The 54,675-nt window shown below is 68.1% G+C and carries 54 protein-coding genes, 1 tRNA gene and 1 pseudogene (1 of these 56 only partly in view); 26 read left to right on the top strand and 30 right to left on the bottom strand.

Annotated features, from left to right (window positions below; all coding sequences use genetic code 11):
* From kduD to AC1DQJ_RS14755, 5 genes are all read right to left on the bottom strand, one after another.
* Positions 1-287, bottom strand: the 5' portion of a protein-coding gene (kduD, locus tag AC1DQJ_RS14775; protein ID WP_477604587.1) for a 2-dehydro-3-deoxy-D-gluconate 5-dehydrogenase KduD. The gene continues 469 nt to the left of window position 1, outside the view; only the first 287 of its 756 coding nucleotides appear in the window; it begins with the start codon at positions 285-287; the stop codon falls past the left edge of the window.
* A 7-nt stretch (positions 288-294) separates the two neighbouring features.
* Positions 295-1,140: a 5-dehydro-4-deoxy-D-glucuronate isomerase gene (gene kduI, locus AC1DQJ_RS14770; RefSeq protein WP_477604585.1), complete on the bottom strand. Its 846-nt coding sequence runs from the start codon at positions 1,138-1,140 to the stop codon at positions 295-297.
* A gap of 112 nt (positions 1,141-1,252) precedes the next feature.
* Complete coding sequence (locus tag AC1DQJ_RS14765; RefSeq protein WP_477604583.1) at positions 1,253-4,630, bottom strand: hypothetical protein; 3,378 nt, start codon at positions 4,628-4,630, stop codon at positions 1,253-1,255.
* A 99-nt stretch (positions 4,631-4,729) separates the two neighbouring features.
* Complete coding sequence (locus tag AC1DQJ_RS14760) at positions 4,730-5,785, bottom strand: LacI family DNA-binding transcriptional regulator (RefSeq protein ID WP_477604581.1); 1,056 nt, start codon at positions 5,783-5,785, stop codon at positions 4,730-4,732.
* Between the two features lie 70 nt (positions 5,786-5,855).
* The gene (locus AC1DQJ_RS14755; protein ID WP_477604579.1) at positions 5,856-7,181 is read right to left on the bottom strand and encodes a pectate lyase family protein; all 1,326 of its coding nucleotides are present in this window, start codon (positions 7,179-7,181) and stop codon (positions 5,856-5,858) included.
* A gap of 212 nt (positions 7,182-7,393) precedes the next feature.
* On the opposite strand from AC1DQJ_RS14755, the gene AC1DQJ_RS14750 reads away from it, so the two are divergent.
* The 4 genes from AC1DQJ_RS14750 (at position 7,394) to AC1DQJ_RS14735 (ending at position 11,058) form a co-directional block, all read left to right on the top strand.
* Positions 7,394-8,161: a 2-keto-4-pentenoate hydratase gene (locus AC1DQJ_RS14750; RefSeq protein ID WP_477604577.1), complete on the top strand. Its 768-nt coding sequence runs from the start codon at positions 7,394-7,396 to the stop codon at positions 8,159-8,161.
* Positions 8,162-8,241: 80 nt separating this feature from the next.
* Positions 8,242-9,534: an MFS transporter gene (locus tag AC1DQJ_RS14745; protein ID WP_477604575.1), complete on the top strand. Its 1,293-nt coding sequence runs from the start codon at positions 8,242-8,244 to the stop codon at positions 9,532-9,534.
* Positions 9,535-9,616: 82 nt separating this feature from the next.
* Positions 9,617-10,249, top strand: a complete 633-nt coding sequence (locus AC1DQJ_RS14740) for a DUF1326 domain-containing protein (RefSeq protein WP_477604573.1) — start codon at positions 9,617-9,619, stop codon at positions 10,247-10,249.
* A gap of 107 nt (positions 10,250-10,356) precedes the next feature.
* Positions 10,357-11,058, top strand: a complete 702-nt coding sequence (locus AC1DQJ_RS14735) for a DUF2182 domain-containing protein (RefSeq protein ID WP_477604571.1) — start codon at positions 10,357-10,359, stop codon at positions 11,056-11,058.
* Here AC1DQJ_RS14735 and AC1DQJ_RS14730 read toward each other — a convergent pair.
* Complete coding sequence (locus tag AC1DQJ_RS14730) at positions 11,055-12,404, bottom strand: FAD/NAD(P)-binding protein (protein ID WP_477604569.1); 1,350 nt, start codon at positions 12,402-12,404, stop codon at positions 11,055-11,057. The genes AC1DQJ_RS14735 and AC1DQJ_RS14730 overlap by 4 nt on opposite strands.
* Before the next feature lie 180 nt (positions 12,405-12,584).
* Here AC1DQJ_RS14730 and AC1DQJ_RS14725 point away from each other — a divergent pair, with 180 nt between their 5' ends.
* The 3 genes from AC1DQJ_RS14725 to AC1DQJ_RS14715 are packed head-to-tail and all read left to right on the top strand — an operon-like array spanning position 12,585 to position 15,182.
* Positions 12,585-13,841 (top strand): cytochrome P450, encoded by a 1,257-nt coding sequence (locus AC1DQJ_RS14725; RefSeq protein ID WP_477604567.1) that lies wholly within the window; start codon positions 12,585-12,587, stop codon positions 13,839-13,841.
* A gap of 57 nt (positions 13,842-13,898) precedes the next feature.
* Entirely contained in the window at positions 13,899-14,348 is a 450-nt protein-coding gene (locus tag AC1DQJ_RS14720) for a Cif family virulence factor (RefSeq protein WP_477604565.1), read from the top strand.
* Between the two features lie 27 nt (positions 14,349-14,375).
* Positions 14,376-15,182, top strand: coding sequence for a phytanoyl-CoA dioxygenase family protein (locus AC1DQJ_RS14715; RefSeq protein WP_477604563.1), 807 nt, complete (start codon positions 14,376-14,378; stop codon positions 15,180-15,182).
* On the opposite strand, the gene AC1DQJ_RS14710 is transcribed toward AC1DQJ_RS14715, so the two are convergent.
* Genes AC1DQJ_RS14710 through AC1DQJ_RS14700 form a run of 3 tightly spaced genes read right to left on the bottom strand, consistent with a single transcriptional unit; the run spans position 15,179 to position 17,269 of the window.
* Entirely contained in the window at positions 15,179-15,916 is a 738-nt protein-coding gene (locus AC1DQJ_RS14710; protein ID WP_477604561.1) for a dienelactone hydrolase family protein, read from the bottom strand. The genes AC1DQJ_RS14715 and AC1DQJ_RS14710 overlap by 4 nt on opposite strands.
* Before the next feature lie 5 nt (positions 15,917-15,921).
* On the bottom strand, positions 15,922-16,488 hold the full coding sequence (locus AC1DQJ_RS14705) for a hypothetical protein (RefSeq protein ID WP_477604559.1): 567 nt from the start codon (positions 16,486-16,488) through the stop codon (positions 15,922-15,924).
* 10 nt (positions 16,489-16,498) lie between these two features.
* Positions 16,499-17,269 (bottom strand): SDR family NAD(P)-dependent oxidoreductase, encoded by a 771-nt coding sequence (locus AC1DQJ_RS14700; protein ID WP_477604557.1) that lies wholly within the window; start codon positions 17,267-17,269, stop codon positions 16,499-16,501.
* 95 nt (positions 17,270-17,364) lie between these two features.
* On the opposite strand from AC1DQJ_RS14700, the gene AC1DQJ_RS14695 reads away from it, so the two are divergent.
* The gene (locus tag AC1DQJ_RS14695) at positions 17,365-17,934 is read left to right on the top strand and encodes a TetR/AcrR family transcriptional regulator (RefSeq protein ID WP_477604555.1); all 570 of its coding nucleotides are present in this window, start codon (positions 17,365-17,367) and stop codon (positions 17,932-17,934) included.
* Positions 17,935-17,945: 11 nt separating this feature from the next.
* Here the strand turns inward: AC1DQJ_RS14695 and AC1DQJ_RS14690 are convergent, their stop codons facing one another.
* Both AC1DQJ_RS14690 and AC1DQJ_RS14685 read right to left on the bottom strand, forming a co-directional pair.
* Positions 17,946-18,947, bottom strand: coding sequence for a SphA family protein (locus tag AC1DQJ_RS14690; RefSeq protein WP_477604553.1), 1,002 nt, complete (start codon positions 18,945-18,947; stop codon positions 17,946-17,948).
* 127 nt (positions 18,948-19,074) lie between these two features.
* Entirely contained in the window at positions 19,075-19,599 is a 525-nt protein-coding gene (locus AC1DQJ_RS14685) for a GNAT family N-acetyltransferase (RefSeq protein WP_477604551.1), read from the bottom strand.
* 159 nt (positions 19,600-19,758) lie between these two features.
* On the opposite strand from AC1DQJ_RS14685, the gene AC1DQJ_RS14680 reads away from it, so the two are divergent.
* From AC1DQJ_RS14680 to AC1DQJ_RS14670, 3 genes are all read left to right on the top strand, one after another.
* The gene (locus AC1DQJ_RS14680) at positions 19,759-20,742 is read left to right on the top strand and encodes an aldo/keto reductase (RefSeq protein WP_477604549.1); all 984 of its coding nucleotides are present in this window, start codon (positions 19,759-19,761) and stop codon (positions 20,740-20,742) included.
* Between the two features lie 123 nt (positions 20,743-20,865).
* Positions 20,866-22,074, top strand: coding sequence for a parallel beta-helix domain-containing protein (locus AC1DQJ_RS14675; RefSeq protein ID WP_477604547.1), 1,209 nt, complete (start codon positions 20,866-20,868; stop codon positions 22,072-22,074).
* Positions 22,075-22,231: 157 nt separating this feature from the next.
* Positions 22,232-23,281: an SO2930 family diheme c-type cytochrome gene (locus AC1DQJ_RS14670; protein WP_477604545.1), complete on the top strand. Its 1,050-nt coding sequence runs from the start codon at positions 22,232-22,234 to the stop codon at positions 23,279-23,281.
* Here the strand turns inward: AC1DQJ_RS14670 and AC1DQJ_RS14665 are convergent.
* A complete protein-coding gene (locus AC1DQJ_RS14665; protein WP_477604543.1) occupies positions 23,270-24,424 on the bottom strand; it encodes a hypothetical protein in 1,155 nt (384 codons plus the stop codon). The two genes, AC1DQJ_RS14670 and AC1DQJ_RS14665, sit on opposite strands and share 12 nt — an antisense overlap.
* Before the next feature lie 204 nt (positions 24,425-24,628).
* Between AC1DQJ_RS14665 and AC1DQJ_RS14660 the strand changes: the two genes are divergently transcribed.
* Positions 24,629-25,426, top strand: a complete 798-nt coding sequence (locus tag AC1DQJ_RS14660; protein WP_477604541.1) for a DUF1295 domain-containing protein — start codon at positions 24,629-24,631, stop codon at positions 25,424-25,426.
* A gap of 66 nt (positions 25,427-25,492) precedes the next feature.
* On the opposite strand, the gene AC1DQJ_RS14655 is transcribed toward AC1DQJ_RS14660, so the two are convergent.
* The 3 genes from AC1DQJ_RS14655 to AC1DQJ_RS14645 form a co-directional block, all read right to left on the bottom strand.
* Positions 25,493-26,317 carry a lysophospholipase gene (locus AC1DQJ_RS14655; protein WP_477604540.1) on the bottom strand — a complete coding sequence of 275 codons (825 nt, stop codon included), beginning with the start codon at positions 26,315-26,317 and terminating at the stop codon, positions 25,493-25,495.
* Between the two features lie 87 nt (positions 26,318-26,404).
* Positions 26,405-27,802, bottom strand: a complete 1,398-nt coding sequence (locus tag AC1DQJ_RS14650) for an AMP-binding protein (RefSeq protein WP_477604538.1) — start codon at positions 27,800-27,802, stop codon at positions 26,405-26,407.
* A 46-nt stretch (positions 27,803-27,848) separates the two neighbouring features.
* Positions 27,849-28,313, bottom strand: coding sequence for an Lrp/AsnC family transcriptional regulator (locus tag AC1DQJ_RS14645; protein ID WP_477604536.1), 465 nt, complete (start codon positions 28,311-28,313; stop codon positions 27,849-27,851).
* A gap of 37 nt (positions 28,314-28,350) precedes the next feature.
* Between AC1DQJ_RS14645 and AC1DQJ_RS14640 the strand changes: the two genes are divergently transcribed.
* Positions 28,351-28,638 (top strand): DUF6356 family protein, encoded by a 288-nt coding sequence (locus AC1DQJ_RS14640; protein WP_477604534.1) that lies wholly within the window; start codon positions 28,351-28,353, stop codon positions 28,636-28,638.
* Here the strand turns inward: AC1DQJ_RS14640 and AC1DQJ_RS14635 are convergent.
* Genes AC1DQJ_RS14635 through AC1DQJ_RS14625 form a run of 3 tightly spaced genes read right to left on the bottom strand, consistent with a single transcriptional unit; the run spans position 28,635 to position 32,336 of the window.
* Positions 28,635-29,915, bottom strand: a complete 1,281-nt coding sequence (locus tag AC1DQJ_RS14635) for an N-succinylarginine dihydrolase (RefSeq protein ID WP_477604532.1) — start codon at positions 29,913-29,915, stop codon at positions 28,635-28,637. The genes AC1DQJ_RS14640 and AC1DQJ_RS14635 overlap by 4 nt on opposite strands.
* Entirely contained in the window at positions 29,912-31,321 is a 1,410-nt protein-coding gene (astD, locus tag AC1DQJ_RS14630; protein ID WP_477604531.1) for a succinylglutamate-semialdehyde dehydrogenase, read from the bottom strand. Before astD ends, AC1DQJ_RS14635 begins: the two co-directional genes overlap by 4 nt.
* Positions 31,308-32,336: an arginine N-succinyltransferase gene (locus tag AC1DQJ_RS14625; RefSeq protein ID WP_477604529.1), complete on the bottom strand. Its 1,029-nt coding sequence runs from the start codon at positions 32,334-32,336 to the stop codon at positions 31,308-31,310. The genes astD and AC1DQJ_RS14625 overlap by 14 nt, the downstream gene beginning before the upstream one ends.
* A 113-nt stretch (positions 32,337-32,449) precedes the next feature.
* Here AC1DQJ_RS14625 and AC1DQJ_RS14620 point away from each other — a divergent pair, with 113 nt between their 5' ends.
* The 3 genes from AC1DQJ_RS14620 (at position 32,450) to AC1DQJ_RS14610 (ending at position 35,347) form a co-directional block, all read left to right on the top strand.
* Positions 32,450-32,959, top strand: coding sequence for an Lrp/AsnC family transcriptional regulator (locus AC1DQJ_RS14620; protein ID WP_477604527.1), 510 nt, complete (start codon positions 32,450-32,452; stop codon positions 32,957-32,959).
* Between the two features lie 96 nt (positions 32,960-33,055).
* Positions 33,056-33,442: a UrcA family protein gene (locus tag AC1DQJ_RS14615; RefSeq protein ID WP_477604525.1), complete on the top strand. Its 387-nt coding sequence runs from the start codon at positions 33,056-33,058 to the stop codon at positions 33,440-33,442.
* A gap of 156 nt (positions 33,443-33,598) precedes the next feature.
* Positions 33,599-35,347 (top strand): hypothetical protein, encoded by a 1,749-nt coding sequence (locus AC1DQJ_RS14610; protein ID WP_477604523.1) that lies wholly within the window; start codon positions 33,599-33,601, stop codon positions 35,345-35,347.
* Positions 35,348-35,385: 38 nt separating this feature from the next.
* Here the strand turns inward: AC1DQJ_RS14610 and AC1DQJ_RS14605 are convergent, their stop codons facing one another.
* The gene (locus AC1DQJ_RS14605; protein WP_477604521.1) at positions 35,386-35,844 is read right to left on the bottom strand and encodes an ion channel; all 459 of its coding nucleotides are present in this window, start codon (positions 35,842-35,844) and stop codon (positions 35,386-35,388) included.
* Positions 35,845-35,950: 106 nt separating this feature from the next.
* Here AC1DQJ_RS14605 and AC1DQJ_RS14600 point away from each other — a divergent pair, with 106 nt between their 5' ends.
* From AC1DQJ_RS14600 to AC1DQJ_RS14585, 4 genes are all read left to right on the top strand, one after another.
* Positions 35,951-36,844, top strand: a complete 894-nt coding sequence (locus tag AC1DQJ_RS14600) for a DMT family transporter (RefSeq protein ID WP_477604519.1) — start codon at positions 35,951-35,953, stop codon at positions 36,842-36,844.
* Between the two features lie 89 nt (positions 36,845-36,933).
* The gene (locus AC1DQJ_RS14595) at positions 36,934-37,635 is read left to right on the top strand and encodes a DUF3313 family protein (protein WP_477604517.1); all 702 of its coding nucleotides are present in this window, start codon (positions 36,934-36,936) and stop codon (positions 37,633-37,635) included.
* A gap of 25 nt (positions 37,636-37,660) precedes the next feature.
* Positions 37,661-38,356 (top strand): DUF3313 family protein, encoded by a 696-nt coding sequence (locus tag AC1DQJ_RS14590; protein ID WP_477604515.1) that lies wholly within the window; start codon positions 37,661-37,663, stop codon positions 38,354-38,356.
* Between the two features lie 54 nt (positions 38,357-38,410).
* Positions 38,411-39,106: a DUF3313 family protein gene (locus AC1DQJ_RS14585; RefSeq protein ID WP_477604513.1), complete on the top strand. Its 696-nt coding sequence runs from the start codon at positions 38,411-38,413 to the stop codon at positions 39,104-39,106.
* Here AC1DQJ_RS14585 and AC1DQJ_RS14580 read toward each other — a convergent pair.
* Complete coding sequence (locus AC1DQJ_RS14580; protein ID WP_477604511.1) at positions 39,103-40,026, bottom strand: aminoglycoside phosphotransferase family protein; 924 nt, start codon at positions 40,024-40,026, stop codon at positions 39,103-39,105. The genes AC1DQJ_RS14585 and AC1DQJ_RS14580 overlap by 4 nt on opposite strands.
* Before the next feature lie 154 nt (positions 40,027-40,180).
* On the opposite strand from AC1DQJ_RS14580, the gene AC1DQJ_RS14575 reads away from it, so the two are divergent.
* Genes AC1DQJ_RS14575 through AC1DQJ_RS14565 form a run of 3 tightly spaced genes read left to right on the top strand, consistent with a single transcriptional unit; the run spans position 40,181 to position 42,200 of the window.
* The gene (locus tag AC1DQJ_RS14575) at positions 40,181-40,573 is read left to right on the top strand and encodes a YciI family protein (protein WP_477604509.1); all 393 of its coding nucleotides are present in this window, start codon (positions 40,181-40,183) and stop codon (positions 40,571-40,573) included.
* Positions 40,570-41,844 carry an RNA polymerase sigma factor gene (locus AC1DQJ_RS14570; RefSeq protein WP_477604507.1) on the top strand — a complete coding sequence of 425 codons (1,275 nt, stop codon included), beginning with the start codon at positions 40,570-40,572 and terminating at the stop codon, positions 41,842-41,844. Before AC1DQJ_RS14575 ends, AC1DQJ_RS14570 begins: the two co-directional genes overlap by 4 nt.
* On the top strand, positions 41,841-42,200 hold the full coding sequence (locus tag AC1DQJ_RS14565; RefSeq protein ID WP_477604505.1) for a GFA family protein: 360 nt from the start codon (positions 41,841-41,843) through the stop codon (positions 42,198-42,200). The genes AC1DQJ_RS14570 and AC1DQJ_RS14565 overlap by 4 nt, the downstream gene beginning before the upstream one ends.
* A 3-nt stretch (positions 42,201-42,203) precedes the next feature.
* Here AC1DQJ_RS14565 and AC1DQJ_RS14560 read toward each other — a convergent pair whose 3' ends face one another.
* The 3 genes from AC1DQJ_RS14560 to AC1DQJ_RS14550 all read right to left on the bottom strand — a co-directional run bounded on the left by AC1DQJ_RS14560 (position 42,204) and on the right by AC1DQJ_RS14550 (position 43,522).
* Positions 42,204-42,581, bottom strand: a complete 378-nt coding sequence (locus AC1DQJ_RS14560; RefSeq protein WP_477604503.1) for a VOC family protein — start codon at positions 42,579-42,581, stop codon at positions 42,204-42,206.
* Between the two features lie 70 nt (positions 42,582-42,651).
* On the bottom strand, positions 42,652-43,248 hold the full coding sequence (locus AC1DQJ_RS14555; RefSeq protein WP_477604501.1) for an acyloxyacyl hydrolase: 597 nt from the start codon (positions 43,246-43,248) through the stop codon (positions 42,652-42,654).
* Positions 43,249-43,339: 91 nt separating this feature from the next.
* Positions 43,340-43,522: a hypothetical protein gene (locus AC1DQJ_RS14550; RefSeq protein WP_477604499.1), complete on the bottom strand. Its 183-nt coding sequence runs from the start codon at positions 43,520-43,522 to the stop codon at positions 43,340-43,342.
* A 908-nt stretch (positions 43,523-44,430) separates the two neighbouring features.
* Here AC1DQJ_RS14550 and AC1DQJ_RS14545 point away from each other — a divergent pair.
* Positions 44,431-44,538: pseudogene (locus AC1DQJ_RS14545) on the top strand (PEPxxWA-CTERM sorting domain-containing protein); the annotation flags it as partial.
* A 162-nt stretch (positions 44,539-44,700) separates the two neighbouring features.
* Here the strand turns inward: AC1DQJ_RS14545 and AC1DQJ_RS14540 are convergent.
* A complete protein-coding gene (locus AC1DQJ_RS14540; protein WP_477604497.1) occupies positions 44,701-45,942 on the bottom strand; it encodes a hydrolase in 1,242 nt (413 codons plus the stop codon).
* A gap of 65 nt (positions 45,943-46,007) precedes the next feature.
* Between AC1DQJ_RS14540 and AC1DQJ_RS14535 the strand changes: the two genes are divergently transcribed.
* Positions 46,008-46,892, top strand: a complete 885-nt coding sequence (locus tag AC1DQJ_RS14535; RefSeq protein ID WP_477604495.1) for a 2-hydroxyacid dehydrogenase — start codon at positions 46,008-46,010, stop codon at positions 46,890-46,892.
* A gap of 149 nt (positions 46,893-47,041) precedes the next feature.
* Here AC1DQJ_RS14535 and AC1DQJ_RS14530 read toward each other — a convergent pair whose 3' ends face one another.
* Both AC1DQJ_RS14530 and AC1DQJ_RS14525 read right to left on the bottom strand, forming a co-directional pair.
* Positions 47,042-48,655: an AMP-binding protein gene (locus tag AC1DQJ_RS14530; protein WP_477604493.1), complete on the bottom strand. Its 1,614-nt coding sequence runs from the start codon at positions 48,653-48,655 to the stop codon at positions 47,042-47,044.
* An 86-nt stretch (positions 48,656-48,741) separates the two neighbouring features.
* Entirely contained in the window at positions 48,742-49,212 is a 471-nt protein-coding gene (locus AC1DQJ_RS14525) for an Lrp/AsnC ligand binding domain-containing protein (protein WP_477604491.1), read from the bottom strand.
* 112 nt (positions 49,213-49,324) lie between these two features.
* Here AC1DQJ_RS14525 and putA point away from each other — a divergent pair, with 112 nt between their 5' ends.
* The gene (gene putA, locus AC1DQJ_RS14520) at positions 49,325-52,423 is read left to right on the top strand and encodes a bifunctional proline dehydrogenase/L-glutamate gamma-semialdehyde dehydrogenase PutA (protein ID WP_477604489.1); all 3,099 of its coding nucleotides are present in this window, start codon (positions 49,325-49,327) and stop codon (positions 52,421-52,423) included.
* 90 nt (positions 52,424-52,513) lie between these two features.
* Here putA and AC1DQJ_RS14515 read toward each other — a convergent pair.
* The 4 genes from AC1DQJ_RS14515 to exbB all read right to left on the bottom strand — a co-directional run.
* Positions 52,514-52,590 (bottom strand) — tRNA-His (locus AC1DQJ_RS14515).
* 167 nt (positions 52,591-52,757) lie between these two features.
* Entirely contained in the window at positions 52,758-53,471 is a 714-nt protein-coding gene (locus AC1DQJ_RS14510; RefSeq protein ID WP_477604487.1) for an energy transducer TonB, read from the bottom strand.
* Between the two features lie 12 nt (positions 53,472-53,483).
* The gene (locus tag AC1DQJ_RS14505) at positions 53,484-53,915 is read right to left on the bottom strand and encodes an ExbD/TolR family protein (protein ID WP_477604485.1); all 432 of its coding nucleotides are present in this window, start codon (positions 53,913-53,915) and stop codon (positions 53,484-53,486) included.
* A gap of 5 nt (positions 53,916-53,920) precedes the next feature.
* Positions 53,921-54,675 (bottom strand): tonB-system energizer ExbB (gene exbB / locus AC1DQJ_RS14500; protein ID WP_477604483.1); only part of this gene is annotated, 755 nt, incomplete at its 5' end.

Raw genomic sequence — 54,675 nt, 5'->3', positions numbered from 1 at the left:
CGGCGGATGATCCCGGCGTTGTTGACCAGGATGTCGATCGCGCCGAACTGCTCCACCGCCTCTGCGACGATCCGCTCGATCGGCTCCATCGAGGACAGATCCGCCGAAACGGCGTGGAAACGCCGCCCCAGCTTCTCGACCGCGACCTGAGTCTCCTGCGGCGGCGTGCGGCCGACGGCGACGATGTCCGCGCCGGCGGCGGCCAGGGCTTCGGCCACGCCCTGGCCCAGGCCAGTGTTGGCGCCGGTGACCACCGCCACCTTGCCGGATAGATCGAACGGCGACATGGGCGGCCTACTTCAGCTGGCAGATGTCGAGGACGTGCATGTCCGTGTAGTCGAGGTTCTCCCCGCCCATGGCCCAGATGAAGCCGTAGTTCGAGGTGCCGGCGCCCATGTGGATCGACCACGGCGGGCTGATCACCGCTTCATCCGCCCCGACCACGATGTGACGCATGGCGTCCGGCTCGCCCATGAAGTGGAAGACCTTATTGTCCCCTGCCAGGTCGAAGTAGAAATAGACCTCCGAGCGGCGGTCATGCAGGTGCGGCGGCATGGTGTTCCACACGCTGCCGGGCTTCAGGAAGGTCACCCCCAGCAGCAGCTGGGCGGACTCGCAGACCCCCGGGATGATGTACTGATAGATGGTCCGCTCGTTGGACTGCTCGGGGCTCCCGCGCTCCAGCGGATTGGCCTGCGAGATCGCGATCTTGGTGATCGGACAGACCTTATGGGCCGGCGTCGAGGCCAGGTAGAACTTGGCCGGGTTCGCCGCGTCGGCGCTCTCGAACACCACGTCCTTCGAACCCATCGAAATGTAGAGGCCGTCGCGCGGGGCCATGTCGAAGGCCTGGCCGTCGACGGTGATCTTGCCGGCGCCGCCGACATTGACCGCGCCCAGTTCGCGCCGCTCCAGGAACGGATGGCCCGCGGCGCTGGCTGGTTCGGTCTGTTCGGGCAGCTTGAGCGCCTGGCCGGCCGGCGCGGCGCCGCCGATTACGAAGCGCTCGTTGTGGCTGTAGTTCAGGGTCACCTGGCCGGGTGCGAACAGATCCTGCACCAGATAGCGGTCGCGCAAGGTGTCGTTGTCGACCCCCTTCATCATGTCCGGATGGGTGGCGTGAAAGGTTTTCTTGAACATGACGGCGTTTCCCAACTCGCGAGCCTTACGCTCGATTGGGCGCATGGTAACCGGTGTCAATTCCCGAGGCAATCAGTAGGAGGCTCCGTGCGGAGCCTCCTACTGCGCCTCCCTAGCGATCACCGTCCGGCAGCATGGTCGTCGGGATCGACCCATCCTGGCCTGTCTGGGAATCCTGCAGCCGATACCGGACCGGCTTCAGGTTGGCGGACTGGGTGAACCAGTATTTGACCTTCATCTCGCCGCCAGGCGGGACAACGATCGTCGTCCCGATCCGTCGACGGCCCGCTTCCGGGTAATAGAAGTCGCCGTGATTACGGCGCGTCTCGGAATTGGCGTCGTAGAGCGCCGCGGCCACATCCCAGAGCTTCACCTGCGTCTGGCCTGTGTTCTTGTACGAGACCACCGCCTCCCAATCGCGGTCGGCGCCGCGGTTGAGCGATACCAGCTTGCCCTCGAGCTGCCCTAGGGTGACCGGCTCGCCGGCCGCAACCCCGCCGCTACCGGCGCTGGAAGCGGCGCCACGGCTTTCAGGCGCGTTCGCAAGGTCGAGTTCGAGGACCGTCTTGCCCTTCTCGCGACCAATCAGCTTGACGGGCTTCACGATCACCGGGACCTGAGGGAACACATAGGTGACGGCGCCCTGCTCGTCCTTCTCAAGCCAGACGGTTGCGGTCATCCGCTCAGCGCCTGTCCGGCCATAGCTGTTGCCGTCGTGTTTGTACTCTACACCGTCAGAACCCAGCAGGGTGTAGCTGGTTTCAGTGTACCAAATTCCACGGCGGCCGCCTTGGGTGTTGCGGGCCGTCATCATCACCTCGACCGGCTTCATCAACAGCTTGTTCGGCTGCCGGGCCACCGCATCCACGCGCATCGCGAAATAGCCGCCCGAGATGAAGCCGTCCGCTCCTTTGCCGCCGTCGCCGCCCTCGCCGCCGACCCGCTCGCCCTTGTACTCGAGCGGCGGGTCGAGCGGCGAGAACCTGTATGTCCCGAGGCCGGAGAAGCTGTTGTTGTCGGCCGCGAAACTGATTTTCAGGTCGATCCATTGCTTCTGTACGCCGATGAACTCAAACCATTGCCCCTGCAGCGACCCGTCCGCCATCAGGCTCAGGCTCAATTGCTCGCGCTCATTCTTCGGCACGTAGTCGTTGATCGCGCGCCCGACCAGCTTGTCGTTCTCGACCTTCAGGGTCAGCAAGGTCCTGCGGTTGGTTCGGTAGACGCCTTCCAGCGCCTTCAGTAGGGCGGGATCGACCGCAGCCTGCGGCGTCGGGGCGGGGCTGCCCTCGATGGCCAGTTTCGTGACGGGGATCTTGATGGTCTTGCCGTCGACCATCAGCAGCGGCTGCAGGGCGCTCTTCCGCTTCTGCTCGATCACCGTCCACTGGAAGACCTCGCTCTGCGCCTTCTGATCTCCGACCGCATAGACATATTGGACGGCGACCCGCCCCTTCAGCGGGACAGGATTTCCCGTCATGTAGTGCCAGGGCGGCAGCGAGGCCTGGTCCTTGTACCGGTTGGTGAGATTGATCGCTCCTACGGTCCCGCCGCTGGTGCGGTCGAGCGTCGTGCGCATGCTCTTGTCGGTGAAGTACATCTGCTCGGCGCTGTCGTTGCGGAAGGTGGCGCTCACTGTGACGTTGGCGCCCTTGCCGCCGGCGGAGGCGTCATACTCGACTTTGTCGATCCGCACCGCCCACTGCTCGATCTGCTGGAACCCGGTGTCGCTCACAGGGTCGGTGGTCGAGGCCGTCGTGCCCGGCCAGTCGGCGCGCTCGCCAATCTGCCGCATGAACAGTTTCTTCCAGGCCGCCGCGCCGTTGCGCGCCAGGAACGACGACCGGCGGCTCACCTCTCCCGGCTTGCTGCCAAGGCCCTGCCATTCGTTGTCCGCATCCATGGACGTGAGAAAGCCGAGCATGGCGCTTTCATAATTGCCGGTCACATCCGGTTTGGCGGGCACGTCGGCGCCCTTGGCCTTCAGGGCGGCCAGCAGGTCGGTCATGCCCTTCTCGCTGAGGAAGGCCAGCTTGGTCATCTGCACGGTGTTGAAGGCCGGCGGGAACTTGTTGACCTCGAACCGCAGCCCCATGTTGCGAGCGCGCGGATCGTCAATCCCGAGAACCTTGACGGTGAAATCGGCCAGGGTGATCAGATTTTCACGATGCCCGGCAGTGGCGCCGCCAGGCTGGTTCAGCTCGGACTCGAAATGCTCCGTCGGCGCTTTCATGAGGCCGGCCCACTCGTCGAGCGTTTTACCCGTCGCGTCCTTGACCATGGCGTCAAGCGGCATGCGCTTGAGTTCGTCCAAAAACTTGTCCAACGGCGGCGGCAGACTGGCTGAGAGGATCTTGTTGATGAACGCTACCGAAGCGACCGCCGCGTCCGGCACGCCGGCCATGCTGACAAGGTGGTCTTCAGCGTACTTGGAGGCGACCGCCTTGGCGTGATTCACGTCCACCCCGCCGTTCGGGTTGTAGACCAGCGCCTTGCCGAGCTCATGCGAGACGGCCGGCCAGGCCCGCAGCCCGTCGTCGATGTCCTCGATCCAGGCCTTCTTGTACTCCGCCAACGGCCCATTAACCGTGGCCCACGCCAGGCGCGAAGGCCCAGAGCGCGACATGCGCTCACGTTCATACGAGTCGACGTCGCGCTGCAGGTCGCGGCGCAGTTTGGAGAACATCGCCGGGACCGAGTTACCCTTGCCCTCTCCCTTCAGGAGACGGTCGTAGAGGATCGTCTCCGGCCGCCCCGAGACCATCTCGCGATGTATGAATCGGTCGACGCCGTCGATGCTGACATTGCCGTCGGTAATTTCGGGGGTGCGCAGGCCGACATAGCCCTCAAGCACGATGTGCTTCACAGCGTTCGTCGGGTCCGGCTGGATGGTGAATGGGCCGCCGGCATAGTGGTTCACGAACGTGTGCATGAACATGTCGCCGGCCCCGTGCGTCAGGAACCCGGCGACGAACGCGCGGACCTCCGGGGTATCGTAGCGCGGCACCAGCAGCTGCATTCCGCGAACCGTTTCGACTGCCTGCTGCATTGGCGACAGCGGGCCGTAGGCCTTCCGCCAGAGCTGTGTCATCCAGGCGTCCGCCCCGGGGGCGCTCGGCGCTTCGCCACTGGCCGGACTGCCGAGCAGGCTGAGGCTGCCGCCGGGATGGATCACCGATTGCCCGGTGAGCATGTCGGGATAGGCGTCGGGTCCGACAACACCGGCCCGGAATTGATCCGGCTTCGCGCGAAGCGCGGCGACGATGGCAGGATTGACCTCGAAGGATCCGAGCTGCCCCACGACCTTTCCGCTGGCGTAGTCGGTTTCGTAGATCGTCACCTTGCCGTCGTCGACGACGTCGCGAAGCACGATGTTGGCAAGATAGACGTGGGTGTTCGGCTTCCAGGCGTAGGCCGGCTGCGCCAGCAGGCTCGCCGTCACCAGCGCCGCACACAACACCCGTCCGATCGCCGCCAGCTTCCGCCGCATGCCCGCACTCCCCGCCATTACCCTGACAGCGGGTGGCGGTCGCACAGGGCGCGCGCACGCGATTTGCGATCAATGCGACGAGACGCTCGGTGGAATTGCCTAGGCCGGGGCGCCGGTGGAGTTGCGGACGATCAGTTCCGGCTCGATCTCGGGCCAAACCGCCGGCTTGTCGCGCATCGGATTGGGCACCAGCTTCTCGCCGGCCACCCGGCCCATCTCGCGCAGCGGCAGGCGCACCGAGGTCATCGTCGGCCACAGGCGCGAGGCGATCGGCGCATCGTCGAAGCCGACGATCGACACCTGGCCCGGAATGTCGATCTTGCGCTCGTGGGCGGCGATGTAGGCCCCGGCCGCCATCTCGTCGTTGAGGCAGAAGATCGCTGTCGGCGGTTGATCCAGGGCGAACAGCTCATGAGCCGCCGCCATGCCGGAATCATAGGTATAGGCGCCCTGCCGGTCATAGTCCGGCGCCAGCTTCTGGCCGCGTTCGGCCAGACCGCGCTCGAACCCTTTCTTGCGCTCCTGCGAGGAGCGGAAGGTCGGCGGGCCGGAGATCAGGGCGATGCGGGTGTGGCCAAGATCGGCCAGGTGGCGCGCGGCCTGGGCCGCCCCCTCGCCGTCATGGCTGACCACCATGCGGTCGGCCTCGTCCATCGGCACAGAAGCGATCCGCACATAGCGGCAGTCCAGTTCCTTCAGCAGTTCCACCAGTTGCTCGTTTTCCGAGACCGGCGAGGGCAGCACCACGCCGTACAGCTTCTGGCGCTCGATGAAGGCTCGCATCTCGTCCAGGAGCCGCGGGCTGGTGCGGTCCACCGGGCGAACCACCAGCTCGAACCCGGAGCCCGCCATGGCGTCCAGAAGTCCCTGCTGGTGGCTGACCGTGTGCTGCGGATTGGGGTTGTCGTAGATCAGCCCGATCAGGAACGAGCGCCGGAAGGCCAGGCCTCGCGCCTGCGGGTCCGGGGTGTAGCCGGTCTCGCGGATGATCGCCTGGACGGCTTTGCGGGTGTCTTCCTTTACGAACGGGCTCTCATTGATGACCCGCGAGACGGTCTTCTTCGAAACCCCCGCCATGCGGGCGACGTCGTTGATGGTGGGCCGGGCGGCCGGGGCCGACTTGGTACCTGTCTCGCGCGCCACGATCGCCGTCATCCCGCCCTGTTCGTTACCCGTTCATAGCCTGCGCCTTGCGGAGCCGCCAAGTAATCCGGCCACAGAGAGCTCAGGTGCCCCGCGCCTTGGCGCCGGAATCCAGCAAATCCCGGCGCTTCGGCGTCATGTCCTGCAGGTTCCAATCGGCCTCGTTGAACGGCCGGCGGGACTCCTTCTGCTGCGGATATCCGTGCAGGTCCTGTTCGGAATTGATGATCTCGCCGCGCCCCTCGGCGACGTCGGCCAGCAGCCGCACGTCGTCGGCGTCCCTGTCCCAGGGCCGGGCGCCGACATTGGTCAGTACCGACAGCTGCACCTGCTCGGCCGGCATGGCGGTGAACCCCTCGGGCCATAGCGGCGGCTTCTTCACCTCGATGATCCTGGCCGGCGCGGTCGTATAGCGGCCGAACATCGGCAGCGGCTTGCCAAAGCGGTCCACCGCGATGTTGTCCTTGCCGTAGAATTCCACGTCGCCATAGCCGCCGATCTGGAAGAACGGCAGGTCCACCGGCGTGTCCTGGCCCCCGCGCAACACGTTGCCGACCGCCACCACCTGGCCGACCTGCCAGGGCTCATTGCCCCATTCGGCCGCCATCAGGTTGTAGTGAATCGCCCGCTGGCCTGGGTTGAAGATCAGGTTGTTGGCGATCACTCCGCGCACCCCGCCTTTGAACAGCGGATTGCGCTCGTAGTTGTGGGCGTAGAGGTTCCCGACGATCAGGATGTCGGTGACGTTGTCGTGGATCAGACTGCCCTTGGAGTGCTCGATCTTGGCGTGGGTCGCATAGCCCAGGCTCTCGGCGACGATGTTGTTCGAGAAGGTGATCGACCGCGAGGTCCCCGCCCGCCACTCGTCCGGCGTCTTGCCGACAAAACGCGGCCCTGACGCTGAGAGGTTCTCGTCGGTCCCCCAGGTCAGCGAATTGTGGTCGATCAGGATGTTGTACGCGACGCCCTGGGTGGAGATCGAATCGAAGTCCCCGCCGCTCTTCTTCGGCTGCCCAGCTTCCCCGGCGCGCACGCGCAGGTGCTGCACCACTACGTCGTGAGTGGCGATGTCGACGCCGCCACGGATCAGGGTGATCCCCGGCGAAGGGGCGGTCTGGCCGGCGATGGTCAGGAAAGGCTCGCGGATCGTCAGGGTCTTCACCCCCAGGTCGATCACGCCGCCGACTTCGAACACCACGATCCGCGGCCCTTTGGTTTCGACCGCGGCCTTGAACGATCCCGGGCCGTCGGCGGCTAGGGTCGTCACCTTGAGGATCTGACCGCCCCGTCCGCCCGGCGTCTTGGCTGCCCAGCCCAGGGCCTCAGGAAACGCCTTCTCCGCCGCCATCGCCATCACGGGCGCAACCGACAACGCGGCCGCAACGGCCAACCCCAAGACCTTACGCAACGTCTTCCCGCCTCCCTGAGCGCGCCCATTCTCGCCGACGGAACCGATTGTCCGCAACGCCGCCGATTTGGGCTTGATTTGAAAATGACACCGGTTTCCTTTAGAGACAATAGCGCCTTCAAGGGCGACGCAGCGGGAGGGAAATCGGTTTGAGCGTTGGAACGGCGGATGCTGCCGAGGCCTATCCCGTTCGCTCCGTCGCTGAACGATTCGTGCAGGCGCGCCGCGCCCTGCGCGCTCTTCCCGATTTCCCCGGTGTTTTGCCGACCGATCTTGCCACCGGTTACCGCATCCAGGATGCGGCGCTCGATCTGTGGGACGACGATGTGGTCGGCTGGAAGGTCGGCCGCGTCCCGCCCGAGCACGAGCCGCGCCTCAAGGCGCCGCGCATCTTCGGCCCGGTGTTCCGTCGGGCGCTCTGGCACGTGCAGCCCGGCGACGTGACTCCGTTCCCGGTCTTCGTCGGCGGCTTCGCCGCGGTCGAGGCCGAGTATGTGGCCCGCATCGGCCGCGACGCCCCCGCCGGCAAGCTCGACTGGACCACGGACGAGGCCGCCGACCTGATCGCGGCCATGCACATCGGCATGGAGCCGGCAGGCAGCCCGCTAGCCAGCATCAATATCCTTGGCCCGACGGCCGTGGTGTCGGATTTTGGCAACAACGCGGGCCTGATGGTCGGGCAGGAGATCCCCGACTGGCGCTCGCGCGCCCTGGAAGAGCTGCGCTGCGAGACTCTGATAAGCGGCCAGATGCTTGGCCAGGGCGGCGCCTTCGTGCTGCCCGGCGGCCCGGTCGAGTCGGTGCGGCTGCTGGCGGAAAATCTGGCGCGGCGCGGGCGTCCTCTGCGTCAGGGCATGTACATCTGCACCGGGGCGGCCGCGGGCATCCACGACATCCTGCCGGGCCAGGAAGGCGCCGTGCGCTTCGAAGGCTATGGCGAAATCCGCTGTGTGGCGGTGGCGGCGACGCCGACCGTCTGAGAGACCAAACTGAACCCGGCGCGCCTGGCGACGGCGCGAGGGCCGTGAGCAAATCAGTCGCCGGGGTTGGGAACGAACTGATGACGACCGCAGCCGAAGCCGCGCCCGCGGCCCAAGACGCGACCATGACGCGCCGCCGCTGGGTGATCTGCGCCCTGCTGTTCACGGCGGTGGTCATCAACTACGTCGACCGCCAGATGCTCGGCGTGCTCAAGCCCTTCATGTCCGATGAGATGGGCTGGAGCGAGACCAACTACGCCGACATCGTCTTCTATTTCCAGGCCGCCTACGCGGTTTCCTACCTGCTGTTCGGCGCCTTCGTCGACCGGGTCGGAGCCAAGATCGGCTACGCCGCGGCCTTCGTGATCTGGCAGATCGCCCACATCGCCCACGCCGGGGCCAGTACCCTGCAGCAGTTCTTCCTCGTCCGGCTGCTGCTCGGCGTCGGCGAGGGCGGCAACTTCCCGGGCGGGGTCAAGGCGGTCACCGAGTGGTTCCCCAAGAAGGAACGCGCCTTCGCCACCGGCATCTTCAACGCCGGGGCCAATATCGGCGCGGTGATCACCCCGCTGGTCGCGCCAGCGATCATGCTCGCCTACGGCTGGCGCGCCGCCTTCATCATCACCGGCGTGATCGGCATGTTCTGGATCGTCGCCTGGCTGGTCATGTACCGCTCGCCCGAGCAGGAAAAGAAGGTCAACGCTGCCGAGCTAGCCCACATCCGCCAGGACCCCGAGGACACCGACGTGAAGGTCGGCTGGTTCAGCGTCCTGCCCAAGCGCGAGACCTGGGCCTATGCGATCGGCAAGTTCCTGATCGACCCCGTCTGGTGGATGCTGCTGTTCTGGCTGCCGGACTTCTTCAAGAAGACCTTCGATCTCAACGTGGCGATGTTCGGCATCGTCCTGGCGGCGGTCTACCTGATCTCCGACGTCGGCAGCGTCGCCGGCGGCTGGATGTCCTCCAAGATGATGAAGTCGGGCCGCAGCCTGAACGCTTCTCGCAAGATCACCATGCTGGTCTGCGCGCTGGCCACCCTGCCCTACTTCTTCATCACCCAGATCCACAGCCTGTGGCTCGCCACCGTCGTGGTCGGTCTGGTCGCCGCCGCCCACCAGGCGTTCTCGGCCAACCTCTACACCCTGCCCGGCGACGTCTTCCCACGCAGCGCTGTGGGCTCGGTCATCGGCATCGGCGGGATGCTCGGCGGCATCGGCGGGATGATCATGGCCAAGTCGGTTGGACAGGTGCTGGAGACCACCGGCGGCTATGAGCCGATCTTCGCGGTCTGCGGCTGCATCTATCTACTGGCCGTGCTGGTCGTGCACCTGCTGACGCCGAAGATGGAACCCGTGAAGTTCGCGGCCGCGTAGGCTGCCCGGATTCACAGAACGGTGGTCGGCGACCTCGCGAAGGTCTAGATTGCGCCCTTCGCATGGATGGACGGAGGTCGCCATGACGCCTTGGGAGCTCAAGGGCCGTGAACTCGTCAATTGCACCTGCGAGTACGGCTGCAACTGCCAGTTCAACGCTCTGCCTGACAAGGGCCACTGCCACGCCGTAGCCGGCATCCAGATCGACCAGGGCCACTACGGCGACATCCGGCTCGACGCGTTGCGGATAGCCGCCGTCTTCAAGTGGCCCGGCGCCATTCACGAGGGCAACGGCGAGGCCATCGCCTTCGTCGACGAAGCGGCCAGCGACGAGCAGCGGGGCGCCCTGCTGAAGATCATGACCGGGCAGGACACCGCTCCGTTCGCGACCATGTTCGCGGTCTACGCCTCGACGGTCACGACCATGCACCCGCCGGTGTTCACGCCCATCGAGCTTGAGCTCGATGTCGACGGTCGCCAGGGCCGCATCTTCGTCAAAGACTACATCGAGACCACCGGCGAGCCGATCCGCAACAAGGTCAGCGGCCTGCCCTCCCGCGCCCAGATCGTGTTGCCCGAGGGCTTCGAGTACGCAGTGGCCGAGATTGGCAGCGCCTCCAGTCGGACCGACGGTCCGGTGAAGGTCACGACCAAAGACTCTTACGGCCAGTTCGCCCGCCTCCACCTCAACAACAACGGCGTGGTGCGCGCCTGACGCGGCTCGAACGCCTGCTTCGGCGCGATCGTCTCATCACGCTCATTGCCCTGGGGGTTCTCTGCCTCCTGGCCTGGAGCTACATCCTGGCCGGCGCCGGTATGGGCATGAGCGCCTGGGACATGACCACCCTGTCGCTGTTTCCGCACCGGGCCCCGACCATGGCCATGGCGGGCGACGCCTGGAACTTCGCGGCCCTGGCTCTGCTGATCGCCATGTGGTGGGCGATGATGATCGCCATGATGGCCCCCAGCGCCGCGCCGGCGATCCTGCTCTACGCCCGCGTCCATCATCACGCCGCGGCCACGGGTCAAGATCTGCAGCAGCTCGCCCCCACCACCGCCTTCGCCGCCGGCTACCTGCTGGTATGGCTCGGCTTTTCGATCGCCGCCGCGCTGCTGCAATGGGGGCTCGAGCACGCCGGCCTGATCGCCATGATGGGCATGGGATCGCAAAGCCGCTGGCTCTCGGCCGCGATCCTCATTGGCGCCGGCCTGCACCAGTTCACGCCGCTGAAGCAGGCGTGCCTGGCCCATTGCCGGGCTCCCGGCGCTTTCCTCGCTCGCCACTGGCGTCCGCACGCGTCCGGCGCCCTCCGGCTCGGCGTCCTGCACGGCGCTTACTGCCTTGGCTGCTGCTGGCTGCTGATGACCCTGCTGTTCGTCGGCGGAGTGATGAACCTGCTCTGGATCGCCCTTCTGGCCCTTCTGGTCCTCGCCGAAAAGGCCTTCCCACCCGGCCCCTGGATCGCCCGCGCCGCGGGAGCCTTGCTCATCATCTGGGGTTTGGCGACCCTGGCCGGCCCCTAAGCCGCCGCCGACCGCCGCAGGCCGCTCAGGATCGCCTGGGCCGCGCCCGCTGCCTGGCTGCGGATGTCCGGCACGGAGGTGATCTCCCAGAACGCCCCGCGGGTCAGCGGCCCGACGGCGTAGAGCCCCGTTTCTGGCTGCCCGGCCGCGCCGACGAGCCGCGAGCCGGTGTCCACCTCGGCGCCCAGCCGGCAGGGATCGGGCCGAATATGCCCGCGCGCCAGCAGCTTTCTCAGCAACGGCTCGCTGGCCTGCTCGAGATCGCCGAGCAGTCCGGCACAGTTTACCACCGCCCCGACGGACAGCCTGCGCAGCACCCGCGCGCCCCGCGGCCTCCAGGTCACCTCGACATTCTCACGGGTCACCGACAGGCCGGTGACCTCGCCGGCCCGCACCACCAGCTCGCGCCCGCGCATCAGCAGTCCGATCCGCCGGGCGACACTGGGCGACAGCCGGTGGCGATGCACGTCCCACCAGGGCCGCAGGTGGCGCAGGAAAGCCTGACGCTGGGCCTGGCTCCAGCCCAGCCAGATCGCCTGCACATGCGGGCGCAGCGAGTCGATCGCCTCGCGCCACTGACCGTCGCCGGCCGCGGCGCGCACCGCCCGCAGCATCCGGCGCGGCGAACCGCCCAGTTCCACCGCCGGCCCGTTCAGCGCCGTCGGCGCATGCGGCCGCGGGATCAGCCCCCTGCGCGAGATCGCCCAGAACCTCCGACCTGGCCGCCAAAGGCTGACCGCGGCGTCGATCATGGTCAGCCCGGTGCCCAGCAGCAGCACGTCCTCGACCTCGTCGTCGAGCTTCGCCTTGGGATCCCAGGGATCGGCCAGGTATCGTCCCGACTTGAGCAGCGCCTCGCCCGCGGCCGCCGGCGGCGCAGGCCGTAGGACACCCAGCGCCAGCACCACCGCCGAAGCCTCGATCTCGCGTCCAAGAGCCAGGCGCACACGCCAGCCCTCGCCGGAACGCTGCACGTCCACAGCCTCGTCCTGCTCCAGCAGCAGGCGGCCCGGCGGCGTCGTCTCCAACGCCTCGCGCAGCAGGTCCTGCAAGTAGTCGCCATAGACCCCGCGTGTGACGAAACCGCCGTGCGAGCTCCACCCCTCGTGCCGGGCCAGCCAGCGGGTGAAGTGATCGGGATCGTCAGGATAGGCGCTCATATTCGCTACCCGCACGTTCAGCAGGTGGTCGGGATTGGCGGTCGAATAGGCCGCGCCTCGCCCGAAGGCGCGCGAACGCTCGATCAAGCGAACCGTCGGCCCTTCCGGATCGGCCGCAAGATGCAGCGCGGTCAGCAGACCCGAGAACCCCGCACCGATCACCGCGACTGTCGGCCGACCTGCCATTGAACCTGCTCCAAAACGCTTCCGAGCATAATTCCTATCATTTTTATGGACTTTAAAACGACAGAAAAACTGCATTCGAACGCAGATCGGATGGGACGGGCGTCGAAACTGGCGTTAAAACTTGACGCTGGCGTCATCTTTGGCCGAGACCAAGGACGTTCGGACCGGAGGAGGATTCACATGAGCGACGGCAATATCGATCTGAGCAAGGATGCCCGGGCGTTGGCCTATTCGACCCCGCTCGACCAGCTCAACCCGGCCCAGCCGGAGCTGTTCCAGTCCAACGAGATGTGGTGGAACTTCGAGCGCCTGCGCAAGGAAGACCCGGTCCACTACACCGCCGAGAGCGAGTACGGGCCCTACTGGTCGATCACCAAGTACAACGACATCATGGCGGTGGACACGAACCACCAGGTGTTCTCGTCCGAGCCGGGCATCACCATCGCCAGCCAGGACGGTGAAGAAGGGCCTCTGCCCATGTTCATCGCCATGGACCCGCCCAAGCACGACGTTCAGCGCAAGACCGTCAGCCCGGCCGTCTCGCCGACCAACCTGCAGGTGCTCGGCCCGCTGATCCGCGAACGCGCCGCCGCGATCCTCGACTCGCTGCCGATCGGCGAAGAGTTCGACTGGGTCGACAAGGTGTCGATGGAACTGACGGCCATGACCCTGGCCACCCTGTTCGACATGCCCCAGGAAGACCGCCGCAAGCTGACTTACTGGTCGGATGTGGTCACCGCGGTTCCCGGCCACGGCCTGATCGACACCCTGCAGCAGAAGATGGACATCTTCGTCCAGTACCACGCCTACTTCACCGACCTGTGGAACCAGCGGGTCAACGCCCCGCCGCAGGGCGACCTGATCTCCATGCTGGCCCATGGCGAAGCCACGCGGGACATGAGCCCGCGCGAGTACTTCGGGAACGTCGTGCTGCTGACGGTCGGCGGCAACGACACCACGCGCAACACCATCTCCGGCTCGGTCCTGGCGCTGAACCAGAACCCCGACCAGTACAAGAAGCTGCGCGAGAACCCCTCGCTGATCCCCTCGATGGTCTCCGAGACCATCCGCTGGCAGACTCCGCTGGCCCATATGCGCCGCCGCGCGACCCAGGACATCGAGTTCGGCGGCAAGAAGATCCGCGAAGGCGACAAGGTCGTCATGTGGTACGTCTCGGGCAACCGCGACGAGGAAGTCATCGAGCGGCCGAACGACTACATCATCGACCGCGAGCGGCCGCGGAACCACATGTCCTTCGGCTTCGGCATCCACCGCTGCGTGGGCAACCGTCTGGCCGAGCTGCAGCTCACGATCATCTGGGAAGAGATCATGAAGCGCTTCCCCGACATCCAGGTCGTCAGCGAGCCCAAGCGCAGCTACTCGACCTTCGTGAAGGGCTACGAGTCCATGAAGGTGGTCATTCCGAAGCGCGCGTGACCGATTTGGTCGACGACGAATTGTTGAGCCTAGGCCCCCGGCCTAGGCTCTTTTCGTATGAAGACCTTGCCGTTCGATCCCACCAACATCGGCGCCGTCGTCGACGCCATGTACGCCATGATCTCCGGCCCGGCCGGCCCGCGCGACTGGGCGATGCAGGGCGAGGTGTTCCATCCTGACTCCCGCCAGATCCGCACCTGGATCGGCGAGGACCGACGCCCGCAGATGAAGATCATGGGCCCGGCGGACTACCAGGCCGACGTCGCGGCCTTCTTCACCGCCAACGACTTCTACGAGGTCGAGATCGCCCGCCGGATCGACGAGTTCGGCAGCATGGCCCACGTCTGGAGCGCCTACGAGGCCCGCACGGCCCTTGGCGACAGCGAGCCGGAGCGCCGCGGCGTCAACTCCATTCAGCTGTTCCGCGAGGCCGACGGCCGCTGGTGGATCATGTCGATGATCTGGGACAACGAACGGCCTGGACTTGTCCTTCCGTCATTCGGCTAGACTGCTCCCGCATTCAGGGAGGCGGCCATGTCAGATCCGTTTGACATCGAGGCTCATGTCCAGAGGCTGACGGTCGACGGCTTCACCGTCATCGAGGACTTCACCGACGCCGCGATGCTCGCCGCCGCCCGCACGGCGCTGGCCCCACACCTCGGCTCGCACCATGGCCGCAATGCCTTCGAAGGCTTCGCCACCGAACGGGTCTACACCCTGGTCGCCCGCGGCAAGGTGTTCGAGGACCTGACCGCCGAGCCGCGCCTGCTCGCCCTGCTCGACCGCTTCCTGCAGCCCAGCTACCTGCTGACCGCCAGCCAGGCCATCTGCATCCATCCTGGCGAGGCCGCTCAGGCGCTCCACACGGACGACGGCTTCTACCGCCAGCCGCGCCCGCGCCCGGCCATCAGTTTCTCGCTGATCGGGGCGATTGACGCCTTCACCGACACAAACGGCGCCACCGAGATCATCCCGGGCAGCCATCTCTGGAGCGACGCCGACATCGCCGCCCTGTCGCCGCAGGAGGCTCTCTCAATGCTTCGTCCCGTGATCATGCCGGCCGGCGGGGCCATCATCTTCCAGGGCACTCTGGTGCATCGCGGCGGCGCAAACCGCTCAGACGCCCCGCGCCTGGCCTTCACCAACCAGTATTGCGAGCCGTGGGGCCGCACCCAGGAGAACTTCTACCTCGGCGTTCCGCGCGAGCGGGCGAAGGCGATGTCGCCTCGCCTGCAGGACCTGCTCGGCTACAACATCTGGCCGCCCTTCATGGGCCAAGTCACCGGCTCCCACCCCCTCAAGAGCCTTGAGGACGACTGGATCGCGCCGGTCGACCGCTAGCTCAAGTTCCGCGCGAACAGGGCGTTCAGCCGCTCCCAGTGGCGCTCGGCGCTAGCCTTGTCGTAGGCCGCGCGCTGCGGGAAGGCGAAGCCGTGCTCGACCTTGGGATAGAGCTCGACCTCGGCGTTGACCTCGTCGGCGCTCAGAGAGGCGCTCAACATCTGCACCATCTCCAGCGGCGCCCAGCGGTCGATCTCGGCGCAGGCGAAATAGAGCTCCGCCTCCGACTTGGGCGCGGCTAGGTGCGGGCTGTCGTCCTTGTCGGTGACCAGGAAAGTCCCATAGATCGATGCGGCCGCCCTCACCTTGTCGGCATGGCGCGCCGCCGCGTTGATCGAGAACTGGCCGCTCATGCAGTAGCCGACGCAGCCGACCTTCGCCGTCGAGGCCGCCGGCTGCCCTTCCGCGAACGCCACCAACGCGTCGGTGTCGTCCATCACCATGGCGATGCTCAAGCCGTTCATCAGCTCGAACATCCGCGCTCGGCTCGGATCGTTCGGATCGGGCGACAGCGGCCCCAGCTCCAGCACCCCGGCCCGGTAGTACAGGTTGGGCAGCATCACGTAGTAGCCGGCGCTGGCCAGCCGCCGGGCCATATCGCGCAGCTCCTCGCGGATCGCCGGGGCGTCCATGTAGAACAGGATCAGCGGATGCGGCCCGCCTCGCTCAGGGTGGACGACGAAGGTGGTGGTCGCCCCGTCCTTGGTGGGGATGTCGATGGTCTGCTCGATCACTGGGGTCAGCTCCTGGGCATGAGGAAGCAGGCCCGCGCCAGCGAGACGCGGGTCAGTTCGCGGCGGCGCAGGAACACCTGCATGGCGTCGCTGGTGGGATCGCGAGAGACCTGCCACTCGCCGAGGTCGCGGTAGCGGGTCATCAGCAGCAGTCGGCGCGCGCCGCTCGCCCGGTCGGCGTCAGTCTCGGCGGCCAGGAACAGGCCATAGATCTTGGTCTCGAACCGCGCCTCGAAGTCCGGCCAGGCCTCGCCGGACAGCCGCACGAACTCGTCCACCGCCCCGCCGTCGATCGTGAACCAGTTGTGGACGTAGATTCCGCCGGCTTGCAGAGGCGCTTCGGCGGTGGGCCGCAGGGTCGGCGTCAGGCTGTGGCGCTCGCTGGCGACCACGCCCTGCGCGCCGGCGAGGTCGGTTCCCGCGGCCGCCAGCACCAGCGCCTGATCCGAGGCGAAGCCGAGCAGCGGCGCGAACACCGCTCGGGTCCCGCTGCCGGCGTACAGGCGGTCCGCCAGCGCCTTCTGGGCCGTGCGCTCCCGGCCCAGAGTCAGCTGAAAATAGTCGTATTCCAAAGGCTTGGCCCTAAAAATTGACGCGCGAAGAGATCGCGCCGTCGACCAGCATGTTGATCCCGGTGGTGAAGGCCGAGCGCGGGCTGGCCAGGAACACGGTCGCCGCCGCCACCTCTTCCGGCGTCGCCATTCGGCCGGTCGGATTGCGCTTGATCATCTGATCGAAGAAGCCCGGCATCCCGGCCTTCACATTGCCCCAGACCCCGCCCTCGAAGAACACCGTGCCTGGCGAGACCACATTGGCCCGGATGTGCTTGGCCGCATTCTCGCGCGCCAGGCCCTTGGCGTAGTGGATTAGCGCCGCCTTCATCGCCCCGTAGGCCGAGGCCCCCGTAGCCTCCGCCGCCGAGACCGACGAGGTGATCAGGAAGGCCGCATCGCCATGGGTCTCGCCGGCCTTCTCCAGGAACGGCCGAGCCGCCTCGAAGGTGCGCACCGCGCCCAGAATGTCGATCTCGAACATGCTGCGCCACTCGGCCTCGCCGCTGCCCTGCACCAGGGCGCTGGCGTTGGAGACCAGCACGTCGATGCCCCCCAGCGCGTCCCCGGCCGCGCGCACGAAGCCCTGCAGCGCCGGACCGTCGGCGATGTCCACCGCCTGGCCGAACGCCTTGACGCCCTTTGCCTCCAAGTCCTTGACCGCCGCGGCCACCTGCTCGGCGTTGCGCGCGCAGACCGCGACGTCGCAGCCTTCATCGGCCAGCAGATCGGCGATCGCTCGTCCGATGCCGCGCGTGCCGCCGGTGACGACGGCTTTCTTGCCCTTGAGACCCAGGTCCATGTTCCGCTCCCAATGTTCGTTGGACGAGGTTCTAGCCTGCCCTGCGACGCTTGCGCAGACTTGACACGCAGAGCGCGCCGACAATTTGTGAGCCCATGCTCACCGCCACTACAAGCACCAAGGAAAAGCTGCTTCGCGCCGCCCTGCAGATCGGCGCGCGCGACGGGCTGGAAGCGGCCACCACCGCCGCCATCGCCGCCGAAGCCGGCGTCGCCGAAGGCACGCTCTATCGGCACTTCCCGTCCAAGGACGATCTGCTGATCGAGGTCTATCGCGGCATCAAGAGTGCGATCTTCGAGGCCATCAGCGATGGCGAGGCGGCCGAAGAGGATCCCGACGCCCGCCTCAAGCGCGTCTGGCGCACGCTCTACGACGCCTACCGCGCCGACACCGACGCCTTCATGTTCGGCCAGCGCTTCGCCGAATCCTCGCTCTCCAAGCGCGAGGGCGGCGCGGCTCATGAACAGATCGCCGCCGCAGTGGGCCGCCTGCGCAAAGCCGGGATCGAAAAGGGCCAATTCAAGGACCTCCCCGGCGACCTGCTGGGCAACCTGTTCTTCGCGCCGGTCGGCTACCTGCTGAAGACCGAGCTCAAGGGCCGCCGCTGGACAGAGGACGAGCTCGACGCCGCCGCCGAGGCGGTGCTGGATTCCTGGCGCGCCTAGCGCGGCCCGCCCTAGGGCGCGGCCGCGCCCGACGGCATGTTCACGTGCAGCGGCATCGAGAAGTCGAGGAAGATCGACTCCCCTTCTAGCCGGTTCGTGGCGTCGAACTCCTTGATCGCGTGCAGCCGCAGGGTCGCCGGCGCCTTGCCGAACAGCAGGAAGTTGTAAGCCGCCGTTGCGCCGACGGCGGCCACCTCGCCCTTGAAGGGGCCGAGCCGCGCGCCGGGGCCTGAATCGCCGCTCACCTGGTTGAAGTAGTAGCCCTGGACGCCGGCGGAGAAGGACTTGTTGAACTTCTTCTCCACCGCGGCCTCGGCGTGGAACTCCGTGCCCGTGGTGTACTGGGTGTAGTCGTTCTCGCCGTTGAAGGTGAAGCCCGCCTTGCCCGACACGTCCCAGCCGGCCTTCTCGTCCAGCCAGGTCGCGGCCAGCGACACGTCGGCCGCCCAGCGGTGGAACGCCAGGTTGGCCAGCCCGTCCTCGCGATACTCCCCGATCGGAATGTTGATCAGGGTGCTGGCGGTGATGTGGACGTCGCCGTTCGTCCAGCCAAGCATTCCGGTCAGCAGCGGATCGCCGACGACGAAGGCGGAATCGCTGCCTGACGCGCCGAACTGATTGCCCAGCGGACCAGTGAGCACCGCCGAAACCGTGATGTCCGGACCACCGATCGGTACAACCCCGCCCAGCGCCAACGTGCCGCCCATCACGTCGGTGGAGGGGACCCAGAGCAGCGTGGAGAAGTTCGCATTGACCTTGGCGTCCAGCCCCGCGACCACGTTGCCGCCGACCGGAAACTGCCTGCCGCCTTCCGCCGAGCCGTCATAGTGATACTGGGTGGTAGAGAAAAATATCCCTGCCAGCGGCGGCAGAATGGCGACGCCAGGACCGCCGGAGCCCAGCAGATAGACGCTCGCCCCGCCTTCCGATGCGCTCGCTTCGCCGGCCAGCAGGGCGCCTGCCATCGCCACGCCGCAGCCGATCAGGGTGGTCTTCTTGGCGCGCTTGTCCATCGCAGCTTCCCCTCTAAGACGGCCTGCGATGGTGGCCTCTGGCCACTTAGACGCCCATGGGGTGAAACCCTAGGTTGGTCCGCAGCGGACCAACGATCCCGCCTGGTCGGAAAGGCGCGCGCCTCGGCTAGAGCGCCTTCTCCATGACGATGAAGTGCAGGTCGTCCCGCCGCGGCTCGCCAAATCGTTGGTCGTCATAGGGGAACGGCAGCGTCTCTCCGGTCGGCGCGTAGCCCCGCCGGCGGTACCAGGCGATCAGGGTGTCGCGCACCTGCACCACCGTCATGCGGATCTGCTTGGCGCCCTGCCCGCGTGCGAACTCCTCCGCCGCGCTCAGCATGGTCCGGCCCAGCTGGCGGTCCTGGATGTCCGGCCGCACGGTCAGCATGCCAAGGTACCAGGCGTCCTCGTCGGTCGGCTCCAACCACACACAGCCGAGCAGCGTCCCGCCGTCCGCATCACGCAGGGTCATCAGCCGCGCACGCGGCTCGTCGGCGAGGTCTTGCGCCAGCGCCTCCGGATCGGTGCGCTGGCCGTCCAGATAGTCGGCCTCGGTGGTCCAACCCTGTCGCGAGGTCTCCCCGCGATAGGCCGAGTTCACCAACTGGGCGACGTCCGCCAGATCGGCGGGCTTGGCTTCGAATAACTTCATGGCGATCTCAGACATCCACTACTTACGCGACTATGCCAGCCTGAATTTTCCTCAGGGAAGGAACGCGGCGGTTCCCTTGACGCTTTTCGCCATAGCTCCTACCTACGCGTTGTGAGTGAGCGCTCACATCACCACTCTTATCCATAATCGGAGCCTCCCATGATCCGTCGGAAAATCGCCGGCCGAGACCTCAACGCCATTGGCCTGGGCTGCATGGGCATGTCCATCGCCTATGGCGAAGCGATGGCCGAGGCCGACGCGGTCAAGCTGCTCCACGAAGCGCTGGACCTCGGCGTCGACCACTTCGACACCGCCGAACTCTACGGCTTCGGCGCCAACGAAACCCTGCTCGGCGCAGCCTTCCACGACCGTCGCGACAAGGCCTTCATCGCCACCAAGTTCGGTCCGGTCGGCGACCTGGCCACCCGCACTGTCACCGGCGTCGACGGCTCGGAAGACAACATGCGCCGCGCCATCGAGCAGTCGCTGCGCCTGCTGAAGACCGACCATGTCGATCTCTACTACCTGCACCGCAAGGACCCCAGCCGCCCGATCGAGGAAACCGTCGGCGCAATGGCCAAGCTGGTCCAGGAGGGCAAGGTCAAGGCCCTCGGCCTCTCCGAGGTCAATGCTGACAGCCTGCGCCGCGCTCAAGCCGTCCATCCCATCGCCGCCGTGCAGTGGGAGTATTCGATCTTCACCCGCGACATCGAGAAGGAGGTGCTGCCGCTCTGCGAGCAGACCGGCGTCGCCGTCGTCGCCTACTCCCCGCTCGGCCGCGGCATGCTGACTGGCGCCTTCACCCGTGACCACAAGCCGGAAGGGAACGACTACCGCGCCAACGTCTCGCCCCGCTTCAAGGGCGACGCCTACGAGGCCAACCTCGCCCTGGTCGAAGAGATCGAGAAGTTGGCCAAGACCAAGGGCGCCAACGCCTCCCAGGTCGCCCTGGCCTGGGTGCTGGCGGCCAGCCAGAGCGTCGTCGCCATCCCCGGCACCACAAAGCTGGCCAACCTGCAGTCCAACCTCGGCGCCGCCGATGTGACGCTGACGCAGGGCGAACGCGCCAGCCTCGACGCCCTGGCCGCCAAGGTCGCCGGCGAGCGCTACGACGAACGCGGCATGACCCTGGTCAACGCGTAAGGCGGTTCCAATTCCTCCCCTGCATAGCGGGGGAGGAATTTCGTCGCGTTGATTTCCCTGACGGAACACCGGCACCCTCCCTGCCATAAGCGGGCGTGATTCAGGCGCCCCGGGGGAAGCACCATGAAGACCGCCGCCTTGGCCCTGGCGCTGTGCGCCACGGCCAGCCTGGCTCAGGCCAAGACCATCGCCGTAGCCGCTGGGGCGGACGCCCAGGAGCGGGTGCAGACGGCCCTGCTCGACGCCAAGCCCGGCGACGTGGTCGCGCTCGGCGCCGGCCGCTTCGAGTTCACCGACGGCCTCTCCCTCGATGTCGACAAGGTCACCGTGAAGGGCGCCGGACAGGACAAGACCATCCTCTCCTTCAAGGGCCAAAAGGGCGCCGGCGAAGGGCTGCTGATCACCTCCGACGGGGTCACCGTCCGCGACCTCTCCGTCCAGGACACCAAGGGCGACGGCATCAAGTCCAAGGGCGCCGACCAGATCAGCTTCCTGGCCCTGACCGTCGAATGGACTGGCGGCCCCAACGAGACCAACGGCGCCTACGGCGTCTATCCCGTCACCTCGACCAACGTCCTGATCGATCGCGTCACCGTCCGCGGCGCCTCGGACGCCGGCATCTATGTCGGCCAGTCCAAGAACATCGTCGTCAAGAACAGCCGCGCCGAGTTCAACGTCGCCGGCATCGAGATCGAGAACTCGATGTACGCCGACGTCTTCGACAACGTCGCCACCCACAACACCGGCGGGATCCTGGTCTTCGACTTGCCCAACCTGCCGCAGATGGGCGGCCATTCCACCCGTCTGTTCCGCAATCAGGTGGTCGCCAACGATACCCCGAACTTCGCGCCCAAGGGCAACATCGTCGCCAGCGTCCCGGTCGGGACCGGCGTCATGCTGATGGCCAACAAGAACGTCCACGTCTTCGAAAACATCATCGACGGCAACCAGACCGCCGCGGTGATGCTGGTCTCCTACGTTCAGGCGTTCGACGACAAGACCTACAACCCCCTGCCCCGCGATATCGTCGTGCGCGACAACAAGATCGGCAAGAACGGCTTCAAGCCGGACTTCGCCGGCGGCGAGATGCTGGCCAAGGCGTTCGGCGGCGCGCTGCCGCCGGTGATGTGGGACGGCGTCGTCAAGCACGCCGGCAACGCCGAGTCGGTGAAGGTCTGGTTGAAGGACGGCCCGATCGTGAACCTCAACCTCCCCGCCCCCGGCGCCACCGACAAGGCCGCGCCCTCGCTCAGCCCCACCCTGGGCGAGGCCGGCATCGCCGAGCCCAAGCCTGTCGTGCTTCCGGCGGCCCAGGCCCAGCTCGCGCCATGAGGCATGCGGCTGCATGGACGTCTTCCTCCCCTGCAAAGCGGGGGAAGGGGACCGCCCGAAGGGTGGTGGAGGGGGCGGCCTCAAGCTCGGCGCCCAGTCTCGCCCCCTCCACCGGCTGCGCCGGTCCCCCTCCCCCATGAATGGGGGAGGAAATTACGTGCGAAGCTTCGTCATCCTCGCCGCCCTGCTCTGCCTCGGCGCAGCGCCGCCGCCTGCGCCGGTGGCGCTCGACGCGCTGCTGGCCGAGACCCCGGCGGCGGGTCTCGACGCCTATCGGCTGTTCAACGACCCCGGCGGCCGCGCGCCCAACGCCGGCCTGACGCCTTACTCGCTCAACACCGCGCTATTCAGCGACTACGCCGAGAAGTCCCGCTTCATCTACCTGCCGCCGGGGACCAAGGCGCAGTACCGGCCGACGGGCGCGCTCGACTTCCCCCTCGGCGCGACCCTGGTGAAGACCTTCACCTATCCGGCTGACTTCCGCCGGCCGGCCGAGAAGATCCGCTACCTCGAGACCCGCCTGCTGATCCGCCAGGCTTCCGGCTGGACGGCGCTCGCCTATGTCTGGAACGAGGACCAGACCAAGGCCGTGCTCAAGCGGGCAGGAACCCGGCTCGACGTCAGCTTCGTCGACGCCAAGGGCGAGACCCGCCGCATCGACTACGCCGTGCCCAACGCCAACCAGTGCAAGGAATGCCATTCCCTGGCCGGCGAGCTTGCGCCGATCGGCCCCAAGGCCCGCAATCTCAACAGCGACCACGCCTACGCCGCGGGCAAGGAGAACCAGCTCGCCCACTGGACCCGGGTCGGCCTGCTGAACGGCGCGCCGGCTCCGGCCGCCGCCCCGCGCACCGCGATCTGGGATGACCCGCGCGAAGCGATTAGCGCCCGCGGCCGCGCCTATCTCGACGCCAACTGCGCCCATTGCCACAACGCCGCCGGCATGGCCTCGAACTCGGGCCTCAACCTCGATCTGGAAGAAGCCCGGCCCGCGGCCCAGGGCATCGGCAAGCGCCCGGTCGCCGCCGGCCGCGGCTCCGGCGGGCTGGAGGTCTCGATCGCGCCTGGCCATCCGGAGCAGTCGATCCTGCTGCACCGGATGAAGTCGGCCGAACCCGGGGTGATGATGCCTGAGCTCGGCCGCTCCGTGGTTCACGACGAAGGCGTCGCCCTCATCGCCGACTACATCGCCAGCCTAAGGCCGTAGGGCCGCGGCCGCGGCGGGGTACTGCCGGCGCAGCAGCACGATCCCCATCGCAATGCCCGGCAGGCCGAGCAGCAGCGCCAGCGACATCGAGGCGCCGGCGAACGCCAGGCCGGCGGCGATCAGGCAGGCGAAGAAGCAGCCCACGTCCCATCCCGCCTCGGCCGCCACAAGGAACCGCACCGGGCACGGCGACGCCTTGGCGAGGTTGTAGACGGCCCCGGCCATCACCGGCCCCAGCATCGGCATCAGGAAGGCGCCCAGCGCGTTGGCGATCACCGCCAGGGTCGGCGAGCCGACCCCCGCGGCCCGCAGCAGCACGATGGGAACCGCTAGGCCAAAGGCAATCCAAACCGCCCGTCGCCCGTGACCGGCGTCGATGTGCCGGCCCAGGGCTAGGGTCCCGACCGCGCCGGCCAGCCCCGCCAGCGCCATCGCCCCGCCATAAACCGGCAGGCTTTGGCCGAGGGAGACGAATAGCGCGATGTGCCAGGTGTAGAAGAAGAAGGCGTCGAACCAGCCGTCGACCGCCCAGAGCGCCACCGCCGGCCAGGCCGCGTTGAACGCGCCCGGCGCGGCTTCCTTCACTCGGACGTTGGGCAGGCCCAGCAGCGGCGCCGCCGCCAGCGCCTGCACCAGCCCGACGCAGGCGAAGGCGATCCCGGGTCCCAGCTTGACCAAGGCCAGCGCCCCCAGCAACGGGGCGGCGATCCCCGCCGTCGCCACCAGCGCTTCGCGCGCGCCAAGCTGGTGACCGCGATGCTCGGCGTCGCCCAGCGCCGCGTAGTAAGCGTTGTAGGTGATCGAGTAGATCACCTCCCCGGCCGAGGCGACCAGCACCAGCGCCAGCAGCGGCGCGCCAATCCCGTGGACCTGGGCCAGCAGCGGGTACTGCAGCGCCACGCCTAGAGTGCCCGCGATCAGCAGAGGCTTCAGTCCCCAGCGCTTGGCCAGGGGAACCACGAGCGGGCGTAGCAGGAAGCGCCCGGCGATGATTCCCGCCTGCGTCAGCAGCGCTACGGGAATCGGCACGCCAGCCGTCAGCAGGAACACCAGGACGAAGATGCCGCCCGCGCCCTCGGCCAAAGCCCGGACGCCAGAATGCAGATTGACGCGGTTGACCGCGCCATTGCCAAAGAATGACATGAAAATTCCGATGGATAGGAGTGCGTGAGAAACCCGCTCAGAGGCAGGTCAGGCGGCGCTGAGCGCTAAGAATTGTTCCCACGCATAGAGGGACTCCTCCGCCGATCGGCGAACTATGGTCCGCGAACAGGGGTGTGACAAGCCGACCGCTTACGAAAGTCCGCATAGCGCGTATCGTTCTCAAGACCACCATCGGGGGATGTGATGTTCGCCAGTCAGATAGTCGCCGCCAACGCCGCCGTTTCAGCCGCCTGCTTCCTTTTGCTCTGGCTGGTTTCCTTGCGCACCAGGGATCCGAGCTTCATCGACGCCTGGTGGCCGGTCGGCATGGTGATCATGGCCTGGACCACCTACGCCCTGACCGCCGCCCAGGGACCGCACGCCCTGGCGCTAACCCTCCTTTGCACGCTCTGGGGCGTCCGCCTCGGCGGCTACCTGTTCTGGCGCTGGCGCAAGCATGGCGCCGACCGCCGCTACGCGACGATGATGGGCAAGGCCGAGGTCGAGCGCGGCTGGAGCTTCGCCAAGGCCTCGCTGCTGCTGGTCTTCGCCATGCAGGCGCCGCTGCAGTTCGTCGCCTGCCTGCCGGTCCAACTGGGCCAGGTCGCCCCGAGCACCGATCTCGGCCCCCTAGCCTGGGCCGGCGTGGCCCTCGCCGTGGTCGGCATCGGCTTCGAGACGATCGGCGACTATCAGCTGGCGCGTTTCAAGGCCGACCCGGCCAACGCCGGCAAGGTGCTGCAGTCGGGTCTATGGCGCTACACCCGCCACCCGAACTATTTCGGCGACGCCCTGACCTGGTGGGGCCTCTGGCTGATCGCCGCCGAGACCGGCGCCATCGGCGCGGCCTCGATCGTCGGTCCGATCCTGCTGACCTTCCTGCTCACCAAGTGGAGCGGCGTTCCCACCGTCGAGGGCCGGATGCGGCGCAAGCGGCCGGAGTACGAGGCCTACGTCGCCCGCACCTCCGGCTTCATCCCGCTCCCGCCGCGGCGGTCGTAGATCGCTAGGAGCCCAAGCTGTCATCCCGGTTTCGGCGCAGCCGAACCGGGATGACACCCTGGGTCCCTAAAGCCGCGCGTCGATCCAGGCGACGATGCCGGCCAGCACGCCTTCCTTGCCGATGTCGGCCAGCAGGTCGTGGAAGTGCCCCTCGTAGAGCTTGAGGGTTTTATCGGTCGCTCCGGCGTGGTCGTAGAAGAACTGGCTGCCCTTCGGCAGCGTCGCCTTGTCTTCGGTCCCGTGAATGATCAGCACCGGCAGGGTGATTGTCGGGATCTCCTTGGTCAGCCGCTCGTCGGCGCGCTGCAGGGCGGCCACGGTGATGCTCGGCTGGGTTTCGTCGTGGATCAGCGGATCCTCGTTCATCGACTTCACCACCGCCGGATCGCGCGAGAAGTCGACGTTCTTCAGCTTCAGGACGGGCAGGTCCGGGGCGACATGGCTCACCCCCTTGATCACCTGCAGCGCCAGGTCCGGCGCCGGCACCCGGAAGGCGAAGCTCTCACAGATCAGCCCCGCCAGCTCGACCTGGTGATCGAGAGCGTAGGTGCTGGCGATCACCCCGCCGGCGCTATGACCCAGCAGATAGACCGGCAGACCCGGCTCGCGCGACTTGGCCAGGGCGACCATGCGCGACAGGTCGTCTTCGTACTCGCTGACATGTTCGACATGCAGGCGCTCGCCCTCCGAGAGGCCGCGGCCGCGATAGTCGTGCGCGTAGACCGCGAAGCCCTGGCCGATCAGCTGTTCCGCGACCCACAGGTACTGGCCGCTGTGCGAATTGAAGCCGTGGCTGATCACCACCACCGCCTTGGCGGTTCCCGCCGGCCGCCAGGTCCGGAAGAAGATCTTGCCGGCGCCGCCTTCGAACCACTCTTCACTCGCTGCCATGTCATCCTCGTTGAGTTGGGTGTAGCCGCTCAACCTAGCCTTGGTATGCGGAACAGCGCTATCTCAACATGATGACGAAGCGTGGCGCTATCCGTACGTGCCCGCATATCGCTCACGCAGCAGGTTCTTCTGCACCTTGCCCATGGCGTTCCGCGGCAGCTCGTCGACGAAGAACACCTTCTTGGGCGCCTTGAACGCGGCCAGCCGCTCGCGCAGCGCCGCGATGATCGCCGCCTCGTCGCCCTGCCCGATCACCACGGCCGTCACCGCCTCGCCGAAGTCGGGATGCGGCAGGCCGATCACCGCGCTCTCGGTGACGCCGTCCATCTCGTCGAGGATCAGCTCGATCTCCTTGGGATAGACGTTGAAGCCGCCGGAGATGATCAGGTCCTTGGCCCGGCCAGAGATCCAGACCCGCCCGTCCGGGTCCTGCCGCCCGACGTCGCCGGTGATGAAGAAGCCCTCGTCAGTGAACTCCTCGGCGGTCTTCTCGGGCATCCGCCAATAGCCGCCGAACACGCTCGGCCCCTTGATCTCAATGACCCCGGTCTCCTCGCCGCCGCCGATCCGCAGCTCCACGCCCGGCAGCGCATAGCCAACGCTGCCGGCGATCCGCTCGCCATTCAACGGGTTGGAGGTGATGATCACCGCCTCGCTCATTCCGTAGCGCTCGAGGATGCGCTGGCCGGTGCGCGCTTCGAACTCGGCGAAGGTGGACTCCAGCAGCGGCGCCGAGCCGCTGATGAACACCCGCATGTGCTGCGCCGCCTCCCGCGTGAAGCCGGCGTTGGCCAGCAGCCGGACGTAGAACGTCGGCACCCCCATCATCACGGTCGACTTCGACAGCCCCGCCATCACCTGGGCGTCGTCGTACTTGGCCAGCCAGACCATCGGCGCGCCCGACAGGAAGGCGCAGTGCAGCGCCACGAACAGCCCGTGGACATGGAAGATCGGCAGGGCGTGCAGCAGCACGTCGCTCTCGGAGAAGCCCCAGGCTTGATGCAGCGCCTGGGCGTTGGCCGCCAGAGCCCCGTGGCTCAGCATCGCGCCCTTCGAGCGCCCGGTCGTGCCGGAGGTGTAGATGATCGAGGCCAGGTCGTCCGGCTCGCGCGCCAAGGTGGTCGTCAGCGGCGCGCGGCTGCGCGCGTCGGCCACCAGCTCGACCGCGTCCTCGACGAACAGCACCGGCTCGGCGTCGTCGATGAAGTACTCGATCTCGGTCTCGGTATAGGCGGTGTTGAGCGGCAGGAAGACCGCGCCGATCTTCAGCGTCGCCAGATAGACGACCACCGCCTCGACGCTCTTCTCCGACTGCAGCGCCACCCGGTCGCCCGGCTCGACCTCGTATTCGACCAACAGCGCCGCGGTCCGCGCCACGTCGTCCTCCAGGGTCCCATAGGACACCGCGCTCCCGTCCGGCAGCAGGAAGGCCGGCTTGGTCCGATCGGCGGGAAAACGCGAGGCGAGCAGGTCGTAGAGGTTCATGGCGACTGACTAGCGGGTCGGGCGCCTAAGTGTCATCTGCGAAGTCCTACACCGGCAGCGCCGTCGTGAACTTGATCTGCTCCATCGCGAACGCAGAGCTCACATCGTCCAGCGGCGCCGTCGCGATCAGCCGCTTGTAGAACCGGTCATAGGCCGCGATGTCGCAGACCACGACCTTCAGCAGGTAGTCGGTTTCGCCCGCCAGCCGGTAGATCTCCACCACCTCGGGCAGGGCCGAGGCGCCCTTGGCGAATTGGGCCAGCCATTCCTCGTCGTGACGGTTGGTCTTCAGCGAGACGAACACCACCAGCCCCAGGTCCAGCTTCTCGCGGGCCAGCAGCGCCACCTTGCGCTCGATCACCCCCTCGTCGGTCAGCCGCTTGACCCGCTTCCAGCAGGGCGTCTGCGAAAGCCCGACCCGTTCGGCCAGCTCGGCGATCGGGATCGTCGCATCGACCTGCAGCTCACGCAGGATTCGCCGATCGAGCTGGTCAAGGAGAACAGACGACATGCCGATCGCTCTATTGGGAGAATTTTGTTCTCCAAATTTGGCCGATCGCAGCGAATTCGACAACGTCTTTCTCGAGCGCCGACGCCATCATCGGACCTCCAAGAGCCCGGAGATCGACATGCTGGCCGCGTTCACTCGGCACCCCTCCGCGATCGGCGAGTCCTACGTCCAGCACCTGGCCCAGGCCGGGTCGTTCGGCATCACCATGATCAGCGCCGGCGCCGCCTGTCTGGTCCACGCCATCTTCCCGTTCTGGTTCGAGAAGACCGCCAGCCAGTGCGTCCAGCGGCTGCACGCCCAGATGGCTGCGCGCAGCCGCCGCTAGCCGAGCGCCGCCTCCAGCGCCGTATGCGCCTCGCGCGCCTGTCGCCAGAGGTCGGGCTTCACCAGGTCGTCGGCCGCGATCTTCTCGGGCCAATGCGCCTCGACCACCCGCGCCAGGGTCTCCCAGCGTCCCGCGTCGAGAATGAAGCGCGGATCGATCCCCGCCTTGGCCGGTCCGTCCACCGGCACGCGCAGCCGCAGGCAAGCCGGCCCGCCGCCGTTGCGCATGCTCTCGCGCACATCGACCACCACCGCGCGGGAGATCGGATTGTCGGCCGCCAGCGCCGCCTGCACCGCCGCCCACGCCGCGGCGTTGTCCTTGGCGTCCGAGGGCAGGATCAGCGCCATGCCGCCGTCCGCCAGGCTGACCAGCTGCGAATTGAACAGGTAGGACGACACCGCGTCCGCCAGGCTTACACCGAAGGTCTCGACCACGTGCAGGTTGGGCAGTTTCGAGCGCAGGTCGCCATAGAGCCGTGCGGGGTCCGCAAAGGCTTCAGGGTGCGCGAACAGCACATTGGCGTTGGCCACCGCGACCACGTCGTTGTGGAAAGCGCCGGCCTGCACCGCCGCGGCGTTCTGCAGGGCATAGAAGGTGCGCTCCTCGTCCAGCCCCGCCAGCCGCGCCGCCGCCCGGCTGGCGCGCAGGCTCTGGCGCTCGGGGAAGTTCCCGCCGCGGGTCGCCTCGCCGTGCGCGAACACGTTCAGCCCCGGCGCGCCGTTGCTGGCCGCCAGCCGCATGTGGTTGGCCGCGCCTTCATCGCCGAAGTGCCGAGCCGAGGGCAGCGGGCCGTGCACGGCGAACCGGTCCTCGCTGGCGAACACCCGCTTCAGCAGCGCGAAGGTCTCGCCGGCCTCGAAGCTCCGGTGCAGCATCCCCGCCAGGTTTGCGGTCACTAGATGCACTCGCCCGTCGGCGGTGTCGGGCGCGGCCAGCACCGTCGCCGCATTGGCGCGCCACATGCTCGACGCCGAGCACGCCGCCCGGAACAGCGCCAGGTCCTGTTCTGCCGCGGCGGCCAGCACCTCGTCGTCGCCGCCCACGAACCCGAACGCCCGCAACGCCTGAGCCGCGGGCCGCAGCGGCGGCGGCAGGAAGCCCTGGGTCAGGCCCAGCTCCATCACCGTGCGCATCTTCGCCAGCCCCTGCAGCGCCGCGGCGCGCGGATAGGAGACCTCGCCGAAATTGCTCTGGCTGGCGACATTGCCGGGCGACAGGCCCGCATAGTTGTGTGTCGGACCCGGCAAGCCGTCGAAATTGATCTCGACTGCGCTCACGCCATGAGCCCCGTGGCGATACGGAACTTCGGCTCGGCCGCCTCCATGCTGGCCACCGGATAGGCGCAGTAATCGGCGGCGTAGTAGGCGCTCGGCCGGTGGTTGCCCGACAGGCCCGGCCCGCCGAACGGCGCGGTCGCCGCCGCGCCCGTGGTCGGACGGTTCCAGTTGACGATCCCGGCCCGCGCCTGGCTCCAGAACCGCCGATAGAGTCCCTCGTCGTCCGACAGCAGCCCGGCGGCCAGGCCGAACCGCGTCCCGTTCGCGGTCGCCATGGCGGAATTCCAGTCCGGCGCGCGGATCAATTGCAGCAGCGGACCGAAGTTCTCGCGGTCAGGGACGTTCAGGCCCGTCACGTCCACCAGCCCCGGCGTCAGGAATGGCCGCGCCCGGTCGAGTTGCTTCAGTTCGCGGATCCGCCGGTCGCCCAGCCTCGCCTGCGCCTCGAGCAGGTTCTGGGCGCTGGCCAGGTCGATCACCGGGCCCATGAACGGCTGCGGCTCGTCGAACGGCGCGCCGACCACTATGGCGTCGATCACGGCGGTCAGCGCCTCGACAATGCGCTCGCCGACCGCCCCCTGCGGCACGATCAGCCGCCGCGCGCAGGAACAGCGCTGCCCGGCCGAGACATAGGCTGACTGCACGATCAGGTGCGCCGCGCTCTCGACGTCGGCCACGTCCCAGACCACCAGCGGATTGTTGCCGCCCAGCTCCAGGGCCACGATCTTCTGCGGCTGGTCTGCAAGGGCGACATGGATCGCCTGCCCCGCCCCGACCCCGCCGGTGAACAGCACCCCGTCGACCTGGTCATGCACCACCAGCGCCTTGGCGATCTCGGCGGCCCCGACGACGACCTGCAGCGCTTCCTCGGGCACGCCGGCCTCGCGCCACAGCTGCGCCAGCAGCAGGCCGCTGGCCGGGGTCTTCTCGCTCGGCTTGAACACCACCGCATTGCCGGCCAGCAGCGCCGGCGCGATATGGCCGTTCGGCAGGTGCATGGGGAAATTGAACGGCCCGATCACCGCCAGCACCCCGTGCGGACGATGCGCCAGCCGCGCCTGCCCGCCCGCGACGTCCGACAGTCGCTCGCCGGCCCGCTCGGCCTGCGCCTTGATGGAGACTTCGACCTTGCCGGCCACGGTGTCGGCCTCGGTCAGGGTCTCCCAGAACGGCTTGCCGGTCTCCCGGCTCAGCAGAGTGGCGATCTCCTCGCGCCGCGCCTTGGCCAGCTCGGCGAAGGCCCGCGCCACCGCATGGCGCGCCTCCAGCGGCCGCGTCGACCAGGCGGCAAAGCCACTGCGGGCCCGCGCCAGCACCCCGTCCAGCTCGCCGGCCGCCGTCGTCGCGCCGCGCCAGACCTCCTCGCCGGTGCAGGGGTCGGTGGAGACCAGCTCAGAATTCGACATGGCGCACGACGTCTCCCACTTTCACTTCCAGGGCGCGGGCCAGCTCGGGACTGATCTGCAGCGCCTCGCCGCTCTGCAACACCTTGCCGCGCGCGGCGCGGAAGCGCTCGGCGATCCCGGCGCAGGCCAGCACCTCGACACCGTCCTCGCAGGGGCCGACGACCGTCACGGTCGAAACCCGGCTCTCGCGCACGGCCTTCAGGTTGTCGATGTCGGCCACCATGGTCGGCCCCGCATCGAAGATGTCGATGCAGCCCTCGAACCGGAAACCCTCCTCGCTCAGCAGGGCGTGAGCGCGCGCGCCATCCGGATGGAACTGCCCCACCGAGGCCGCCGCATCGCTCGGCAGCAGGTTCAGATAGATCGGGTACTTCGGACCCAGGTCGGCGATCACCTGCTTGCCGGCGCCGACGCTGATCCGGTCGGCCTCCTTGAACTCCAGGCCATAGAACTTGCGCCCCACCGCCTCCCAGAACGGCGAGCGGCCGCCCTCGTCCTGGTAGCCGCGCAGTTCCGAGACCACCCGGTCGCCGAACCAGTCGCGATGCTCGGCCATGAAGAGGTAGCGCGAGCGCGCCATCAGCCGCCCGCCGGCCATCCCGCGCAGGCCTGGCCGCACGAACAGCCCGCCGACCTCGGCCGAGCCGTCATAGTCGTTCACCGGGGTCAGGATGGTGTTCTCGACCACCTTGCCCAGCGCCTGCGAGGTCTGGCGCAGCCGGCCGATGCGATAGGAATAGAACGGCCAGTCACCGCCGACGCTGGGGAAGATGCAGCCGGTGCCGACCACTTCGCGCTCACGGTCTTCGGCGCGCGCCTCCATGACCAGCAGGATCTGGCTGCCGGCCTTGCGCTGTCCGGCCAGGGCCGCGGCGCTATTGCTCAGCAGCGCCCCCAGGCGCTCGCGACACGGCGGCAGGTTGGTCATCCCCAGCCCGGCGCTCAGCGCCAGGGCGTGCAAGGCCTCCAGATCGTCCGGGCCAGCCGGGCGGACAACGACGCCGGACGGGATCATGGCATCCTCCGCAGAATGATCGAAGCTTCAGCTGCTTAGTGTGCTAGGGATTCCTCGAAATGGGCGGCGGAAGACGGTATTCGTCGCCGCAGAATATGCGGCAAGGCCAGGACTTGGACGGATATCCTTCTCTCGATCGGATCGACCTCAAAATCCTTTCGATTCTTCAGGTCGACGGCCGCATCACCAATCAGGCCTTGGCCGACCAGGTCGCCCTCTCTCCCAGCGCCTGCCTGGCCCGGGTTCGCCGTCTGGAATCCGAGCGCCTGATCCTCGGCTACCACGCCCGGCTGGACATCGAGCGCATCCGCCCGACCGTCACCGTCTATGGCGAGGTCACGCTCAAGAGCCACCGCCCCGCCGACCTGCTGCACTTCGAAGCGGTGCTGGCCGAAATCCCCGAGGTGGTCGAGGCGGCCCAGGTCTCCGGCCCGTTCGACTATCTGATCAAGGTGGTCGCCGCCGACGTCCGCGCCTGGGGCGAACTGGCTGACCGGCTGCTGCAGGAGGGGCTCGGCGTGGACAAGATCGCCTCCCACATCCTCATGAAGGACGCCAAGCCCTACCGCGGCCCTCCGGTCAGCGCCGCCCCCGCCGTTGATCGGCGTTTGATCGGCAGATGATCGGTTCGACGTCCTGTCGAACCTCGCCCGGGTGGCGCTTCCTCTCGGCTGTCCGGCGCACAGGCGCCGCGCCAAGATCCGAAGGGACATCTCCCCATGTCTGCCAAGCCGTTCGCCGTCTGCGCCGCTCTCGCTTTTGCCCTCGTCCCGCTCGCCCCAGCCCTTGCGGAAGAACCGGTGATGGAGCCGGCCGCCTATTCAGACGCCACCATGGACGACGTTTCGATCCGGGTGCCGATCTCCGACCTCAACATTGACCGACGCTCCGGCGCGCAAATCGCCCTGGTTCGCATGCATGACGCTGCTCGCCAGATCTGCGGCGACGCCCGCGCTGATCTCCTGCGGCTTTCAATGACAGCCCAAAGGCAGGCCTGCGCCAAGCGGGCGGTGGACATGGCCGTCGCCACGCTCGACAGCCCGATCGTCACCGCGCTCAACGCCGAGCAGGAGGTTCAGACCACCATGCTCGCCTCGCGGAAGTAACCGCCGCCAACCCCTGCCGAGCTGGCCCGACATGCCCAAGGCGTGTCGGGCCTCTTTTGTCTCCGAGCTCATTCCTCTGAATTACCGACGTTTAATGGCCATTCGTCGCGGCAGGCTGGTATCCTCCGATAACAGCGAAATTTCAGGGCCGACCCCATGGCTCTTCACCGCAGCGCCTACGAAGGCGGGCGTATCTCGCCGTCCGTGCAAGCCATGTTCGACCAGGGGATCTCCCTGGCCCACGAAGCCCCCGTGCGCCTTGGCGCGCTCAACATCGAACCGGCCCGCCGCCGCGTCGTCCACGATGACGGCCGCGAGGAGATCGTCGAACCCCGCGTCATGCAGGTGTTCGTCGCCCTGATCCGCGCCGGCGGCCAGATCCTCACCCGCGACGAGCTGATGATGTCCTGCTGGCGCGGCGTGGTGGTCGGCGAAGACGCCATCAACCGCGTCATGGGCCGGTTGCGGCGGCTGGCGGCCGGGCTCGCCTCCGGCTGCTTCGAACTGCAGACTATCACCAAGGTCGGCTACCGGCTGGTCTCCGACCACCTGCCGCGCGAAGTCCTCTCCGCGGAGGTCGGCCCCGCCCCACCGGCCGGCCGGCTGTCGATCTGCGTTCTGCCTTTCGCCAACATGAGCGACGATCCGCAGCAGGAGTATTTCAGCGACGGGATCTGCGAGGACGTCATCACCGACCTCAGCAAGGTCTCGTCCCTGTTCGTCGTCGCCCGCACCACCGCCTTCGCGTACAAGGGCAAGCCCATCGACGTGCCGCGGCTGGCCGCCGACTTGAACGTCGGCCACGTGCTGGAAGGCAGCGTCCGCAGGGTCGGCCGCCGCGTCCGCATCACCGCACAGCTGATCGACGGGATGACCGGCGGCCACGTCTGGGCCGAGCGCTATGATCGCGATCTCAAGGACATTTTCGCCCTGCAGGACGAGATCTCGGAGGCGATCGTCACGGCGCTGAAGCTGACCCTGCTGCCGGAGGAGAAGCAAGCCATCGTCCAGCGCGGGACCGCCGACCTCGACGCCTACAACCTCTACCTCATGGCCCGGCGCTTCTATGTCACCGGCTGCGACGGCGACCTCCGCGCGCTGGAGGCCATCGAGCGGCTGTGTGGGCGAGTGACCGAACTCGACCCCGGCTACGCCCGCGCTTGGGCCCTGCTAGGCGTCGCCCAGACCCTGCTGCATTTCAATCACAGCTGGCCAGGTGAGACCGGCCTCACGGCCATCGAACGCGCGCTGCAGCTCGACTCCGGCCTGGCCGAGGCCCACGCCGCCAAGGCCAGGCATCTGGCCGAACAGGACCGCTTCGACGACGCCTTCGCCCAGGTCGGCATCGCCCTGCGGCTCGACCCCGACAGCTGGGCGGCCAACGCCGAGGCAGGACGATTGAACTACGTCCAGCACCGCTTCAGCGAGGCGATCGTGTTCTGGGAAAAGGCCACCGCCCTGCCGGAGTCGCCTAAGACCGACCCGGGACGGCTGATGTCCTGCTACACCGCGCTTGGCGACAACGAGGGCGTCAAACGCGCCGCCCGCCTGGCCCTGGCGCGCGCCGACCAGGCCCTGGCCCAGGACCACGTCGATGGCGCTTCAATCGGCTGCGGCGCCAGCGCCCTGGCCGTGCTCGGCGAGGCCGAGCAGTCCCGCGACCTGATCCGCCGCGCCCTGCTGATCGACCCCGACAACCTGCGCATGCGCTACAACTTCGCCTGCGGGGCGGCGCTGTACCTCCAGGATCCGGAACTCGCCCTCGATCTGCTCAGCGCGGTTTTCGCGGGAATGTCGTCCAGCTGGCTCAAGCACATGATGGTCGATCCGGACCTGGTCGATCTGCGTAAGGACGCGCGCTTTGCGTCCTTGCTTGCCGACGCCCGGCAGCGGCTCTCGGCCTAGACGATATTTTTCCTCCCCCGCTGCGCAGGGGAGGAAAACTAGGACCGCCGCCAGCGCCGCCGGGCCGGCGGCAGCATCCGCGCCATCACATTGACGAAGAACGCCACCGACCAGCCCAGCAGGATCGATCCGTTGATGCCCTCGATGGCGCCCAGAAGCTTCCACTGGGCGTCGATCGCCTCGTCGCCATAACCGATCGAGCCATAGCTGCTGGTCGAGAAATAGACCGCCTCGCGAATGTCAGGCACCGCGTTCAGCCGCACGAACAGCACCGCGTAGAGCCAGATCTCCAGGCCGTGCAGCACGAACAGCCCCAACACCAGGCCGACGGTCACCAGCCAGCCTTCCCACGAGAGCGGCGTCAACCGCGTGCCGCCGGAGCCCGTCATGCTCTCCAGGCCGCGCCCCAGCAACAGCAGGCCCAGGCTGTGTATCACCACCGTGATCAGCACCATGGCGGTCGCCACCGGCAACTCGAAGAAGATGGGCATCCGCATCCCTCGCTCCACGGGCGAACCCATGCTGGGTGTTACGTGCGGTCCTCGTCAATGTTCGTCGCATCCGCCATCGCCACCGGGCGGCATTTGGGGCAGGAAGCGCCGCATGAAGCGCCTTGCCTTTCTCGCCCTCTTCACAGCCGGCGTCTGCTGGGGACTGGGCTTTCCGCTCGGCAAGTTCGCCATGCAGGAAGCGCCGGCCGCCCACACCGTGCTGCTGCGCTTCGCGGTCGCCGCCCTCGCCGCCCTGCCCTTCGCGCTGCGGTCCCGCGAGACCCGCGCCTTGTTCCGCTCAGCCCCTGTGATGGCGGCCGGGGTGCTCTACGGCGTCGCCTTCGTCGTCCAGTTCGAAGGCCTCGCGCGGGTCAGCGTCACCCTGGCGGCCCTCTTGGTCGGCGCCATGCCGGCCCTCATCGCCATCGCGGCGCGGGTGCTGGGCGAGAAGGTCAGCCGCGCCTCCTGGGCGGGGGTCGCCGCCTCGACGCTCGGCGCCGCCCTGATCGCCGGCAAGCCCGAGGGCGCCGGCTCGCCGCTCGGCGTGGCCCTGTCGCTGATCGCCCTGCTGATCTTCCTGGCCTGGCTGCTGGTGCTGCGCCGCGCGCCGCCGGCCCCGACTCGGATGGCCATCCCCGCGGTCACCGTGGTTGTCGCCGCCGTGACCATCCTGCCCATCGCCTTCGCCATGCACGGCGCGCCCCGCCTCGACCTCAGCCCGGCCGCCTGGGCCGGCATCGTCGGCCAGGGCGTGCTCTCCACCCTGCTGGCCACCGCGGCCTGGCAGTTCGGCTCAGGCCAGGTCGGTGCGGCCAGCGCCGGGGTGTTCATCAACATCGAGCCCCTGATGGGCGCGGTCATCGGCGTGGCCCTGTTCGGCGACCACCTGACCCTTGCCCTGGCCCTAGGCGGCCTGCTGATCATCGTCGGCAGCCTCGCCGTGGTGCTCGGCGAGAGAGACGCCGCTCCTGGCCTGGAGGACACCCCGCCGCCAACCCCGGCCTGAGTCCAATCCCTCGGCCAAGCTCCGGGTTTGGCCGGATTGGAGCCTCCGCCACGACATGCACGACTCCTTGCCGTCGAAGGAGTTCCCGCATGTCCCGCCGCATGATCGCGATCAGCGCCTTCGGCGCCGTTCTGTGCGCCGCCGCGCCCCCGGCGATCACGGCCGCTGTGGCCGCCACCGCGACCGGTCCCAACAGCTACGACGGACTGATGCCGGTCGACGCACAGCGGGTCGACTCCATGTACGTCCTGCCCGGAGCCGACTTCCGCGGCTACACCAAGATCATGCTCGACCCCACCGAGGTGGCGTTCCAGCGAAACTGGCTGCGTGACCTCAACCGCAGCGCCGTCACCATCGACCAGCGCATTTCCGACGCCGACGCAGCCCGAATTCTGGAACAGGCGCGCACCGGCTTCGAGGAGATCTTCACCAAGGCCTACACCGACGCCGGCTATCAGGTGGTCACCGAGCCCGGCGAGAACGTGCTGCGCGTTCGCACGGCGGTCCTCAACCTGTCGGTCACGGCGCCAGATCAGATGAGCGCCGGCCCCTCTCGCACCTTCGCGCGCGAAGCCGGCCAGGCGACGGTCGTTCTCGAGGCCCGCGATTCCATGAGCGGCGCCCTGCTCGGCCGCGCAATCGACTCGCGCACCGCCGGCGACAACGGCCCCCTCATCCGCAACCGTGTCACCAACCGCGCCGACTTCGAGCGGCTGTTCCGCATTTGGGCCCAGATCAGCGTCAGCGGCATGGCTGAACTGAAGGCCCGCTCACCGTTCCCCGCCTCCTAGCGTTATCAGCTGAAGGAGAACTCACATGCCCCGCCGTCTGATCGCGATCTGCGCCGCCGCCGCACTGCTCGGGGTCGTCGCCCCAGCCGCCATCGCCGCCCTCCCGGCCAGTTGGGATGGCCTGACCCAGGTGGACTCCAAGCGGCTCGACGGGGTGTTCCTCAAGCCTGGCGCCGACTTCCGCGTCTACACCAAGGTCATGCTCGACCCGACCGAGGTGGCCTTCCAGCAGAACTGGCAGCGCGACTTCAACCGCAACACCGTCAGCATCGGCGAGCGCCTTTCCGACCGCGACGCCGCGCGCATCCTTGAGGCGGCGCGCACCGGCTTCGAGGAGGTTTTCACCCGGGCCTACACCGAGGCTGGCCTTCAGGTGGTGACCGAGCCGGCCGCCGACGTGCTGCGCCTGCGCACCGCCGTGGTCGACCTGCGGGTGACCGCCCCCGACCTGATGAGCGCCGGCCGCTCCCGCACCTTCGCCCGCGACGCCGGTTCGGCGACCGTGATCCTCGAGGTCCGGGATTCCCTAAGCGGCGCCCTGCTCGGACGCGCGGTCGACGCCCGCACCGCCGGCGACAACGGCCCGTTCGTCCGCAACCGCGTGACCAACCGCGCCGACTTCGAGCGGCTGTTCCGCTCCTGGGCCCAGATCAGCGTCAAGGGCCTGGCCGAGTTGCGCGCCATGTCGCCGATCCCGGGCGCCCCCGCGCCCCCCAGCTAGAAGCGGCCGAGCCGGTCGACCTCTTCCAGCTTTGCTGCCGAAGGAGACTTCTCAATGTCGTACCGCCGCACCATCGCAATCGTCGCCGCCTTGTGCCTGATGGGAACCACCGCGGTCTCGACGGCCCACGCCGCCAAGCCGCCCGCTTCCTGGGACGGGCTGACCCTTATGACGTCCAAGCGCTTTGACGCGGTCTACTTGATGCCCGGGGTGGATTTCCGCGCCTACACCAAGGTCATGCTCGACCCGACCGAGGTGGCGTTCCGCAAGAACTGGCTGCGCGACTACAACGCCAACGCCATGACGCTTGACCAGCGCATCAGTGACTCCGACGGGCGCAAGATGCTCGACGCCGCAAGGACCGGCTTCGAGGAAATCTTCACAAAGGCCTATACCGACGCCGGTTATCAGGTGGTCACCGAACCGGGCGCCGACGTGCTTCGGGTCCGCACCGCCGTCGCCAACATCTCGGTTTCGGCCCCCGACCAACTGACCGCCGCCCGGAGCCGCTCCTACGCCGAGGAGGCCGGCTCAGCCACGGTTGTGCTGGAAGTGCGCGACTCCCTCAGCGGGGCGCTGCTCGGTCGCGCGGTGGACTCCCGCACCGCCGGCGACAACGGCTCCTACATCCGCAACCGGGTCACCAATCGCTCCGACTTCGAACAGATGTTCCGCGCGTGGTCGAAGATCAGCGTTGAAGGCCTGGCCACCCTGAAGGAGATGTCGCCGATCCCCGGCTCCCTGCCCTAGCCGGCCGCCCAAGCGTCCGAGACCGCCAGCATCTCGCGTCCGCCCTCCAGGCCGAGCTTGAGGGCCAGCAGCCCGGTCGAGGTCCGCTCGGTCAGCCCCCACTGCCAGATCGCGGTCGGATCGGCCCCGGTCAGCGCCGCCAGCCGCCGGCAGCGCGCCCGCCCCCGCTCCAGCGGATCGCCGCCCAGCAAGTCGTCGGTCCACTCGCGCATGGCGATGCCCAGATCGTACTCGGGCTCGATATAGAGACCGTCCGGATCGACGAACTTGAAGCCGCCGCCGCGCGCCTCCAGCGCGTTCCAGGCGTGGGCGTCGCCGTGGGCCAGCACCGCCCTCTCAGGATCGAACGCCGCCCCCCGCGCCCGCGCGCAGGCCAGCGCCGCCTCGATCGTCGCCTCCGGGCAGGGCCGGTCCAGCTCTTCCCACAGCTCCGCGATGAATTGGACCAGCACCGCGGCCTTCTGCGCCCCGGTCTGGAACTCGCCGGCGCTCGAGATCGGCCGCCAGGCGCTCTTCAGGGTCGCGCACAGCGCCTCGATCTGCGTCTCCACGCTCCAGCCGGTCTCCGCCAGCTGCCGGCCCAGCTTCTCCAGCAGCACCGCCCGCCGCCCATCGTCATGCGCATAGACCTCGGCGTAGCCTCGCCCCTTGGCGCCCAGCAGCACCGCCAGCTGCCGTGCGTCCGGATCGCGCCCCGGCGGCTGCACCTTCAGCACGGCCGCCCGTCCGTCGGCCGTCACGACCTCGGCGGCATAGGCTTCGGTGCCGCCGCTCAAGGTGCGCCCGATGCTCAGCCCCCAGTCGCTGGCCAGTTCGGCGACCAGCGCCGGCAACGCCGCGATCCAGGCCTCGCCGTCCGCGCCCTGCGCCCTGGCCCGCAGCACCACCGGCTCGGGCAGATCGATCGAGAACGTGCTCATGCCCCGCATCTGGCCTTAGAGCCGCCGTTGGGTCCATTCTCAGCCGCGCGATATTTTTCGCGCCACCTGTCGATCGGCCAGGCCGCCGTTCGTCGACTAGATAACGAGACCCATGGCGACGGCGCCGGCGGCTCGTTCTAGCAGGAGCCCCAAGATGCGTTTCATGTTCATCGTCACCTCCGCCGACCAGAACCCGCCGACCCCCGAGCTGCTGGAAGCCATGGACAAACTCGCCGACGAGGAGGTCAAGGCCGGCCGCATGATCGACAACGGCGGTCTGATGCCGCTCTCCCTGGGCGCCCGCGTCAGCCTGGCCGGCGACAAGCTCAGCGTCATCGACGGCCCGTTCGTCGAGGCCAAGGAGATGATCGGCGGCTACGCGATCTTCGACATGCAGAGCAAGGAAGAGGCCGTCGCCTCGGCGGTGAAGTTCATGCAGCTGCACAAGGACCACATGCCCGGCTGGGAAGGCGTCTGCGAGGTCCGCGCCTTCGCCAGCGCCGACTATGAGGGCGCCTGCCAGGTCCCCTCGCCGGCGCGGGCTTGAGCGCCGCCGACGCCCATCGCGAGATCCTCGCCGTCTGGCGGGTCGAGCAGCCGCGGCTGCTGACCAGCCTGGCGAGGATGCTCCGTGACGTCCCGCTGGCCGAGGAACTGACGCAGGAGGCCCTGCTCACGGCGCTTGAGCGCTGGCCGCTGGCCGGCGTGCCCGAACGGCCCGGCGCCTGGCTGATGGCGGTCGCCAAGCGCCGGGCGCTCGACCACCTGCGCCGCAGCCGCATGCTTCAGCGCAAGCACGGCCAGGTCGCCCTGGAAATGGAAACCGAGCAGCAGGCCATGCCCGACCTCGACTCCGCCCTCGACGACGACATCGGCGACGAGATGCTGCGGCTGGTCTTCACCGCCTGCCATCCGCGGCTCCCGCGCGAGGCGCGCGCGGCCCTGGCCCTGAGGATGATCTGCGGCCTGACCACCGAGGAGATCGCCCGCGCCTTCCTGCTGCCGACGGCGACCATCGCCCAGCGCATCGTCCGCGCCAAGCGCACCCTCTCGGAGTCCGGCCTGGCCTACGAGACCCCGCGCGGCGCCGAGTTGGCGCAGCGGCTCTCCACGGTGCTGGAGGTGGTCTATCTGATCTTCAACGAGGGCTACACCGCCGCGGCCGGCGAGGACTGGCTGCGGCCCCAGCTCTGCAACGAGGCCCTGCGCATGGGCCGGGTCCTGGTCGCCATCGCCCCGGCCGAGCCCGAGGTCCACGGCCTGCTGGCGCTGATGGAGCTCAACGCTTCACGCACCGCCGCCCGCACCGATGAAAGCGGCGAGCCGATCCTGCTCCTCGACCAGAACCGCGCCATCTGGGACCGGCTGCAGATCCGCCGGGGACTGAAGGCCCTGGCCCGCGCCCGCGAACTGGGCGGCGGCGGCTCCTATGTTCTCCAGGCGGCGATCGTCGCCTGCCACGCCGGCGCGCCGACCGCGGCCGACACCGACTGGCCGCGCATCGCCCAGCTCTACGCCCAGCTCGCCGCCCTGGTCCCCTCGCCGGTGGTCGAGCTCAACCGCGCCATCGCCGTCGGCATGGCCGAGGGTCCGGCCGCAGGCCTGGTCATCGTCGAGGCCCTGGCCGACGACCCGGCGCTCAAGGCCTATCACCTGCTGCCCAGCGTCCGCGGCGACCTGCTGCACCGGCTCGGCCGCCACGACGAGGCCCGCGCCGCCTTCGAGGCTGCGCTGGGCCTGGCCGCCAATCGCCGCGAGCGCGACCTGCTCGCCCGGCGCGCCGCCGAGGCGGCCGCCGCACATGGAGCCCGCCCATGATCGAAAGCTCGTGCCACTGTGGCGCCGTGCGCCTCAGCGTCGACGCCGACCCGCCCACCGTCGTCACCGACTGCAACTGTTCGATCTGCCGCCGCTACGGCGCGCTCTGGTCCTACTACTCCCCGACCAAGGTCCGCATCGAACCGCCGGAGGGCGCGACCGAGGCCTATGTCTGGGGCGACCACATGCTGGAGTTCCACCGCTGCAAGGGCTGCGGCTGCCTGACCCACTGGGCCTCGATCGACAGGAGCCACGACCGCATGGGCGTCAATGTCCGGCTGATGGACCTCGACATCCTGGAGGCCGTCCAGCGTCGCCGCCTCGACGGCGCCCGGACCGGCCAGTTCCTGGACTAGTCGTCAGGCCATCCGGTGCATGGCGCAGAGCTTGTTGCCGTCCGGATCGCGCAGATAGGCCAGGTAGAGCTTGCCCAGGCCGCCGGCCCGCACGCCGGGCGGCTCCTCGCAGGTCACGCCGCCGGCGCTGACGCCCGCCGCGTGCCAGGCCTCGACCTGTTCAGGAGAGCTGCAGGCGAACCCGATGGTGCCGCCGTTGGCCACGCTCGCCGGCTCGCCGTCGATCGGGACCGACACCGCGAACACTCCGGCCGAGGTGCGGTAGAACATCCGATGGCCATCGACGAACGACGGCGACACACCCAGCGTCCCCAGCAGGGTGTCATAGAACCCCTTGGCCCGGTCCAGATCGTTGGTCCCGATCATCACATGCGAAAACACTGGCGTTCCTCCACCGCAAAGCTTTGCGGCAGGCTAGCACTTCAAGCTGAGCCGTGAATATCCCCGCGCGTCAGAAGCGGTAGGCCGCCCGCAGGCCCAGGCTGTCGACCCCGTCGTGGGTGTCGTTGCCCAGCTGGCCGTTGCTCCAGTGCTGGCCCTCGATCTCGACCGCCCAGCGCTCGTTCAGCCGCAGCCCCACAGCGGCGGTGGCGTGAAACTGCCAGCGGGTGTTGAACTCGATGTATTCGTCGCGGACCGCGCGGCGCCGCGCGTTCTCTTCGTCCGGCAGGCCCACCGCCGGCCCCGGGATATCGAGCTCGCCGTCGTGCACTGCGATCCCGGCCCCCAGGTCGATATAGGTCCGCTTCTGCTCCCAGCGCCAGATCAGGCCAGCCTGGGCGAAGTTGGTGTAGCCGTCGAGGCTGAGCTGGGTGCTCACATAGGGCCGCGGTCGGGCCAGCCAGGTCAGCCCCTCGGCCCGCGGGAACAGGTACTCGATGATGACTGAGGAGCCCTGTTCCGGCTCGTGCGGCGAATACCCCGCCCCGATCCGCAACTCCTGCGCCTGCGCCTGGCCGCCGGCCAGCAGCAGACCGCCGAGCACCGCCGCTCGGGCGCTCCAATCAACGATGAACTGGCGCGAGCGCCCAACGATCCGTCGGCTCATGCCCGGCAGTAGAGCCGTGCAACCCCAAGTCCGCTATGGGGCGAAACCCTGACCCCCGCTGGCGGCTGACCCGCAGCTAAGCCGCCCGCCGTCAGCGGTCCTGGGTCTTGCTGACCACCACGCCGACCCCTGCGCCCACGGCCGCCCCGACCGGACCGCCAAGGATCAGCCCGGTCGCCGCGCCGGTCGCGGCGCGCTGCTCGACGTTGTGACCGCAAGCCGCCAGCGTCAGCGCCACAGCGCCCAAAGCCAAGATCTTCACTACGCCTCGCATCGGCTACCTCCCCCTAGAACTACAGCCTTGCATGACCCGGCGATTCTGTCGGAATTCCGACCGCCCGCCCCTGTGCTGTCCGACCGCACCCGCTCAGAGAAAGCGTCGCCACGCCCGCGACGCGTTCTCGCCCTTTCGGAGAGGACCACAAGGCGCTCGACGTCCGCCAGCGCCTGCGCGAGGGCGCTGGCGCCGATCGGGCCAGGGGCGCACCAGCAAGATCATCGGCAAGTCGGACCTGGTCGTTCTGGCGCCGTTCTCGGTCGATCAGGCGTCGTCTCGCTTTCGGCGCCACGCCATGCGGGATCAACGAAACAGTACCAAGGAAACCGATCATGAGACTTACCGGGACGGCCCGCGCGGGCCTTTCTGCACTCGCCCTATCCACGGTCATGCTCTGCGGCGTGACGCCGGCCACCGCCAAGGTCATCACCACCCTGCCGGGCGGCGTTGCCAAGGCTTTTCCGACCGGCATCAATCGTCCCAATGGCGAAATGTCCTTCGGCAATGGCGTGACCTACCTGGCCAGACGCCCCGATGGCCAACTAACCTCGTCGCTGGTGGGGGAACTTGGCGCATACAGCTTCTCGGGTTCTACGACCTGGGATCAAGGCAGCATGGCCTCGATCGGCATCCAGGCCGCGATCATGAGCTTCACCTTCGATGACCCGGTTTCCGCCGCGCTGGCCGAGTTCAACTGGGCCCGCGAGTCTGGCGGTCCGGCGATCACGCTTCGCGCCTTCAATGCAGCGGGCGCTCTGCTCGAGAGCGTGACCTTCGCCGCGGCCGATCCGGCCTACACCACCGGCTTCTACGGCTTCCAGCGCGCCGCCAACGACATCAGCCGCTTCGAGATCGACGGTTACTGGACCGGCGCCCGCAACCTCTCGACGTCCACGGCCACCATCTCGGCAGTGCCCGAGCCGGCCACCTGGGCGATGATGATCATCGGCTTCGGCGCCGCCGGCTCCATGCTCCGCAGCGAGCGCCGCCGCGCGGCGGTGCTTGCAGCCTAGGCCGGCCCAACGGCAGGCCCGGCTCCTAAACAGGCGCCGGGCCTGAACCCGGAAAATACTTCGTCGCGTCGGCGGCCCGCCAGGCGCCTCACGCCAGGCACGCCAGTTGATCTGGCTTTCAAACTCCACAGGCTCCGTCGGAGCCGTCAGATGTGGTCGACCCTACCCCATCGCCGCCTTGATCTCCGCCGCCGGGATCTCGCCGGTGGCCAGCTTGGCGAGGATCAGGGCTGAGAGCTGGGCGCGTTCGACGAAGCTTTCCGGCCAGGCGTATTCGTCCTCCGAATGGATGTCGCCGCCGCGCACCCCCAGGGTGTCGACATTGGGCAGGCCGGCGGCGAACAGGTTGTTGCCTTCGCATACCCCGCCGGAGGAAGCCCAGGTGATCTCCTGGCCAAGCAGCGCTCCGGCTGCCTTCACGGCCCCGAACAGTTGCTGCTGGGCGGCGTTGAACGGCTTGGCCGGGCGGGTGAAGCCGCCGTGCAGATCCGCCTCGATGCCGTCGGCGGCCGTCGCCGCGACCTGGGCCTTCACATAGTCCAGCGCCCAGGCCCCGGCCGCGGCGTCCGGCAGCCGGATGTTGAAGCGCACCACGGCCAGGTCCGGCACCATGTTCAGCGGCCCGCCGCCGTCGATCCGCGCCACGTTCAGGGTTACCCCCTCGCGCTGGCCGTTGGCGGCGGTCAGTCGCACCGCCAGCTCGGCGGCCGCGGCGATGGCGTTGCGGCCCTTGGCGAAGTCGCGGCCGGCATGGGCCGCGCGGCCGCGCACGACGATGTGGAAATTGCCCGAGCCTTTGCGCTGCGCCGCCAGCGCCCCGCCGGCCATCGCCGGTTCGTAGGTCAGGCCGACATGGCCCCCCTCGGCCAGCCGCTTCAGCACCGGGGCCGAGGCCAGCGAGCCGATCTCCTCGTCGGGCGAGAGCAGCACCCGGTAACCGAGCCCGGCCTTCTCCGGATGGTCCTCGAAGGCGCGCAGGGCGGCCAGCATGACGCTGATCCCGCCCTTCATGTCGGCCAGGCCCGGCCCGTTCAGCGCCCCGTCGGCGCGCGGGGTCACAGCCGTGAAGTTGGTCCCGGCCGGATAGACGGTGTCGTAGTGCCCCGTCAGCACCACCTGCACCGGCGCCTGGGGCCGCACAGTCAGCATCAGGGCGGCCGGATGCGGCTGCGCCTTGAGCGTTCCGTCGGCGGCGACCTCGTGACTATCGGCCAGAACGACGTTCTCGACCTCGCCCGGCAGTTCACCCAGCACCGGCTCCAGCGCCGCGCGTTGGGCCTCCAGTCCTGGCAGGTTCCGGCTGCCTGACGATAGGGCGCACCATTCCACGGCGCGGCCCAGAATCTCGGATTCCCCCCCGGCCAGACGGTCGAGAATGGATGAATCTTGCGCGGTAAGTTTCATGCGCCGAGCCTCGCCCCCAAAAGCGGGCTCGCGCAAGGGCCTACTGGGAAGGTATCTGGAGTCCCATGGCCATAACCTTCCTGAACCGCCTCTCATCTGCTGCCGAAACCCGCTGGATGGAGGCACTTGCCGATAGGCTGCCGATAGAGACCCTGACCACCACGGCGGGGCCCGACACCGAGATCGCCATCGTCGCCAACCCGGCGCCCGGCGCCCTGGCCGCCCTGCCCAATCTGCGCTTCGTGCAGTCGGCCTGGGCGGGGGTGGACGGCCTACTGGCCGATCCCGACCTGCCCGCCGTGCCGGTCGCCCGACTGATCGATCCGGGCCTTGCCGCGCAGATGTCCCAGGCGGTCGCCGCACACGTTTTGGCCTTGCACCGTCAGGCCCCGGCCTATGCGGCCCAGCAGCGCCGCGGCCTCTGGCGGCAGCTGCCGCAGGCCCCGGCCAGCGAGCGCCGGATCGGCTTCCTCGGCTATGGCGAGCTGGCCGCGGCCAGCGCAAATCTTTTGGAAAGCGTCGGCTTTCAAATCTACGGTTGGAGCCGCCGGCTTGGCGATCTCGACACTCTGCTGGCCACCAGCGACATCGTGGTCAACCTGCTCCCGCTGACCGACCGCACCCGCGGCATCCTCTGCTCGCCGACCTTCGCCAGGATGAAGCGTGGCGCGGCGATCATCAACGTCGCCCGCGGCGGCCACCTGGTGATGGAGGACCTGATCGCCGCCCTCGACGCCGGCGCCCTGTCGCACGCCGTGCTCGACGTGTTCGAGGACGAGCCCCTGCCCCGCAACCACCCGGCCTGGTCCCACCCGCAGATTACCGTCACCCCGCACGTGGCCGCGGTCACCGACCCGCTCAGCGCCAGCGCCTTCATCGCCGAAAACATCGCCCGCTTCCGCGCCGACGAACCCGTCCAGGGCCTGGTCAATCGCAAGACCGGGTATTGATCAAAGACAGTTGCTCCCCCGCTGGGGCAGCTGGCGGCCGCATGGCCGACTGAGGGGGACTATGACTCCTTGCGTTGGAGAGCAGGCCCCCTCCGTCACGCTTTGCGCGCCCCCTCCCCCAAAGGGGGAGGAACTAAGAGGCGTCGTCCCTACGCCGCCGCGAATTCCCCGCTGACGAACCGATCGCGCAGCACGAACTTCTGGATCTTCCCTGACCCCGTCAGCGGCCATTCGGTGACCGCAAACCAGTGCGCGGGCGTCTTTTGCGGCGAGATGCGCTCGCGGCAATGCGCCGACAGCGCCGCCGGGTCGAGCTGCGCGCCGGGCGCCAGGCGTAGGAAGCAGATGACGATCTCGCCCCACTTCTCGTCGGGCGCGCCGACCACGGCCGCTTCGAGTACGTCGGGATGCTCCAGCAGTACGGCCTCGATCTCGGCCGGGAACAGGTTCTCGCCGCCGCGGATGATCATCTCCTTCACCCGCCCGGTGATCTTCAGATAGCCGCGGGCGTCCATAGTCCCGAGGTCGCCGGTGTGCAGCCAATGCTCGCCGTCGATCGCCGCGGCGGTGGCGTCGGGATTGCCGTTGTACTCCAGCATGACCCCGTATCCGCGCACGCAGATCTCGCCCACCTCGCCGACCGGCAAGACCTTGTTGGTCTTGGGATCCCGGATCGACAGCTCGGTTTGCGGCATCGCCTGGCCGACCGTCTCGCAGATGTCTTCCAGACTGTCGTCGCTGCGGCCTTGGGTCAGCAGCGGCGAGGCCTCGGTCTGGCCGTAGACGGTCTGGAAATCGCAGTCGAACGCCGCGCGGATGCGGCGCACCAACTCGGGCTGCACCATCGAACCGCCTGAGATCGTCAGGCGTACAGACGAAACGTCGCGCGGCTGAGCGCTCTGCGCTTCCAGCAGTCCGACCAGCATGGTCGGCACCCCCAGCATCATGTGCGCCTGCTCGGCCTCGATGATGTCGAGCATCCGGCCTGGATCGAACAGCCGCGCCAGGACGATCCGGCCCCCGGTCTGGATCGCGCCCAGGGTTTCCAGCCCGCAGCCGGCGGTGTGGAACATCGGCATGAAGTTCAGCGTCGTCTCGCCGGCCTTGCCCCCGGCCCGCGCATAGCAGTAGCGGGCGTTGTTGGTGATCCCGCGGTGATGCAGCACCGCGCCCTTTGGGAAGCCCGTGGTGCCCGAGGTGTACTGGATCTGGGCCGCATCGCCCGGCTGCACGTCAGGCAGGGCCGCGTCGGGCGCTGAGCCCGCGAACAGCGCCGCGTGATCCTCCATATCCACCACCTCGCGCAGGGCCGGGATGTCCTGCGCCGCCTCGGCGGCGATCTGGGCCATCGGGTTTCCGCGGTGTTCGGAGACGATGAACAGCCCGACCGAACGGGACTGCTCCAGCACGTACTTTAGCTCTCGCGGGCGATAGGCGGGATTGGCCGTGACCAGGGTCAGACCGGCCAGGCCGGCGGCGAACTCCAGCATCACCCATTCGGGAAGGTTCGGCGCCCAGACCGTCACCCGTTCCCCGGGGCGATATCTCGTGAGCAGCGCGTGGGCCAGCCGCTCGCATTCGGCCAGCAGCTCGGCATAGGTCCAGCGCCGCTGCAGCGTTCCGCTCAGATCCGCCTCGACCAGCGCCTCGGCGTTTGGCGTCGCCGCGGCCTGCGCCCGCAGGACCCCGCCGACCGTGGTTTCCAGCACCACGTCGTCGGCCTGGGCCGGGAAGTACGAGTCTGTCAGATCGACCTGATACATCCGCCGCCCCGTTGAAATTCCTGGGCAAATCTAACAGATCGAACGTCGTTCGACGAGATGGCGGCGCGTGCCCTCGCAACCTTGCGCTACACCGGCAAGACCGTCACCGACTTCACCTCCTCAAGCACCGCATAGGTCCGCGTCTCGCGCACGCCGGGCATGCCGACCAGCACCTCGCCGAGGAAGGTGCGATAGGCCTCCATGTCCGAGACCCGCGCCTTGATCAGATAGTCAAAGCCGCCGGCCACCATGTGGCATTCGAGGATTTCAGGGGTACGCTGCGCGGCCTGGGCGAACTCGCTGAACGTGTCGCCCGTTGTGCGGTCGAGCTGGACTTCCACGAAGATCAGGAGGGCGCGGTCGATGGCCTTGGGATCGAGGATGGCCGCAAAGCCGGTGATCACCCCGCGCTCGCGCAGCCGCCGCACCCGGTCCGAGCAGGCCGAGGGCGACAGGTGGCATTGCTGGGCTAGATCGAGGTTGCTGATCCGCCCGTCGCGCTGCAGCACCCGCAGCAACCGGCGGTCGATGTCGTCCAACTGTACAGCGTCCGCCATTTCTCGCCCCTGCCCGCTTTTTGTTCACCCGATACGCCCCACGTCCGCAGGACATCCGGCGTGATAGCAGTTACGCCGGACGCCTGAAACAACCCTCAACGAGCCCCGTCCCATGACCTCCTGGACCGCCCTGGACGATCTATCCGCCAAGTACCGCGACGAGACCGAGGCGGTGACCGCCCTGCTCGCCGCCAAGCCGCTGAGCGAGGCTCAGCGCGGGGCGATCAAGCGCCAGGCCGAGGATCTGGTCCGCGCCGCCCGCAAGTCGGCCAAGCGCCAGGGCGTCGTCGAGAGCTTCCTCCAGGAGTTCAGTCTGGGGACCCGCGAGGGCCTGGCGCTGATGTGCCTGGCCGAGGCGCTGCTGCGCACGCCCGACGCCGACACCCGCGACCGGCTGATCGCCGAGAAGATCGGCGGCGCCGACTGGGCCAGCCATCTGGGCCAGTCCGACAGCCTGTTCGTCAACGCCTCGACCTGGGGACTGATGCTGACCGGCAGGATTGTGGACGTCGACGAGGAGGCCCGTCGCGACCCGCCGGGCTTCCTGCGCCGCCTGGTCGAGCGGATCGGCGAACCGGTGGTGCGCAAGGCGGTGGCTCAGGCCATCGGCATCATGGGCGAGCAGTTCGTGCTCGGCCGCACCATCGAAAGCGCCCTGAAGCGCGCCGCCAAGGAAGGCCAGGTCTGCTCGTTCGACATGCTGGGCGAAGGCGCCCGCACCGCGGCCGACGCCGCCCGCTATGAGCAGGCCTATGCCGACGCCCTGGAGGCCGTGGGCAAACACTCCAAGGGCGCGGGGCCGGAGGCCGGCCACGGCGTCTCGGTCAAGCTCTCGGCCCTCTCGCCGCGCTACGAGGCGACCCACGAGGAACGCGTCTGGAGCGAACTTTATCCCCGGGTGAAAAGGCTCGCCCTGATCGCCGCGAACCACAACATCAACTTCACGATCGACGCCGAGGAGGCCGACCGCCTCACCATCTCGCTGAAGCTGCTGGACCGCCTGGCCCGCGACGCCGACCTCGGCGCCTGGCAGGGCCTGGGCCTTGCGGTGCAGGCCTATCAGAAGCGCACCACCCTGACCGTCGCCCGCGTCGCCGAGATCGCCAGGTCGAGCGGCCGGCGGCTGATGGTCCGCCTGGTGAAAGGCGCCTATTGGGATAGCGAGATCAAGCGCGCCCAGATCGGCGGCCGCCCCGACTATCCGGTGTTCACCACCAAGGCCGCTACCGATCTCTCCTACCTGGTCTGCGCCAAGGCCCTGATCGCGGCCAGCCCGCACATCTTCGCCCAGTTCGCGACCCACAACGCCCACACCCTGGCCGCGGTCCACGCCCTGGCCAAGGAGGCTGGCGTGAAGATCGAATTCCAGCGCCTGCACGGCATGGGCGAAGCGCTCTACAACGCCGCCGACCAGCTGCGCGCCGGCGCGATCGTGCGGACCTACGCCCCGGTCGGCGGCCATGAGGACCTGCTGCCCTACCTGGTTCGCCGCCTGCTGGAGAACGGAGCCAACACCTCGTTCGTCCACGCCCTGCTGGACGAGCGCGTCCCCGCCGAAGAGGTGGTGATCGACCCGATCACCGCCGTCGAGCGCGCCGGGATCGGCCCGCACCCCAAGATCCCGCGGCCCGCCGACATCTACGGCGCCGAGCGCAAGAATTCGGCCGGCGTCGACCTGTCGATCCCGGACGAGGCCGCCCGCCTGCACCATGCCGCCCGCGCCCTTCAGCCGATGACCTCCGGACCACTGGTGGCCGGCGAGGCGCGCCCGGGCGTCGAGGCCCAGGACGTGCTCAGCCCCTCCGAGCCGGGCGTCGTCGTAGGGCGCGTGGCCGAAGCCTCAAGCACCGACATCGACGCCGCCTTCGCCGCCGCGCGCGCCGCTCAGCCGGCCTGGAACGCTCTGGGCGGCTTCCGCCGCGCCGAGGTGCTGCGGGCCATGGGCGACGCCCTGGAAGCCAACGCCGACCGCCTGATCGCCATCTGCGCCCGGGAAGCCGGCAAGACCCTGGCCGACGGGGTCGCCGAGGTCCGCGAGGCCGTCGACTTCTGCCGCTACTACGCCCATCTCGCCCAAACCAAGTTCGCCGGCCCGGAGACGTTGAAAGGCCCGGTCGGCGAGACCAACAGCCTGGAACTGCACGGCCGCGGCGTGTTCGTCTGCATCAGCCCGTGGAACTTCCCGTTGGCCATCTTCACCGGCCAGATCGCCGCCGCCTTGGCGGCCGGCAACGCTGTGCTGGCCAAGCCGGCCGAGCAGACCCCGCTGATCGCCGCTGAGGCCGTTAGACTGTTCCACGAGGCGGGCCTAACCGCCGCCCTCCTGGCCCTGATCCCAGGCCGCGGCGAAACCGTCGGCGCCATGCTGACCGCGCACCCGGGCTGCGACGGCGTCGCCTTCACCGGCGGCACGGACACCGCCCGGCGCATCAATCAGAGCCTGGCCGCGCGCCACGGCCCGATCGTCCCGTTCATCGCCGAGACCGGGGGCCTCAATGGCATGTTCGTCGACACCACGGCTCTCAAGGAACAGGTCGTCGACGACGTGGTGCTGTCGGCGTTCGGCTCGGCCGGACAGCGCTGCTCGGCCCTGCGCATCCTATTCCTGCCGAGGGACACCGCCGACCTCGTCATCGAGACGATCAAGGGGGCCATGGACGCGCTCGTGATTGGCGATCCCGCCGATCCGGCCACCGACGTCGGCCCGGTGATCGACGAGGAGGCCCGTAGCGGCCTTCAGGCCCACCTGGAGCGCCTGGAACGCGAGGCCAAGGTCCTGCACCGCCTGGAGGCCCCGCAGGGCGGCGTCTTCTTCGGCCCGGTGCTCGCGGAGATCCCCTCGGCCAGGTTCCTTAAGCGCGAGGTTTTCGGTCCGATCCTGCACGTCGTCCGCTACGATCCGGCCGACCTCGACAAGGTCGCCGGCGAGCTGGCCGGCCAAGGCTATGGCCTGACGCTCGGGGTCCATTCGCGCATCGACGCCTTCGCCCGGGAGGTCCGCGCGCTGGTCCCGGCCGGCAACGTCTACGTGAACCGCTCGATCATCGGCGCGGTGGTCGGCGTTCAACCGTTCGGTGGCGAAGGCCTATCGGGCACCGGCCCCAAGGCCGGCGGCCCCAACTCCCTCTCCCGCTTCGCCATCGAGCGGGCGGTCAGCGTCAACATCACGGCCCAGGGCGGCGATCCGGCGCTACTGAACCTCAGCCTCTGATCGGGACACGGCCGGCCTGGCGCCGGCCGTCGTTTGACCTGAAAACGAAAAAGCCCGGGGCGACGCCCCGGGCTTTTCTGTGCCTTGCGATGGTACCACCTCTCGGATTCGAACCGAGGACCTCTAGAGCCACAATCTAGCGCTCTAACCAACTGAGCTAAGGCGGCGCGCATCGCGAGGCGGCTCTTCTAGTCGCACCGCGCCTCGCGATCAAGCGTCAGTGCCTGCGGCCAAGCGTTCTTCCCGAATTTTTTCCAAGGTCGCGCTTTTGCGCGCAAAGAAAAAGCCCCGGCGGCGAACCTCCGGGGCCTGATCTTGGTCGGGTCCGACGGGCTTAGCCCTTCGGAAGCACGAAGCGGATCGGGATCCGCACAGTGCCACCCTCGACGGGCGCGCCGTCTTGGGTCTTCGGACGCATCTTGAACAGCTTGCTCAAGCGGATAGCGGCCGTCCCAAAGTCCTGATCCGCAGGCTCCTCGGACTGCACTTCGCAGTTTTCGAGGCTTCCCTTGGACGTAACCGTGCAGCTCAGCGTCGCACGGCCTTCGATGTTCATCCGCATCGCGCGATCCGGATAGTAGCGCGCGATATCCTCGCCCGAGGGACGACGAGCCCAATCAGGGTTCGTGATCACCGACGGACGCGGCGGCGCCGGGGGGGCCGCCTTCGGCGGTTCCGGCGTTTCGATCCGCTTCTCGACCGGGGGAACCGGCAGAGGGGGGATCTGCGGAATATCAGCCGGCACGTTCACCGGAGGCCGCGGTTGCAGCTTCGGCGGAGGCGGCGGCGGAGTGTTCGGCGGCGGCGGCGGGGGCGGCGGCGGCGGCGGCGGGGCGGGCTTAATGATCGCCACGTCCGTCACGTCGTCCGAATATTCCCGATACTTGGGCTCGAACTTGGATTTGTACAGGTAGTAGCCAAGGCCGGCGTGCACGATGAGGGAGCCGACAATGGCGACAGTGACGCCAGTGTTCCGCTTCTTCTTCGGCTCGTCGAAGACACTCCGCTCGTGGTGCTCTTCGTGGGTAGTGTCGGTGGTTTCAGCCATTCGTCACCCCCTCTAGCTCTTGTCTTCGCCGATGAGGGCCACGCTGTAGAAACCGTTGTCCTGAAGCATGTTCATCACGCCCATGAAGTCCCCGTAGAGGACGTCCTTGTCGGCGCGGATGAAGATGCGTTCCTTCTCCGGATTACGTTGCCCGATCATGCTGCGCAGAGAGTCCCCGAGGTCGGCCAGATCCGTCTTGGTGTCACCGATGTAGATGGTGCCACCCGGCTGGATCGAGATGTAGACCGGTTTCGGAGGGTTTGTTGAGGGTTTGGCGATCGCGGGCGGCAGAGCAACCTCCACGGTCACGGCGGCCATGGGCGCCGCAACCATGAAGATGATCAGGAGCACCAACATAACGTCCACGAAGGGCGTAACGTTGATTTCGCTGTTCGCCTCGACCGCGTACTTGCCACCCCCAGAACCTGAGAGTTTGGCTCCCATGTGGGTTACGCCCCTTTGTCGAGCTGCCGGGAAATGGCGTTCATCAGTTCAGCAACGAAGCCTTCCGTACGCGCGCCGTAAGCCGAAACGCGGGTCTGGAAGTAGTTGTAGAAGATAACGGCCGGGATAGCGGCGAACAGGCCGATACCGGTGGCGAGAAGCGCTTCGGCGATGCCGGGGGCGACGACGGCCAGGTTGGTCGTGTTGGTGTTCGCAATGCCGATGAAGGAGTTCATGATCCCGTAAACGGTACCGAACAGACCGATGAACGGACCGGACGAACCGACCGAGGCCAGGAACTGCATGCCGCTCGACAGACGCTTGCCGAGGTTGGCTTGCACCGCCGACACGGCGGCTTCAGCACGGTGCAGCGTGGTTTCGCGGTGAGCGCCCGAGACGGCCAGGCCGGCTTGACGCGACAGTTCGACTTCTTGGGTCGCCGCGGCGGCCATGTCGGCCAGCGGGTTGCCTTCGAATTCGTCAGACAGGGCGATACGGCCCATGTCCGCGACCGACTTGGCGCCACGGAAAGCTTCGACGAAGCGGTCCGAGGTGCGGTTCAGCGAGCCAAACTCGAGGAGCTTGGTGACCAGCAGGGTCCAGGACAGGATCGAGGCCAGGATCAGGCCGATCATGACGACCTTAACGACCGGTTCGGCGTCAAGGAACATCTGGATGACGGTCAGTTTACCGGCATGTTCGATTTGAGCCGGGGCGACGTCGGCGGCGGGGGCCGCGGCGTCGGCGGCGGGGGCAGCGG

Source organism: Phenylobacterium sp. P4_E10 (assembly GCF_056401675.1).
This window is presented reverse-complemented; position numbering and strand designations above follow the sequence as displayed.

Bases quoted from the DNA above. Each gene is read 5' to 3' on its own strand.
- AC1DQJ_RS14555 (WP_477604501.1), bottom strand. From the start codon at position 43,248: ATGAGCCGACGGATCGTTGGGCGCTCGCGCCAGTTCATCGTTGATTGG.
- AC1DQJ_RS14665 (WP_477604543.1), bottom strand. From the start codon at position 24,424: ATGTCATTCTTTGGCAATGGCGCGGTCAACCGCGTCAATCTGCATTCT.
- AC1DQJ_RS14655 (WP_477604540.1), bottom strand. From the start codon at position 26,317: ATGGCAGCGAGTGAAGAGTGGTTCGAAGGCGGCGCCGGCAAGATCTTC.
- AC1DQJ_RS14505 (WP_477604485.1), bottom strand. From the start codon at position 53,915: ATGGGAGCCAAACTCTCAGGTTCTGGGGGTGGCAAGTACGCGGTCGAG.
- AC1DQJ_RS14660 (WP_477604541.1), top strand. From the start codon at position 24,629: ATGTTCGCCAGTCAGATAGTCGCCGCCAACGCCGCCGTTTCAGCCGCC.
- AC1DQJ_RS14695 (WP_477604555.1), top strand. From the start codon at position 17,365: ATGCTCACCGCCACTACAAGCACCAAGGAAAAGCTGCTTCGCGCCGCC.
- AC1DQJ_RS14725 (WP_477604567.1), top strand. From the start codon at position 12,585: ATGAGCGACGGCAATATCGATCTGAGCAAGGATGCCCGGGCGTTGGCC.
- AC1DQJ_RS14730 (WP_477604569.1), bottom strand. From the start codon at position 12,404: ATGGCAGGTCGGCCGACAGTCGCGGTGATCGGTGCGGGGTTCTCGGGT.
- putA (WP_477604489.1), top strand. From the start codon at position 49,325: ATGACCTCCTGGACCGCCCTGGACGATCTATCCGCCAAGTACCGCGAC.
- AC1DQJ_RS14760 (WP_477604581.1), bottom strand. From the start codon at position 5,785: ATGACGGCGATCGTGGCGCGCGAGACAGGTACCAAGTCGGCCCCGGCC.
- AC1DQJ_RS14565 (WP_477604505.1), top strand. From the start codon at position 41,841: ATGATCGAAAGCTCGTGCCACTGTGGCGCCGTGCGCCTCAGCGTCGAC.
- kduI (WP_477604585.1), bottom strand. From the start codon at position 1,140: ATGTTCAAGAAAACCTTTCACGCCACCCATCCGGACATGATGAAGGGG.
- AC1DQJ_RS14700 (WP_477604557.1), bottom strand. From the start codon at position 17,269: ATGGACCTGGGTCTCAAGGGCAAGAAAGCCGTCGTCACCGGCGGCACG.
- AC1DQJ_RS14575 (WP_477604509.1), top strand. From the start codon at position 40,181: ATGCGTTTCATGTTCATCGTCACCTCCGCCGACCAGAACCCGCCGACC.
- AC1DQJ_RS14765 (WP_477604583.1), bottom strand. From the start codon at position 4,630: ATGCGGCGGAAGCTGGCGGCGATCGGACGGGTGTTGTGTGCGGCGCTG.
- AC1DQJ_RS14600 (WP_477604519.1), top strand. From the start codon at position 35,951: ATGAAGCGCCTTGCCTTTCTCGCCCTCTTCACAGCCGGCGTCTGCTGG.
- AC1DQJ_RS14540 (WP_477604497.1), bottom strand. From the start codon at position 45,942: ATGAAACTTACCGCGCAAGATTCATCCATTCTCGACCGTCTGGCCGGG.
- AC1DQJ_RS14590 (WP_477604515.1), top strand. From the start codon at position 37,661: ATGCCCCGCCGTCTGATCGCGATCTGCGCCGCCGCCGCACTGCTCGGG.
- AC1DQJ_RS14650 (WP_477604538.1), bottom strand. From the start codon at position 27,802: ATGAACCTCTACGACCTGCTCGCCTCGCGTTTTCCCGCCGATCGGACC.
- AC1DQJ_RS14685 (WP_477604551.1), bottom strand. From the start codon at position 19,599: ATGAAGTTATTCGAAGCCAAGCCCGCCGATCTGGCGGACGTCGCCCAG.
- AC1DQJ_RS14580 (WP_477604511.1), bottom strand. From the start codon at position 40,026: ATGAGCACGTTCTCGATCGATCTGCCCGAGCCGGTGGTGCTGCGGGCC.
- AC1DQJ_RS14585 (WP_477604513.1), top strand. From the start codon at position 38,411: ATGTCGTACCGCCGCACCATCGCAATCGTCGCCGCCTTGTGCCTGATG.
- AC1DQJ_RS14605 (WP_477604521.1), bottom strand. From the start codon at position 35,844: ATGCGGATGCCCATCTTCTTCGAGTTGCCGGTGGCGACCGCCATGGTG.
- AC1DQJ_RS14740 (WP_477604573.1), top strand. From the start codon at position 9,617: ATGACGCCTTGGGAGCTCAAGGGCCGTGAACTCGTCAATTGCACCTGC.
- AC1DQJ_RS14680 (WP_477604549.1), top strand. From the start codon at position 19,759: ATGATCCGTCGGAAAATCGCCGGCCGAGACCTCAACGCCATTGGCCTG.
- AC1DQJ_RS14510 (WP_477604487.1), bottom strand. From the start codon at position 53,471: ATGGCTGAAACCACCGACACTACCCACGAAGAGCACCACGAGCGGAGT.
- AC1DQJ_RS14525 (WP_477604491.1), bottom strand. From the start codon at position 49,212: ATGGCGGACGCTGTACAGTTGGACGACATCGACCGCCGGTTGCTGCGG.
- AC1DQJ_RS14535 (WP_477604495.1), top strand. From the start codon at position 46,008: ATGGCCATAACCTTCCTGAACCGCCTCTCATCTGCTGCCGAAACCCGC.
- AC1DQJ_RS14595 (WP_477604517.1), top strand. From the start codon at position 36,934: ATGTCCCGCCGCATGATCGCGATCAGCGCCTTCGGCGCCGTTCTGTGC.
- AC1DQJ_RS14610 (WP_477604523.1), top strand. From the start codon at position 33,599: ATGGCTCTTCACCGCAGCGCCTACGAAGGCGGGCGTATCTCGCCGTCC.
- AC1DQJ_RS14715 (WP_477604563.1), top strand. From the start codon at position 14,376: ATGTCAGATCCGTTTGACATCGAGGCTCATGTCCAGAGGCTGACGGTC.
- AC1DQJ_RS14530 (WP_477604493.1), bottom strand. From the start codon at position 48,655: ATGTATCAGGTCGATCTGACAGACTCGTACTTCCCGGCCCAGGCCGAC.
- AC1DQJ_RS14690 (WP_477604553.1), bottom strand. From the start codon at position 18,947: ATGGACAAGCGCGCCAAGAAGACCACCCTGATCGGCTGCGGCGTGGCG.
- astD (WP_477604531.1), bottom strand. From the start codon at position 31,321: ATGTCGAATTCTGAGCTGGTCTCCACCGACCCCTGCACCGGCGAGGAG.
- AC1DQJ_RS14615 (WP_477604525.1), top strand. From the start codon at position 33,056: ATGTCTGCCAAGCCGTTCGCCGTCTGCGCCGCTCTCGCTTTTGCCCTC.
- AC1DQJ_RS14720 (WP_477604565.1), top strand. From the start codon at position 13,899: ATGAAGACCTTGCCGTTCGATCCCACCAACATCGGCGCCGTCGTCGAC.
- AC1DQJ_RS14675 (WP_477604547.1), top strand. From the start codon at position 20,866: ATGAAGACCGCCGCCTTGGCCCTGGCGCTGTGCGCCACGGCCAGCCTG.
- AC1DQJ_RS14735 (WP_477604571.1), top strand. From the start codon at position 10,357: ATGAGCGCCTGGGACATGACCACCCTGTCGCTGTTTCCGCACCGGGCC.
- AC1DQJ_RS14745 (WP_477604575.1), top strand. From the start codon at position 8,242: ATGACGACCGCAGCCGAAGCCGCGCCCGCGGCCCAAGACGCGACCATG.
- AC1DQJ_RS14645 (WP_477604536.1), bottom strand. From the start codon at position 28,313: ATGTCGTCTGTTCTCCTTGACCAGCTCGATCGGCGAATCCTGCGTGAG.
- AC1DQJ_RS14550 (WP_477604499.1), bottom strand. From the start codon at position 43,522: ATGCGAGGCGTAGTGAAGATCTTGGCTTTGGGCGCTGTGGCGCTGACG.
- AC1DQJ_RS14625 (WP_477604529.1), bottom strand. From the start codon at position 32,336: ATGATCCCGTCCGGCGTCGTTGTCCGCCCGGCTGGCCCGGACGATCTG.